At 72.0% G+C, this 57,671-nt stretch carries 47 protein-coding genes and 1 tRNA gene (1 of these 48 running past the window's edge); 24 read left to right on the top strand and 24 right to left on the bottom strand.

Features of this window, described 5'->3' with window-relative positions; genetic code table 11:
• The first annotated feature begins 373 nt into the window (after positions 1-373).
• Positions 374-1,297, top strand: coding sequence for a D-alanyl-D-alanine carboxypeptidase family protein (locus DDW44_RS15520; RefSeq protein WP_017948156.1), 924 nt, complete (start codon positions 374-376; stop codon positions 1,295-1,297).
• 174 nt (positions 1,298-1,471) lie between these two features.
• Here DDW44_RS15520 and DDW44_RS15515 read toward each other — a convergent pair whose 3' ends face one another.
• From DDW44_RS15515 to pdhA (DDW44_RS15505), 3 genes are read right to left on the bottom strand one after another with little or no spacing between them, the layout of a single operon-like run.
• Entirely contained in the window at positions 1,472-2,923 is a 1,452-nt protein-coding gene (locus DDW44_RS15515; RefSeq protein WP_108906808.1) for a dihydrolipoamide acetyltransferase family protein, read from the bottom strand.
• A gap of 10 nt (positions 2,924-2,933) precedes the next feature.
• Complete coding sequence (locus DDW44_RS15510) at positions 2,934-3,914, bottom strand: alpha-ketoacid dehydrogenase subunit beta (protein ID WP_017948158.1); 981 nt, start codon at positions 3,912-3,914, stop codon at positions 2,934-2,936.
• Between the two features lie 2 nt (positions 3,915-3,916).
• Positions 3,917-5,083 (bottom strand): pyruvate dehydrogenase (acetyl-transferring) E1 component subunit alpha, encoded by a 1,167-nt coding sequence (gene pdhA / locus DDW44_RS15505; protein WP_017948159.1) that lies wholly within the window; start codon positions 5,081-5,083, stop codon positions 3,917-3,919.
• Between the two features lie 321 nt (positions 5,084-5,404).
• On the opposite strand from pdhA (DDW44_RS15505), the gene DDW44_RS15500 reads away from it, so the two are divergent.
• Together DDW44_RS15500 and DDW44_RS15495 are read left to right on the top strand one after the other, a co-directional pair.
• Positions 5,405-6,064, top strand: a complete 660-nt coding sequence (locus DDW44_RS15500; protein WP_108906807.1) for a response regulator — start codon at positions 5,405-5,407, stop codon at positions 6,062-6,064.
• Between the two features lie 353 nt (positions 6,065-6,417).
• Positions 6,418-7,488, top strand: a complete 1,071-nt coding sequence (locus DDW44_RS15495; protein WP_108906806.1) for a phosphotransferase — start codon at positions 6,418-6,420, stop codon at positions 7,486-7,488.
• 114 nt (positions 7,489-7,602) lie between these two features.
• On the opposite strand, the gene DDW44_RS15490 is transcribed toward DDW44_RS15495, so the two are convergent.
• On the bottom strand, positions 7,603-9,225 hold the full coding sequence (locus DDW44_RS15490; RefSeq protein ID WP_026165331.1) for a protein kinase domain-containing protein: 1,623 nt from the start codon (positions 9,223-9,225) through the stop codon (positions 7,603-7,605).
• A 306-nt stretch (positions 9,226-9,531) separates the two neighbouring features.
• On the opposite strand from DDW44_RS15490, the gene DDW44_RS15485 reads away from it, so the two are divergent.
• From DDW44_RS15485 to DDW44_RS15460, 7 genes are all read left to right on the top strand, one after another.
• Positions 9,532-11,175, top strand: coding sequence for a protein kinase domain-containing protein (locus tag DDW44_RS15485; protein ID WP_108906805.1), 1,644 nt, complete (start codon positions 9,532-9,534; stop codon positions 11,173-11,175).
• A 199-nt stretch (positions 11,176-11,374) separates the two neighbouring features.
• Positions 11,375-11,545: a hypothetical protein gene (locus tag DDW44_RS32085; protein WP_167455497.1), complete on the top strand. Its 171-nt coding sequence runs from the start codon at positions 11,375-11,377 to the stop codon at positions 11,543-11,545.
• Complete coding sequence (locus DDW44_RS15480) at positions 11,542-12,585, top strand: hypothetical protein (RefSeq protein WP_108906804.1); 1,044 nt, start codon at positions 11,542-11,544, stop codon at positions 12,583-12,585. The genes DDW44_RS32085 and DDW44_RS15480 overlap by 4 nt, the downstream gene beginning before the upstream one ends.
• Before the next feature lie 151 nt (positions 12,586-12,736).
• Complete coding sequence (locus DDW44_RS15475) at positions 12,737-13,348, top strand: PadR family transcriptional regulator (protein ID WP_108906803.1); 612 nt, start codon at positions 12,737-12,739, stop codon at positions 13,346-13,348.
• Between the two features lie 591 nt (positions 13,349-13,939).
• Entirely contained in the window at positions 13,940-14,629 is a 690-nt protein-coding gene (locus tag DDW44_RS15470) for an ABC transporter ATP-binding protein (protein ID WP_051437223.1), read from the top strand.
• Entirely contained in the window at positions 14,626-17,484 is a 2,859-nt protein-coding gene (locus tag DDW44_RS15465; RefSeq protein WP_108906802.1) for an ABC transporter permease, read from the top strand. The genes DDW44_RS15470 and DDW44_RS15465 overlap by 4 nt, the downstream gene beginning before the upstream one ends.
• Positions 17,485-17,591: 107 nt before the next feature.
• A complete protein-coding gene (locus DDW44_RS15460) occupies positions 17,592-18,131 on the top strand; it encodes a bacterial proteasome activator family protein (protein WP_026165334.1) in 540 nt (179 codons plus the stop codon).
• 475 nt (positions 18,132-18,606) lie between these two features.
• Here DDW44_RS15460 and DDW44_RS15455 read toward each other — a convergent pair whose 3' ends face one another.
• The 7 genes from DDW44_RS15455 to pdhA (DDW44_RS15425) all read right to left on the bottom strand — a co-directional run bounded on the left by DDW44_RS15455 (position 18,607) and on the right by pdhA (DDW44_RS15425) (position 27,041).
• Complete coding sequence (locus DDW44_RS15455; RefSeq protein ID WP_027734555.1) at positions 18,607-19,599, bottom strand: NAD(P)H-quinone oxidoreductase; 993 nt, start codon at positions 19,597-19,599, stop codon at positions 18,607-18,609.
• Between the two features lie 10 nt (positions 19,600-19,609).
• A complete protein-coding gene (locus DDW44_RS15450) occupies positions 19,610-20,686 on the bottom strand; it encodes a potassium channel family protein (RefSeq protein ID WP_017948171.1) in 1,077 nt (358 codons plus the stop codon).
• Between the two features lie 20 nt (positions 20,687-20,706).
• The gene (locus DDW44_RS15445) at positions 20,707-22,140 is read right to left on the bottom strand and encodes a molybdopterin molybdotransferase MoeA (RefSeq protein WP_108906801.1); all 1,434 of its coding nucleotides are present in this window, start codon (positions 22,138-22,140) and stop codon (positions 20,707-20,709) included.
• Positions 22,137-23,120, bottom strand: coding sequence for an NTP transferase domain-containing protein (locus tag DDW44_RS15440; protein WP_108906800.1), 984 nt, complete (start codon positions 23,118-23,120; stop codon positions 22,137-22,139). Before DDW44_RS15440 ends, DDW44_RS15445 begins: the two co-directional genes overlap by 4 nt.
• Before the next feature lie 131 nt (positions 23,121-23,251).
• Entirely contained in the window at positions 23,252-24,871 is a 1,620-nt protein-coding gene (locus DDW44_RS15435) for a dihydrolipoamide acetyltransferase family protein (protein WP_108906799.1), read from the bottom strand.
• Positions 24,871-25,884, bottom strand: a complete 1,014-nt coding sequence (locus DDW44_RS15430) for an alpha-ketoacid dehydrogenase subunit beta (RefSeq protein ID WP_027734560.1) — start codon at positions 25,882-25,884, stop codon at positions 24,871-24,873. Before DDW44_RS15430 ends, DDW44_RS15435 begins: the two co-directional genes overlap by 1 nt.
• The gene (gene pdhA / locus DDW44_RS15425; protein ID WP_108908846.1) at positions 25,881-27,041 is read right to left on the bottom strand and encodes a pyruvate dehydrogenase (acetyl-transferring) E1 component subunit alpha; all 1,161 of its coding nucleotides are present in this window, start codon (positions 27,039-27,041) and stop codon (positions 25,881-25,883) included. The genes DDW44_RS15430 and pdhA (DDW44_RS15425) overlap by 4 nt, the downstream gene beginning before the upstream one ends.
• 214 nt (positions 27,042-27,255) lie before the next feature.
• Here pdhA (DDW44_RS15425) and DDW44_RS15420 point away from each other — a divergent pair, with 214 nt between their 5' ends.
• Positions 27,256-27,771, top strand: coding sequence for an Lrp/AsnC family transcriptional regulator (locus DDW44_RS15420; RefSeq protein ID WP_108906798.1), 516 nt, complete (start codon positions 27,256-27,258; stop codon positions 27,769-27,771).
• A 255-nt stretch (positions 27,772-28,026) separates the two neighbouring features.
• Here the strand turns inward: DDW44_RS15420 and DDW44_RS15415 are convergent, their stop codons facing one another.
• Complete coding sequence (locus DDW44_RS15415) at positions 28,027-28,620, bottom strand: TetR/AcrR family transcriptional regulator (protein WP_108906797.1); 594 nt, start codon at positions 28,618-28,620, stop codon at positions 28,027-28,029.
• On the bottom strand, positions 28,617-30,167 hold the full coding sequence (locus DDW44_RS15410) for a 3-hydroxyacyl-CoA dehydrogenase (protein ID WP_108906796.1): 1,551 nt from the start codon (positions 30,165-30,167) through the stop codon (positions 28,617-28,619). Before DDW44_RS15410 ends, DDW44_RS15415 begins: the two co-directional genes overlap by 4 nt.
• Positions 30,168-30,291: 124 nt before the next feature.
• Here DDW44_RS15410 and paaN point away from each other — a divergent pair, with 124 nt between their 5' ends.
• Positions 30,292-31,953 (top strand): phenylacetic acid degradation protein PaaN, encoded by a 1,662-nt coding sequence (gene paaN / locus DDW44_RS15405; RefSeq protein ID WP_108906795.1) that lies wholly within the window; start codon positions 30,292-30,294, stop codon positions 31,951-31,953.
• An 81-nt stretch (positions 31,954-32,034) separates the two neighbouring features.
• Here the strand turns inward: paaN and DDW44_RS15400 are convergent, their stop codons facing one another.
• The 3 genes from DDW44_RS15400 to DDW44_RS15390 are packed head-to-tail and all read right to left on the bottom strand — an operon-like array spanning position 32,035 to position 34,924.
• Entirely contained in the window at positions 32,035-32,694 is a 660-nt protein-coding gene (locus tag DDW44_RS15400; RefSeq protein ID WP_108906794.1) for a TrmH family RNA methyltransferase, read from the bottom strand.
• Entirely contained in the window at positions 32,691-33,884 is a 1,194-nt protein-coding gene (locus tag DDW44_RS15395) for an HTTM domain-containing protein (protein ID WP_108906793.1), read from the bottom strand. Before DDW44_RS15395 ends, DDW44_RS15400 begins: the two co-directional genes overlap by 4 nt.
• A complete protein-coding gene (locus DDW44_RS15390; RefSeq protein WP_108906792.1) occupies positions 33,881-34,924 on the bottom strand; it encodes a DUF5819 family protein in 1,044 nt (347 codons plus the stop codon). Before DDW44_RS15390 ends, DDW44_RS15395 begins: the two co-directional genes overlap by 4 nt.
• 120 nt (positions 34,925-35,044) lie before the next feature.
• Here DDW44_RS15390 and paaA point away from each other — a divergent pair, with 120 nt between their 5' ends.
• The 6 genes from paaA to DDW44_RS15360 all read left to right on the top strand — a co-directional run bounded on the left by paaA (position 35,045) and on the right by DDW44_RS15360 (position 39,901).
• A complete protein-coding gene (paaA, locus tag DDW44_RS15385; protein WP_206307329.1) occupies positions 35,045-36,088 on the top strand; it encodes a 1,2-phenylacetyl-CoA epoxidase subunit PaaA in 1,044 nt (347 codons plus the stop codon).
• Positions 36,085-36,375 (top strand): 1,2-phenylacetyl-CoA epoxidase subunit PaaB, encoded by a 291-nt coding sequence (paaB, locus tag DDW44_RS15380; protein ID WP_017948186.1) that lies wholly within the window; start codon positions 36,085-36,087, stop codon positions 36,373-36,375. Before paaA ends, paaB begins: the two co-directional genes overlap by 4 nt.
• The gene (paaC, locus tag DDW44_RS15375; protein WP_018890721.1) at positions 36,372-37,073 is read left to right on the top strand and encodes a 1,2-phenylacetyl-CoA epoxidase subunit PaaC; all 702 of its coding nucleotides are present in this window, start codon (positions 36,372-36,374) and stop codon (positions 37,071-37,073) included. The genes paaB and paaC overlap by 4 nt, the downstream gene beginning before the upstream one ends.
• Positions 37,067-37,567 (top strand): 1,2-phenylacetyl-CoA epoxidase subunit PaaD, encoded by a 501-nt coding sequence (gene paaD, locus DDW44_RS15370; protein WP_017948188.1) that lies wholly within the window; start codon positions 37,067-37,069, stop codon positions 37,565-37,567. Before paaC ends, paaD begins: the two co-directional genes overlap by 7 nt.
• Positions 37,568-38,620 (top strand): 2Fe-2S iron-sulfur cluster-binding protein, encoded by a 1,053-nt coding sequence (locus DDW44_RS15365; protein ID WP_108906790.1) that lies wholly within the window; start codon positions 37,568-37,570, stop codon positions 38,618-38,620.
• A gap of 123 nt (positions 38,621-38,743) precedes the next feature.
• Positions 38,744-39,901, top strand: coding sequence for an acyl-CoA dehydrogenase family protein (locus DDW44_RS15360; RefSeq protein ID WP_108906789.1), 1,158 nt, complete (start codon positions 38,744-38,746; stop codon positions 39,899-39,901).
• A gap of 400 nt (positions 39,902-40,301) precedes the next feature.
• Here DDW44_RS15360 and DDW44_RS15355 read toward each other — a convergent pair whose 3' ends face one another.
• The 7 genes from DDW44_RS15355 to DDW44_RS15325 all read right to left on the bottom strand — a co-directional run bounded on the left by DDW44_RS15355 (position 40,302) and on the right by DDW44_RS15325 (position 47,591).
• Positions 40,302-41,114 (bottom strand): class I SAM-dependent methyltransferase, encoded by an 813-nt coding sequence (locus DDW44_RS15355; RefSeq protein ID WP_108906788.1) that lies wholly within the window; start codon positions 41,112-41,114, stop codon positions 40,302-40,304.
• Between the two features lie 318 nt (positions 41,115-41,432).
• Complete coding sequence (locus DDW44_RS15350; RefSeq protein WP_017948192.1) at positions 41,433-41,777, bottom strand: rhodanese-like domain-containing protein; 345 nt, start codon at positions 41,775-41,777, stop codon at positions 41,433-41,435.
• Between the two features lie 111 nt (positions 41,778-41,888).
• The gene (locus tag DDW44_RS15345; protein ID WP_108906787.1) at positions 41,889-42,827 is read right to left on the bottom strand and encodes a J domain-containing protein; all 939 of its coding nucleotides are present in this window, start codon (positions 42,825-42,827) and stop codon (positions 41,889-41,891) included.
• 58 nt (positions 42,828-42,885) lie between these two features.
• Complete coding sequence (locus tag DDW44_RS15340) at positions 42,886-44,325, bottom strand: DUF2252 domain-containing protein (RefSeq protein ID WP_108906786.1); 1,440 nt, start codon at positions 44,323-44,325, stop codon at positions 42,886-42,888.
• 494 nt (positions 44,326-44,819) lie between these two features.
• On the bottom strand, positions 44,820-45,479 hold the full coding sequence (locus DDW44_RS15335; RefSeq protein WP_108906785.1) for a response regulator: 660 nt from the start codon (positions 45,477-45,479) through the stop codon (positions 44,820-44,822).
• Positions 45,480-45,510: 31 nt separating this feature from the next.
• Positions 45,511-47,193, bottom strand: a complete 1,683-nt coding sequence (locus DDW44_RS15330; protein ID WP_108906784.1) for a sensor histidine kinase — start codon at positions 47,191-47,193, stop codon at positions 45,511-45,513.
• Positions 47,194-47,504: 311 nt separating this feature from the next.
• Positions 47,505-47,591, bottom strand: a tRNA-Leu gene (locus DDW44_RS15325).
• Positions 47,592-48,474: 883 nt separating this feature from the next.
• Between DDW44_RS15325 and DDW44_RS15320 the strand changes: the two genes are divergently transcribed.
• The 6 genes from DDW44_RS15320 (at position 48,475) to pknB (ending at position 56,599) form a co-directional block, all read left to right on the top strand.
• Positions 48,475-49,335: an FhaA domain-containing protein gene (locus DDW44_RS15320; RefSeq protein ID WP_018890713.1), complete on the top strand. Its 861-nt coding sequence runs from the start codon at positions 48,475-48,477 to the stop codon at positions 49,333-49,335.
• 10 nt (positions 49,336-49,345) lie between these two features.
• The gene (locus DDW44_RS15315; protein ID WP_017948198.1) at positions 49,346-49,843 is read left to right on the top strand and encodes an FHA domain-containing protein FhaB/FipA; all 498 of its coding nucleotides are present in this window, start codon (positions 49,346-49,348) and stop codon (positions 49,841-49,843) included.
• Positions 49,844-50,002: 159 nt separating this feature from the next.
• Positions 50,003-51,502 (top strand): PP2C family protein-serine/threonine phosphatase, encoded by a 1,500-nt coding sequence (locus tag DDW44_RS15310; RefSeq protein ID WP_018890712.1) that lies wholly within the window; start codon positions 50,003-50,005, stop codon positions 51,500-51,502.
• A 27-nt stretch (positions 51,503-51,529) separates the two neighbouring features.
• A complete protein-coding gene (locus tag DDW44_RS15305; RefSeq protein ID WP_108906783.1) occupies positions 51,530-52,957 on the top strand; it encodes an FtsW/RodA/SpoVE family cell cycle protein in 1,428 nt (475 codons plus the stop codon).
• Positions 52,954-54,417 carry a peptidoglycan D,D-transpeptidase FtsI family protein gene (locus tag DDW44_RS15300; protein WP_108906782.1) on the top strand — a complete coding sequence of 488 codons (1,464 nt, stop codon included), beginning with the start codon at positions 52,954-52,956 and terminating at the stop codon, positions 54,415-54,417. The genes DDW44_RS15305 and DDW44_RS15300 overlap by 4 nt, the downstream gene beginning before the upstream one ends.
• 181 nt (positions 54,418-54,598) lie before the next feature.
• Positions 54,599-56,599 (top strand): Stk1 family PASTA domain-containing Ser/Thr kinase, encoded by a 2,001-nt coding sequence (gene pknB / locus DDW44_RS15295; RefSeq protein WP_018890711.1) that lies wholly within the window; start codon positions 54,599-54,601, stop codon positions 56,597-56,599.
• Between the two features lie 409 nt (positions 56,600-57,008).
• On the opposite strand, the gene DDW44_RS15290 is transcribed toward pknB, so the two are convergent.
• A protein-coding gene (locus DDW44_RS15290) for a class E sortase (protein WP_108906781.1) crosses the window boundary here: on the bottom strand, positions 57,009-57,671 show its 3' portion. Its footprint extends 18 nt past the window's final position; only the last 663 of its 681 coding nucleotides appear in the window; the start codon falls outside the window, past its right edge; its stop codon occupies positions 57,009-57,011.

The raw sequence follows: 57,671 nt of genomic DNA, 5'->3' as shown, positions 1-57,671 counted from the left end.
CAGCATAGATACAACGGGTGTGCAACGGTGAGGCCGTCCACCATCCAGGACGAGGCGGAGGCGGAGGGCGCCCGGCGAGGAGCGGGGAGGGGAGATCACTTGGCGAGGAGAGGGGGAGGGGAAGAAACCACACGCGGACCGGGAGGGGCTGGGACTGACCGGGACCGAACGGATCAGACCACAGCCGACCGGAGCGGACCGAAAAGGACCGGGCGCGGAGAAGCGCGCCACGTCGGTACATCCATTCACACCCCTCAGGTGTCTTGTATCGGGATCCTTGTTTCCCGCAGGGTCCGATCAACCCTGCGAACCCCTGCACTCCTCGCATACGCGACCAATCGGAGCGTTTCCTTTGAAAACCAGCCACAAGGGCGTGCGTCGCGCCGCCACCGTCGCTCTCGCCGGTGGTCTGCTGCTGACGGCCTCGCCCCTGGCCGCCCCCGCGCACGCGGCGACGCCGACCCCGTCCATCACGGCCAAGGGCGGCTTCCTCCTGGACCAGGCGGACGGCAGGGCCGTCTACGGCAAGGCCGGCAACACCCGCCGCCAGATGGCCAGCACGACGAAGCTGGTGACGGCCATAACGGTGCTCACCATCCGGGGCGTGGACCTGAACAAGAAGGTCACGGTCAAGGCCGAGTACCGCAACTACGTCGCCCGCGAGGGCGCCAGCACCGCGGACCTGCGCACCGGTGACAAGCTGACCGTCCGCCAGCTGCTGTCCGGGCTGATGCTGCCGTCCGGCTGCGACGCCGCGTACGCCCTGGCCGACACGTACGGCACGGGCACCACGACCGCCGCCCGCACCAGCTCCTTCATCGGCAAGATGAACGCGAAGGCCAAGCAACTGGGCCTGACCAACACCAAGTTCGACTCGTTCGACGGCATCTCGCGGACCGGGAACAACTACACCACCCCGTCGGACCTGGCGAAGCTGGCCCGTCACGCGATGAGCAGCTCCGTCTTCCGCGAGGTCGTCAAGCCGACGTCGTACAAGGCCGCGGCCACGACCAGCACCGGCGGCACCCGCACGTACACCTGGTACAACACCAACAAGCTGCTGGGCTCGTACGGCGGCGCCATCGGTGTGAAGACCGGTACCGGCACGGCGGCGGGCCCCTGCCTCGTCTTCGCCGCGACCCGCAACGGCAAGACCTACACCGGCGTGGTCCTGGCGTCGTCCACGGGCGACAACCGGTTCAAGGACGCGGCGAAGCTCCTCGACTTCGGCTTCGCCTCCAGCAGCGCCCGCACGATGGAGCTGCGTTCGCTCCCGGTCGGCACCCAGCGGGACTGATCGCCGCACTCACCGATCGACGCAAGAGGTCCCGGGACGCGGCGGCGTCCCGGGACCTTCCTTCGTGCGGTCCTGCGGTCCTGCGGCGGTCAGACGGCAGCGCGGTCGTACGGTGCGCGGCCATGCGGCCGTGCGGTCGTCCGGCCGCACGGTGTCCTGTACCGAACCGGAGCGTCAGACCCAGGTGATGAGCCTCTTCGGCTGCTCCAGCACGGCGGCGACGTCCGCCAGGACCTTGGAGCCCAGTTCGCCGTCGACCAGCCGGTGGTCGAAGGAGAGCGCCAGCGTGGTGACCTGGCGGGGCTTGACCTTGCCCTTGTGGACCCACGGCTGGAGCTTGATCGCGCCGACCGCGAGGATCGCCGACTCGCCGGGGTTGAGGATCGGCGTGCCGGTGTCGACCCCGAAGACGCCCACATTGGTGATCGTCACCGTGCCGCCCTGCATCGCGGCCGGGGTCGTCCTCCCCTCACGGGCGGTGGACACCAGCTCGCCGAGGGCCTCGGCGAGCTGCGGCAGGGTCTTGTCGTGCGCGTCCTTGATGTTCGGCACGATCAGACCGCGCGGTGTGGCCGCGGCGATGCCCAGGTTGACGTAGTGCTTGAGCACGATCTCCTGGTTCGCCTCGTCCCAGGCGGCGTTGATCTCCGGATTGCGCCTGATCGCGACCAGCAGCGCCCTGGCGACGAGCAGCAGGGGGTTCACCCGCAGCCCGGCCATGTCCTTGTCGGACTTCAGCTCCTCGACCAGCTTCATCGTGCGCGTGACGTCGACCGTGACGAACTCGGTGACGTGCGGTGCGGTGAAGGCCGAGCCGACCATCGCCTGGGCGGTGGCCTTGCGGACGCCCTTGACCGGGACGCGGGTCTCGCGGGCACCGGCCACCGCGGGCGCGGAGGGCGCGGTCGCGGTCTCCGCGGCCACCGGCTCGGGCACTGCGGCGGGCGCGGGAGCCTCGGCCGGGGACACGGCCGCCCGGACGTCGTCGCGGGTGATGATCCCGTCGGGGCCGCTGGGCACGACCGTGGCGAGGTCCACCCCGAGGTCCTTGGCCAGCTTGCGGACCGGGGGCTTGGCCAGCGGGCGGGGCGCGGCGGGCGCCGTGGTCCCGTGGCCGTTCAGCTCGGCCTGCACGGCCGCCGCGGCCTCGGTCTGCGCGGCCTGCTGGGCCTGCCCGGGCACCGAAGTGCCCTTGCGCGGACGGCGCTTGGTGGAGGACTCCGCCACGCCGTAGCCGACCAGCACCGGCTGCCGGCCGGCGGGCTTCTCCGGCGCCTCGGCCTCCGGCCCGGCGGCCGCGGACTCGGCGGCCTCCGGCTCGGCGGCCGCGGGCCGCGGCTCGTCGGCCGGGCCGGAGCCCGGCGCCACGTCCACGGTGATGATCGCGGTGCCGACGTCCACGGTGGTGCCCTCGTCGAAGCGCAGCTCGTGCACCACTCCGTCGTAGGGGATGGGCAGTTCCACCGCGGCCTTGGCGGTCTCGACCTCGCACACGACCTGTCCGTCGGTGACCGTGTCGCCGGGCTGGACGTACCACTTGAGGATCTCGGCCTCGGTGAGTCCCTCGCCCACGTCGGGCATCTTGAACTCGCGGAAGCGCGCGGAAGCGTCAGTCATCGTCGTCACGACCCTCTCCTCAGTACGCCAGCGAGCGGTCGACGGCGTCGAGCACCCGGTCCAGTCCCGGAAGGTACTCCTCCTCCAGCCGGGCCGGCGGGTAGGGAGCGTGGAAACCGCCGACCCGCAGGACCGGCGACTCCAGATGGTAGAAGCACCGCTCGGTGATGCGGGCGGCGATCTCCGCGCCCGAGCCGTAGAACACCGGGGCCTCGTGGACGACGACCAGCCGGCCGGTCCGCTCCACCGACCGCTGCACGGCGTCGAAGTCGATCGGGGACATCGAGCGCAGGTCCAGGACCTCGACCGACTTGCCCTCCTCCTCGGCGGCCGCGGCGGCCTCCAGGCAGACCTTCACCATCGGGCCGTAGGCGGCGAGGGTGATGTCGGTGCCGGCGCGGGCGATCCGGGCGGCGTGCAGCGGGTCGGGGATCGACTCGGTGTCGACCTCGGCCTTGTCCCAGTAGCGCCGCTTGGGCTCGAAGAAGATCACCGGGTCGTCGCTCTGGATGGCCTGCTGCAGCATCCAGTAGCCGTCGGCCGCGTTCGACGGCGACACGACCTTGAGACCGGCGACGTGGGCGAACAGCGCCTCGGGCGACTCGGAGTGGTGCTCGACCGCCCCGATGCCGCCGCCGTACGGGATGCGGACGACCACCGGCAGCTTGACCTTGCCCAGCGCGCGGGCGTGCATCTTCGCGAGCTGGGTGACGATCTGGTCGTACGCGGGGAAGACGAAACCGTCGAACTGGATCTCGACGACGGGGCGGTAGCCGCGCAGTGCCAGGCCGATCGCGGTGCCGACGATGCCGGACTCGGCGAGCGGGGTGTCGATGACCCGCTCCTCGCCGAAGTCCTTCTGGAGCCCGTCGGTGATGCGGAAGACCCCGCCGAGCTTGCCGACGTCCTCGCCCATGACGAGGACCTTGGGGTCGGTTTCGAGAGCCTTGCGCAGCGACTCGTTGAGCGCCTTGGCGAGCGACATCTTCTCTACGGCCATGGCTACTTGCCCTCCTGCGGCGCGTCGGTGAACGACGCCTGGTACGCGGCGAACTGCGCGCGCTCCTCGTCGACGAGCGCGTGCCCGTCGGCGTAGACGTGCTCGAACATCGCCATGTCGTCCGGGTCGGGCATGGCGCGCACGGCCTCCCGGACCCGCTTGGCGAGCGCGTCGCTCTCCGCGTCGAGCTCGGTGAAGTAGGCCTCGTCGGCGTGGCCCTGGTCGGCCAGGTACTTCCGCAGCCGCAGGATGGGGTCCTTGGCCTCCCAGGCCACCCGCTCGTCGTCGTGGCGGTAGCGGGTGGGGTCGTCCGAGGTGGTGTGGGCGCCCATGCGGTACGTGAACGCCTCGACCAGCGTCGGGCCCTCGCCGCGCCGGGCGCGCTCCAGCGCCGACCGGGTCACCGCCAGGCAGGCGAGCACGTCGTTGCCGTCGACCCGGACGCCGGGGAAGCCGTAGCCCTGGGCGCGCTGGTAGAGCGGCACCCGGGTCTGGCGCTCGGTGGGCTCGGAGATCGCCCACTGGTTGTTCTGGCAGAAGAACACGACCGGGGCGTTGTAGACCGCGGAGAAGGTGAACGACTCCGCCACGTCGCCCTGGCTGGAGGCGCCGTCGCCGAAGTACGCGATCACCGCGGAGTCCGCGCCGTCCTTGGCGACCCCCATCGCGTAACCGGTGGCGTGCAGCGTCTGCGAGCCGATGACGATCGTGTACAGATGGAAATTGTTGCTGCTGGGGTCCCACCCTCCGTGGTTCACTCCACGGAACATCCCCAGCAGATTCGTCGGGTCCACACCGCGGCACCAGGCGACCCCGTGCTCGCGGTAGGTCGGGAAGACGTAGTCGTCGTCGCGCAGCGCGCGGCCCGAGCCGATCTGGGCGGCCTCCTGCCCGAGCAGCGAGGCCCACAGGCCCAGCTCGCCCTGGCGCTGCAGGGCGGTGGCCTCGGCGTCGAAGCGGCGGGTGAGGACCATGTCCCGGTAGAGCCCGCGGAGCTCCTCGGGGCCGAGATCGGCGACATGGTGGTCGTAGTCCGGGTGCGCCACCCGCTCGCCTTCGGGCGTCAGCAGCTGTACGAGCTGGGGCTCGGAACTCGTTGGCTTCTTCGCGGCGCTGACGCGCTTACTGCTGCGGCGCGGTTTGCGCGCGGCAGTGTTCTCCACGGTCACGTGCGTGCTCCTCCGTCTGTCCGGCCCCCGGGGTCCGCCGGGGTCCAGTGCGGCTCGCCTGTTTCCCTACGGTGCACGGGGTGGGTGCGGCTCGGCCGGGAACAGGCGTGACAGGTGCCCCGGCGAGCGCCTGCCAAAGGCACGTTACCCAGTGGGGCGCATTCCTGCGAAACCCCATTTGACCTGCGATTTTGCTTGGATTTCCAAGTAAATCGAGAAATACGGGAACAACCACTGGTCACAGCCCTGCGACTGCCGGAACACCGGCACGTTATCCCGGTCACCCCGGCATGGGAAGAGTGAGTATGTGAGACTTGGGCCGTGCACGAAAGCGGACATATCACTGTATTCCTGGTGGATGACCATGAGGTCGTCCGTCGCGGCGTGTACGAACTGCTGTCCGCCGAGGAGGGCATCGAGGTCGTCGGCCAGGCCGGTACGGCGGCAGAAGCCCTGGTCAGGATCCCTGCGCTGACCCCCGATGTGGCGATCCTCGAAGTGCACCTCCCCGACGGCAGCGGGGTCGAGGTCTGCCGGGAGATCCGTTCCCGGAACGAAGACATCTCCTGTCTGATGCTCACCTCGCACGCGGACGACGAGGCACTGTTCGACGCGATCACGGCCGGGGCCTCCGGCTACGCCCTGAAGACGATCCGCGGGGCCGAACTGCTGACGGCGGTGCGCGACGTCGCGGCGGGCAGGTCGCTGCTCGATCCGGCCGCCACCGCGCGCGTCCTGGAGCGGCTGCGCGACGGCAACGCCCCGCGGGCCGACGAGAGGCTGGCGAGCCTCACCGAGCAGGAGCGCAGGATCCTGGACCTGATCGGCGAGGGGCTGACCAACCGGGCCATCGGCGAGCGGCTGCACCTGGCCGAGAAGACCATCAAGAACTACGTCTCCGGCCTGCTGTCGAAGCTGGGCATGGAGCGGCGCTCCCAGGCCGCCGCCTACGTGGCGAGGCTCCACGCCCAGCGGCACTGAACCACCCGCGCGGGCGGGACCGAGCCGCCCGCACACCGGCGCTTCACCGCGGCGCCCGCCCGGCCAAGACCCCCGCACACCGGCGCTTCCCGCGGCGCCCGCCCGGCCAAGACCCCCGCACGCCGGCCGGGCGCCGGATTCCACCCGGCCGGGCCCGGGCCGTCCGGGTGGCACATGTCAGGACCCGGGGAGGAGGCGCGCACCGCCCGTCGGAGGACGCCGGCCCCGCGCCGTCACGGCAGCGCCCCCCGGGCCGGTCCACACCCGCGCCCCGGCCGCTTCACCGCGGTGCCCGCCCGGCCCCTCCCGGGCAGCGACATCGGCGACACGCTGGGTGATCTAACATCTGACGGGTGCCGCGCTCATCTGCTATTGCCTCACCCCCCACTGCCCCACCCCCTCTTGCCGCGCTGCTGCGCCGGTACGAGGACGCCGGCGAACCCCTGTCCTGCGAACCCGTCACCCAGGGACTGCTGAACCGCGGCTACCGGCTCGCCACCACACGCGGCGCCTACTTCCTCAAACAGCACGTCGACGAACCGACCGCCGACCGCGCGACCATCGCCCGCCAGCACCGCGCCGTCCGCCGCCTCCACTCGATCGGCATGCCCGTCGCCCCGCCCGTGGCAGACCGGTCCGGCGACACCGTGGCCGTGATCGGCGGACACTGCTACGCCCTGCATCCCTGGGTGGACGGACGGCACCGCCGGGGCGCCCAGCTCACCACCGTCGAGTCCCGCCGGCTCGGCGCGCTGCTCGGTCTGGTCCACACGGGCCTGGAGCGGGTCATGGACGCCGACCGGGACAGGGATGCGGAGGAGCGCCGGGGGGCACTCCGCCCCCACGAGAGCGCGGACCCCGAGGAGACCTTCGCCCTGATCGACGCGCTGCTGGTGCTGGCCCGCGCCCACCGTCCGCGGGACAGCTTCGACGCCCTCGCCGAGCACCGGCTGCTGGAGCGCCGGGCCCTGCTGGAAGACCATGCGCACCGGCGGCCGCCGCCGGCCGCGGCGGGCGGCTGGGTGCACGGGGACTTCCACCCGCTCAACCTCCTCTACCGGGGCGACCACACGGGCGCGGAACCGGCCGCGATCGTCGACTGGGACCGGCTGGGCGTCCAGCCGCGGGCCGAGGAGGCCGTACGGGCCGCGGCGATCTTCTTCGTCCGGCCGTCCGGCAGGCTGGAGCTGGGGAAGGTGCGGGCCTATGCGCGCGCCTACCGGCGGGCGGCCGGGGCGGACCCGGCGGAACTCGCCGCCGCCGTGCACCGGGTGTGGTGGGAGCGGCTCAACGACTTCTGGATACTGCGTTGGCGCTACCAGTTGCACGACCGAAGGGCCGACCCGCAGTTCCCCGCGGTGTCGGCCCTGGCGGTGTGGTGGACGCGGGAGTACGAGGCGGTGTGCGAGGCCTTCGCCGGATGACGGCGCGGGCCGGCCCCCGGCCAGGGTCCCAGCCGCCCGCCTCCCGGCGACGGCACCGGCAGCCGTACCGGCACCGGCACCGGCAACCCCGGGTCAGCCGCCCGCCTCCCGGACTCAGCCGCCCGTCTCCCCGGCGCTGGCACCGGCGTCCGCACCCGCGTCCGTGCCGGTCGTCGTACCCGCGTCCGTGCCCGCGGAGGTACCGGTGGAGGTGCCGGTGGAGGTACCGGTGGACGTGCCCTCGGTCGTGCCCTCCGTCGTCCCCTCGGTGGTGCCCTCCGTGGTCCCCTCGGTCGTGCCCTCCGTCGCCCCCTCGGTGGCGCCCTCGGTGGTCGACGGGGTGCCGCTCGGACCGTCACTCGGGCTCTGCGGCGCCGACGGCCACCTGTCCCGCTGGGAGGGGCGCTCGCTCGGCGGCCAGCCGCCCTGGTTGCCGTTGTTCCCCTGCTCCGGCTCCTCTTCCTCCTCCGGCTCCTCCGACGAGGGGGTCGACGAAGGGCCGGACGTGGACGGGGCGTCGGAGACCTTCTGGTCGTCCTTCGGCGTCGTGCCGGGGTTGCCCGCCCGGTCCAGCGCGAAGGCCACACCCGCCACGACCGCGATCACGGCGAGTGCGACGAACAGCCACACCTTGCCCCGGCCGCCCCCGCCGCCGGGTCCGGCGGCGTACGCGCCGTCCTCCGGATTGCGCGGCGGGAGGAGCGGGCCCTGGGAGGTCTCCCCGTGGTGCGGGTGCCCCATCACGGCCGTCGCGCCCATGCCGTGCGCCGGGGTGTGCCCGCCCTCGTGCATCTCGACCGGGCCCGTGTTCCAGGCGCCCGTGTGGCTGCCCTGCTGCTGGAGCATCTGCAGCCCGTACTGCAGGAGCGCCCGCATCTCCTCGGCGCTCTGGAACCGGTCGTCAGGGTCCTTGGCGAGCGCGCGCATCGCCAGGCCGTCCAGCTCCGGCGGGGCCACGTCCGAGACCTCGGAGGGCGGCACCGGCATGTCCTGGACGTGCTGATAGACGACGGACAACGGTGTCTCGCCGGTGAACGGCGGGCGCAGCGCGAGCAGTTCGTACAGCAGGCAGCCCGTGGCGTACAGGTCGGAGCGGTGGTCGACGGCCTTGCCGAGCGCCTGCTCGGGCGAGAGGTACTGGGGCGTGCCCATCACCATGCCGGTCTGGGTCATGGTGGTCGAAGCGCCGTGCAGCGCACGGGCGATGCCGAAGTCCATCACCTTGACCGCGCCGCTCTTGGTGATGATGACGTTCGCCGGCTTGATGTCCCGGTGGACGATGCCGTGCTGGTGCGAATACGCGAGGGCCTCGAGGACACCGGAGACGATGATGAGGGCCTGCTCGGGCGGCGGCGCCTCGGCGTCGATCAGCAGATCGCGGATGGTGCTGCCCTCGACCAGCTCCATCACGATGTACGGCACGGGCTGGCCGTCCACGACGTCCTCGCCGGAGTCGTACACGGCCACGATGGCATGGTGGTTGAGGCCCGCGACGGACTGCGCCTCGCGCGTGAAGCGCGCCTTGGACACCGGGTCCTCGGCCAGATCGGCCCGGAGCAGCTTCACCGCGACGGTACGGCCGAGCCGGACGTCCTCCGCCGCGAACACCTCGGCCATGCCGCCCCGGCCCAGACGGTGGGTCAGCCGGTAGCGGCCGTCGCCGACGAGCTTGCCCACACCCCAGGAGTCCGCAGCATCCGACACTCCGCCGCCATGTGGTTCGGATTCGGGTGCCATCAGTCCTCGCCGTCGTGTCTTGCCGCGCCGCGCGCTGCGAGCGGCGTCTGCCGGTGGTTCGACACGCCACGCTACAGGCTTCCGGTGACACGCCGGTCCGAGATGGACCGGCCATCAAACCCGTTGCCCCCGCACGGAAGCAAATCGTGTCCGGTTCGTGTAACGCTCGCGAGACGCTTCTTGTGCGTACGGTCACGGAAGGGGCGTCCGGCTTGACGTGGCACTGCCCTCGGGCAGACTTGCCCGTAGTCCGGATCACCGGGGCCACCGCTCGACGGTGTGCGTGCCTTGGGGGGAAGCACAGTCATGAGCCAGGACGGCGCACGGGGCGGCCGCTACGCGGGCGGTTCGGTCGGGGGCGGCCGGTACCGGTTCCGCGACCTGCTCGGCGAGGGCGGGATGGCGTCGGTCCACCTGGCGTACGACACCGCGCTGGACCGCCAGGTCGCCGTCAAGACCCTGCACACCGAACTCGGCCGGGAGCAGTCCTTCCGCGAGCGTTTCCGCCGCGAGGCCCAGGCCGTCGCCAAGCTGTCCCACTTGAACATCGTGTCCGTCTTCGACACGGGTGAGGACGCCGTGACGTTCGGCGGCTCCGCGGAGGACGGCACCCTGATGCCGTACATCGTCATGGAGTACGTGGAGGGTAGGCCGCTCGGCTCCGTTCTCCAGGAGGACATACGCCAGTTCGGCGCGATGCCGGCCGACAAGGCGCTCCAGGTGACCGCCGACGTGCTGGCGGCTCTGGAGGCCAGTCACGAGATGGGCCTGGTCCACCGGGACATCAAGCCGGGCAACGTGATGATGACGAAGCGCGGCGTCGTGAAGGTGATGGACTTCGGCATCGCCCGTGCCATGCAGTCGGGCGTCACGTCGATGACGCAGACCGGCATGGTCGTCGGCACCCCGCAGTACCTCTCCCCCGAGCAGGCCCTCGGGCGCGCCGTCGACGCCCGCTCCGACCTGTACTCGGTCGGCGTCATGCTCTTCCAGCTGCTGACGGGCAGGCTGCCCTTCGACGCGGACTCGCCGCTGGCGATCGTGTACGCCCATGTGCAGGAGGAGCCGGCCGCCCCGTCCTCCATCAACCGCTCGGTGACGCCGGCGATGGACGCCCTGGTCGCCCGGGCGTTGAGGAAGAACCCCAACGAGCGCTTCCCCAGCGCCGCCGCCATGCGCGACGAGTGCCTGCGGGTCGCCGACGCGGGCCGGGGGCACACACCGGTGATCGTGGAGGGCGCGCCGAGCACGAACAGCGGCGCGGGGGTCGCGTCCGCGGTGTTCCCGCCGGTCGACCGGTCGGCCCCGGGCCCGCCCCCCGGTGCGCACCACGTCCAGCAGCCGTACCAGCCGGGCGCGTACGGTCCACCGGCCCCGGCCCCCGGCCCGGGCTACGGCTACCCGCACCAGGCGCCGACCCCTGCCCCGGCCTACCGGAATCCGGCCACCGTGCCTCCCGGGTACCACCACTCCCCCCGGAGAACCGGCGCCCCCGCACCGTCCGGCCAAGGCGGGCGGATCATGCCGGTGGTCATCGGCTCGATCCTGGTGACGCTGCTCGCGATCGGCGGAGTGATCACAGCGCTCACCCTGATCGGCGGCGACGAGGGCGACGGCGGCGCCGACCCCTCGGTGACGGAGGCGGCCGAGGCGGCGGGCCACCGGCCCCCCGAGCGCAACCGCACGATGGACACGGACGAGTGCACGGACGCGCAGGAGGACACCGAGGACCCGTACAAGGTCCAGGCGCCCAGCTTCGTCTACAAGGACCTGCTCTCGGTGAAGTCGTGCCTGCAGGCCGCCGGCTGGAAGATCAAGGAAACCCGGGTCCACCACCCGCAGTACGCGGAGGACCAGGTCATCGAGCAGTTCCCCACGGAGGGCACGGCGGTGGTCCTGGGCGACCAGACGTTCGAGATCAAGGTCGCCAGCGGGTACCCGGAACCGTAGGGACCCGCCGGGCGCTCCGGCGCGCCGCATCGAGACCTCCACCTCGGCGGTGAGCCCCGGCTTGCTCTCATATTGAGCCGTTGCCCTCATATTGAGCCGTTATCCGCAGTGTGAGCCGTTATCCGCAGAGTGATCCCGTTCCGTCCGGGATGCCGGAAGTTGCCCGCCATGTGACGCTGAGTCCGAAACCTCGGCACGCTTGACGGCGTCGGCCAACGGCAACGGCAACGGCAACGGCAACGGCAACGGCACCATCATCGACCTCGACGAGCCCGGCTCCATCGGCGACGCCGGCGACCTCGGGGAGCTCGGTGACCTCGGCGACAGCGGCACCATCGGCGACCCGGCTCGGGAGGGGATCACCCCGTGACTCCGAAGCTCCGCACGCACTGCGCGACGACCCTCGCGGCGCTGGTGCTCGCCCTGCCCGTGGCGACGTACGCCTACACGGAGGGCCCCCCGGCCCACGCCGGGGAGTCGCGCGGGGACGGCGGGAAGTCGCGCGGGGAGTCGCGCGAAGACCGCGGGGCACGGGGGCAGGGCGGGCGCGCCACCAGCGGAGAAGGCGGCCGGCACGAGGGACCGCGGCGGGAGGAGAGCGGCGGGCCCGGCGGAGCACGTCAGCACGACGGAGCACCTCCGTACGGCGGCGGGGGTGGGGCAAGCAGCCGGTCCGGCGGCCCCGGGCGCGGCGAGGACGCGCGGTACGGCGGCCAGGCCGGCCGGTCCGGTCACGACACGTTCGGCGGGGCACGCGCGCACTCCCGGGGGCTGGGTGAAGCCGGGGCCGACGTCGGCGCGGACCGGCGGACGCCCGGCCACGGCAGTCCTGTGCACGGCCCACCGGCGACCCAGCCGCTCACCGGCAGAGCCGCTGCGGAACCGGACCCCGGCGAGGACGGCGACCGTCGTCCGGCGAACCCGCGGGCCGCCGGCAAGCCCCACACGCCACTGCAGCAGCAGGCCGCCGAACGGCCCACCCCGTCACCCACCGCCTCGCTGGCCGGGCGTCAGGCCGGACAGGGCCGGCTGCGCCCCGGCCGGACGGCCGCCCCCTCGGTCGGGCCACCGGCATCACCCGATCGGCCCGACGACGGCCGCGACGGCCGCGAGGGGGTCCACGACGGAGTTCACGACGGGGAGCTCGATCACGGCCGCGACCGCGACCCCGACGGGAGCGCGGCACCGCGCGACGAGGAGGCGGACGAGTCCCAGTCCCTGCACGACGACCCGGCGCCATCGGAGTCCACGCCCGCCGACGACCCCTCACCCGCCGCCGCAGGCCGGTCACACCCGCATCCCGTGTCCCAGCCGCTCGAACGGCAGGTCTCGGCGCTCACGCTGGGGGCCGGCTGCGCCCTCATGGGGCTCGGGCTCGGCTACATGGGGCTGCGGTTGCGACGGGGCTGAGCCCCGGCCCGGCGCCCGGGGGCCGAGCCCGCGACAGGCCGGAGACCCGCGGAACCGCGCGTCCCCCTTACGGCCTACACCGGACGTCTCCCTCCGGTGTCCGTCTCAAGGCGGTTGGCCCTCACCCCCATACCCGGTATACATACTCGGTATGTCGATCCGGCACGGGCTCCTCGCCCTCCTCGAACACGGTCCACGCTACGGTTCCCGGCTCCGCACGGAGTTCGAGTCCCGTACGGGGGCGACTTGGCCGCTCAACGTGGGCCAGGTCTACACGACCCTGAACCGGCTGGAGCGCGACGGCATGGTCGTCCAGCACGGCGAGGACCAGGCCGGCCACACCCTCTACGCCATCACCGACACCGGGCGGGAGGAGCTCAGGGCCTGGTTCGAGCGGCCCGTCGACCGGTCCAGCCCGGCACGTGACGAGCTGGCCATCAAGCTCGCCATGGCCGTCGGCGCACCGGCCGTGGACATCCGCGAGGTCATCCAGTCCCAGCGCCGCCACACCGTGAAGGCGATGCAGGACTACACCCGGCTCAAGGCACAGGCTCTGGAGTCCGCGCCCGCCGACCGGGACGAGATCGCCTGGTTGCTGGTGCTGGAGCAGCTCATCTTCCAGACGGAGGCGGAAGCCCGCTGGCTCGATCACTGCGAGGCCCGGCTCATCCGGCTCTCCGCGACGACGGCGGAACGGCGCCCGGAACCCGCACCCCCGCCGGTGTCGGCACCCGTCCACGGCCACCGGCGAAGGCCTGGCTGACCAACGACCCGGCTCGTCGGAGGCGGGTGACAGGACCGGTACCGGCGCCGATGCCGATGCCGATGCCGATGCCCAGGACCGATGCCCAGGACCGGCGCTCAGACCACAACTCAAGACCAGCGCTCAAGGCCGGAACTCACGGCCGGTACGCAAGACCATCACGCAAGGCCGGTGTCCAGGCCCTGTCCAGGCCGCTGCTCAGGCCGCGACTCAAGGCCGCTGCTCAAAGCCGGTGCGGAACCAGCGGCGACGTCGGCACGGGGGCGCGGCCCCGCCGCAGGACAGCCGTCGCTCGGGCACTTCTCCCGGCACTCTCCAGGACCCCGTCACCGGACGGGGCCCCGACGGCACCTCCGCCGCAGACCCGCGCGAGCTGCTCATGGCCGTCATCCGCCCGGCGCCTCCCGGGCCTTCGCCTTCCACATCCGCTCACGTACCACTCACGCGTACGCCCAAGGGGGACCCCTCATGTCCGACCAATCCCACCAGCGCCACCAGCCCCACCAGTCCCACCATCCACAGCAGCCCCAGCAGTCGCAGCAGTCGCAGCGGCCCCAGCGACCCGTTCTGCAGCTGCGGAAGCTGACCCGGGTGCACGGCAGCGGCGCGGCCGAAGTGCACGCACTGCGCGGTGTCGACCTGGAGGTGTTCCCCGGTGAACTCGTCGCCGTCATGGGCCCGTCCGGCTCCGGGAAGTCCACGCTGCTGACGATCGCGGGCGGACTCGACTCACCGACGTCGGGCCAGGTGATCGTCGAGGACACCGACATCACCACCGCTGACCGGAAGACGCTCGCCGCACTGCGCCGGCGCAGCATCGGCTATGTCTTCCAGGACTACAACCTCATACCGGCCCTGACCGCCGCGGAGAACATCGCGCTGCCGCGCGAACTCGACGGCCACTCCGCCCGCAGGGCCCGGGCCGAGGCCGTCGCCGCCCTCGACGAGATGGGCCTCGGTCACCTCGCCGACCGGTTCCCCGACGAGATGTCCGGCGGCCAGCAGCAGCGCGTGGCCATCGCCCGGGCGCTCGTCGGCGACCGGCGTCTGGTTCTCGCCGACGAGCCGACCGGCGCACTGGACTCGGAGACCGGCGAGTCCGTCCTCGCGCTGCTGCGCACCCGCTGCGACGCGGGAGCGGCCGGCATCCTCGTCACCCATGAGCCGCGCTTCGCCGCCTGGGCGGACCGGGTCGTCTTCCTGCGCGACGGCTCGGTCGTCGACCAGACCGTCCGCAGCGATGCGGACTCCCTGTTGAGCGGGCAGGTGGCCGAGCGGTGAGGACCTGGTACCACTCCTGGCGGGCCGCGATCCGCATCGCCCGCCGCGACGCCCTCCGCTCCAAGGGCCGCAGCTTCCTCGTCCTGGCGATGATCGCCCTGCCGATCCTCGGGGTGAGCGCCGCCGATCTGACCCTGCGCAGCGCCGAGCTCACCACCGAGCAGACCATGGAGCGCCAACTGGGGCGTGCCGACGCCCGATTGAGCGATGCCCGGAACGGTGGTGCACCGATCCACCAGAGCCCGGACGGCCTCGACTTCGCCCCGGTGGGGAAGTCCGAGGACGAACCGTGGCCCGAGGGCCGTACGGATCTCCGCACGACACTCCCCGCCCCCGCGAAGTTCCTTGAGGACTCGACCGGTTCCGGCAGAATGCGCACATCGCACGGGCTGCTGAACGCCGGGATCCGGGAGCTCGACGCGGCCGACCCGATGGCCGCCGGCATCATGACACCGGTCAGCGGCCGCTTTCCGAGGACCCCGGACGAGGTCGCGGCGACGACCCACTTCCTGGAGGCCGGCGGGCTGAGCGTGGGCTCGAAGCTGGTGGCGCGCGGGCTGGACCGCGAGTACACGATCACGGGTTCCTACGAGCTGCCGGACTCGCTGAAGAGCGACCAGGTCAACGCACTGCCCGGGGCACTGCTGGACCCGCTCGACAAGGCGCTCACCGCCGGTGGCCTGCCGGGCACCGAGAAGTCCACAACCTACCTGGTGACCATGCCGGGCGGTTTCACGTGGAACATGGTCAAGGAGATCAACACCAAGGGCGTCACGGTGCTTTCGCGTGCCGTGCAGCTCTCGCCCCCGGCCGATGCCGACGTACCGCTGTACCAGCAGCAGGGCTGGGGACGGGACTACGAGCGGAGCGACTCCGCGCAGGCCGCCGTCCTCGCCGCGGCCGGCACGATCGTCGGTCTGGCCATGCTGGAGATCTGCCTGCTGGCCGGGCCGGCCTTCGCGGTGGGCGCCCGGCGCTCACGCCGCCAGCTCGGGCTGGTCGGGGCTAACGGTGGCGACCGCCGCCACATCCGTGCCGTCGTGCTGGCCGGTGGGCTGGTGATCGGCTTCGCCTCCGCGGTCGTGGGCACGGTCCTCGGCCTGGTGCTGACCTTGGCGCTGCGCCCCCTGCTGGAGGACTACATCGGTGCACGCTTCGGCAGCTTCGACATCCGGCCCCTGGAACTGCTCGGCATCGGGGTGCTGGCCGTGGTCACCGGACTGCTGGCCGCTGTCGTGCCCGCGGTGACCGCTTCCCGGCAGACCGTACTGGCATCGCTCACCGGCCGCCGCGGGATCCGCCGCAGCAGCCGGGTGCTGCCGGTGCTCGGGCTGGGCGCCGTGGCACTCGGCGTCGCGATCGCCCTCTACGGCTCGCTCCTGAGCAAGCAGTTCGTCGTCGTCGCGGGCGGCAGCGCCCTCGCGGAACTCGGCGTGGTCGCCATGACGCCCGCGCTGGTCGGACTCTTCGGCCGGGCCGGCCGCCGGCTGCCGCTGTCACCGCGGCTCGCGCTGCGGGACGCGGTCCGCAACCGGGGCCGCACGGCCCCCGCGGTGGCCGCCGTGCTCGCCGCGGTCGCCGGAACGGTCGCCGTGGCCACGTACTCCACCAGCCGGGACGCGGAGGCCGAGGCCACCTACGAGGCGCAACTGCCCCACGGGGCGGTTTCGATGGTCGTCGGTGAAGGCGGCGGACGGGAAGTGCTCACGGCCCGCGCAGCGGTGCAGAGGCATCTGCCGGTGGACGTGCGCGCCGATGTGGACCGGATCGCCGTCGGCCGGGCCGGCTGCCCCCTGCACTCGTACGGCACCGAGGGGTGCGGCAGCTACGAGGTGGTCGTGCCCCAGGCGAACCAGTGCCCGCTGTGGAGTCTGCCCGGCGGCCAGGACCCTGCCGAGAAGTTCTCCACGGCTCAGCTCCGCGCACTCGCCGCGGACTGGAGGTGCAAGGAGCGCGGCGGGACCGTCTTCACGGAGGGCGGGGTGGTCGTCGCCGACGAGAAGCTGCTGAAGGTCCTCGCCGTCGACGACGACGGGGCCGCCAAGGCCCTGGCGGACGGCAAGGCCGTCTCCTTCGACCGGCGCAACCTCGACCGGAGCGGCACGGTCGCCATCCGCCTGATCACCGACACGGATGCCGCGGACCGGGCGCGGGAGGAGGGCACCACGGTTCCCGGCACGGTCACGTCCTTCCCCGCCTACCAGGCCCCCGCCGATGCCGACTCCTACGGCGTGGCCATGATCCTGCCGCCGGCGGCCGCCGAGGCGTCCGGCCTCACCACCGTCCCGCTCGGTGCCTACTACTCCACGGACCGGCTGCCCGACAGCGAGCAGCGGCAGCGGCTCGAGGGCGAGCTCGACGAGACGGGCGCGCGTATCGCCCTGCACATCGAGGAGGGTTACACCAGCGACAACAGCATCGTCCTGCTGGCCCTGGCCGTCTTCGCCGGACTGATCACCATCGGAGCGGCCGGAATCGCCACCGGGCTCGCCCAGGCCGACGCGGAGGCCGACCTCAAGACGCTGGCGGCCGTGGGGGCTCCGCCCCGGGTCCGTCGGACCCTGAGCGGGTTCCAGTGCGGAGTCATCGCGGCGATGGGCGTGGTCCTCGGCTCGGCCGCGGGCGTTCTGCCCGCGATCGGTCTGCGCCTCACCGAGCACCGCCGGCAGCTCGAATGGTACGAGCAGACCCTGGACTCCGGCTGGGGCGCGCAGGTGACCCCGCCGGTGGCCACGATCGCCGTTCCCTGGGGAACGCTGGCCGCCCTGCTGGTGGCGGTGCCGCTCGGCGCGGCCGTGCTGGCGGCGCTGGTCACCCGGTCCCGGGGAGCACTGGCCCGCCGCGAGGCGGCCTGACCTCCTTCGGGACCGGTAGGGCGAAATCGTGCCCCCGCATCAGGGTGGATCAACTCGGTGCGGGGGCACACCGTGGGGTGAACCGTATGTGCGAGAGAATGGACGGCATGGAGATGCCGAGGAGTGAACGGTCGCAGGAGAGCCCCCCGGTCCTGATCGTGGGACAGAACGGGATGGCGCTTGGCGGCGGTGATGGTGACGGCGACGCTCGCGAGGTGCCGGTGACGGAGATGGTCGAACAGCCTGCGAAGGTCATGCGGATCGGCAGCATGATCAAGCAGCTGCTGGAGGAAGTGCGGGCGGCACCTCTGGACGAGGCGAGCCGGGTCCGGCTGAAGGAGATCCACTCGAGCTCGGTGAAGGAGCTCGAAGAGGGGCTGGCACCGGAGCTCGTCGAGGAGCTGGAGCGGCTGTCCCTCCCGTTCACCGACGAGGTGGTGCCGTCGGAGGCCGAGCTGCGTATCGCCCAGGCCCAGCTGGTCGGCTGGCTCGAGGGACTGTTCCACGGGATCCAGACGGCGCTGTTCGCCCAGCAGATGGCGGCCCGCGCCCAGCTGGAGCAGATGCGCCGTGCCCTTCCGCCGGGTGCCCCCACCGACGACGAGTCCCTCCACGGCGGCCCGGCCCGCTCGGGCCCCTACCTCTGAGTTCCGCCGGTACGAGTTCCGCCGGCCCCTGAGTCCTCCGCCGGCCCTCCTCCGGCCTTGGGGGCTGCCCACGGTCACGGCACCCCCGCACCCGTCGTGGCTGCCGTTCGTCGGCTCGAACCCGTCCGGTTCGCCCCGCCGATCGCGGATCGGTGGGGCCGCGGACGAGCCGGACGGCGCGAGCACGACGACGGACGGGCGGAGGCCGGGGCGGGGGACGAGCGCGACGGCGGACAAGCGGGGCGGCCGGGCCCAGTGCCGCGAAGTCGCCGGCCCCGGTGCGGGCCTCCCTGGAGCTCGACCCCGTCCCCTGCCCGGCTGCCCCGCCGTGCCGAGCCGGCCCGGCCCCGGCCGCCCCGGGCCCCGGTGCCGGAGGCCCGGGCCAGGACGTTCGACGCGCGAGGATCGGCGCGGCGAGGCTCGGCGCCGGGGAGGCCCGGGGTTCGAAGCCGCCCCGGGCGCCCGGCGGCCCCGCTCAGCCGTGCCCGGCGGGCGCCACCAGCAGCACCTTGCCCACATGGGCGCCGGACTCCAGGGTCCGGTGCCCCTCGGCCGCCTCCGGCATCGGCAGCACACGGTCCACCACGGGCTTCACCGTTCCCGCCTCGACCAGCGGCCAGACATGCTCCCGTACCGCCGCGACGATCGCCGCCTTCTCCTGCGCCGGCCGCCCACGCAGCGATGTCGCGGTCACCGCGCCCCGCTTGCCGAGCAGCATCCCGAGGTTCAGCTCGCCCTTCACACCGCCCTGCAGCCCGATCACGGCCAGACGTCCGTTGACGGCGAGCGCACGCACGTTCCGGTCCAGGTACTTCGCGCCGATGATGTCGAGAATGACATCGGCCCCCGCGCCGTCCGTCGCCTTCCGCAGCTCCTCGACGAAGTCCTGCTCGCGGTAGTCGATCAGGATGTCGGCACCCAGCTCGGCGCAGCGCGCCAGCTTCTCCGGCCCGCCGGCGGTCACGGCCACGCGTGCACCCACCGCCTTCGCCAGCTGGATGGCCATCGTGCCGATCCCGCTGGCGCCACCGTGCACCAGCAGCGTCTCGGCGGGCCGCAGATGGGCGACCATGAACACATTGGACCAGACGGTGCACGTGACCTCGGGCAGGGCCGCCGCGGTGACCGGGTCGAGGCCCCTGGGCACCGGCAGCAGCTGGCCGGCCGGCACGGCCACCCTCTCCGCGTATCCGCCGCCCGACAGCAGCGCGCACACCTCGTCGCCCTCGCTCCATCCGGAGACTCCGGGGCCGACGGACACGATCCGGCCCGAGCACTCCAGGCCCGGGTACGGGGACGCCCCGGGCGGCGGGTCGTAGAAGCCCTGGCGCTGGAGGATGTCAGCGCGGTTGACCGCGCTCGCGGCAACCTCGACGAGAACCTCTCCCTGGCCGGGTTCGGGATCCGGTGCCTCCGCCCAGACCAGCGCCTCGGGACCACCGGGTTCGGGAATCGTGATCGCATGCATGGCCGCGAGGCTACTCCGGCTTGGCGCTACCGCTGCCCCGGACCGCTCCGGGGGGTGCGTTCACCGCCCGCACGATGGTGATGAGCCGGTCCGTCAGCTGGAGCGGGCTGGCCTCGGGATCGTCGTAGCCGAGCAGCCGGTGCCCGCGCAGCACGCTCACCACGAGGTCTTCCGTCTCCCTGACGCTCTTGCCGACCTCGCTCTTTATCACCGGACGCTCGACGATATCGAGTCCGGTGCCCTGCTGGATCAGGTCCTCCAGCACCGTGCCCGCGTACGGACTGAGCACGGAGAGTCCGAGGAGCCTTCCGGCCGCACTGGCGCTGGTGATCACCGCGTCGGCTCCCGACTGGCGCAGCAGGGGGGCGTTCTCCTCCTCCCGGACCGCTGCCACGATCTTCGCGCCCCGGTTGAGCTGCCGAGCGGTGAGCGCGACCAGGACCGCGGTGTCATCGCGCTGCGTGGCGATGATGATCTGCCGTGCCCGCTGCACCTCGGCGCGGAGCAGCACATCACTGCGCGTCGCGTCACCGATGACACCGGCGAATCCGTCCGCGTTCGCCGCCTCGACCACCTTGGAGCTCGGGTCGACGATGACGACCTGCGACTTCTGCAGGCCCGTGGCACACAGGGTCAGTAGCGCGGAACGCCCCTTGGTGCCGAAGCCGATGACGACGGTGTGGTCACGCAAGGTGGACCTCCAACGGTTCAGCCGCCACTCCTCCCGGGTCCTCTCCGTGAGGACTTCGAGAGTGGTACCGACCAGAATGATCAGGAAGAGCACGCGCAGCGGCGTCACCAGCAGCACATTGACCAGGCGGGCGGTGTCGCTGTGGGGGACGATGTCGCCATAGCCCGTGGTGGAGAGCGTCACCGTGGAGTAGTAGACGGCGTCGAGGAAGTCGACCTTCTGATCCGCGTTGTCGTAGTAGCCGCCGCGGTCCAGCCAGACGATGAGGACCGTCAGCACAAGGACGCTCAGGGCCAGCAGCAGCCGCTTGGTGACCTGCCGCAGGGGTCTTTCGACGGTCTGCTTGGGCAGGTGCACCCGCGAGACGGCGATCTGCTCGTCCGCTTGCCGGGCCATGGCGTCATGGCCGGGAAGTTTCACGTGAAACACCCTTCGGAGCTGGGCGGCCAGGGGAGGTCCAGGATCTCCAGCTCGTCGCCGGGACGCCCTCCCCCGGGAGGCACGACGGCGAGACCGTGGGCGGCGGCGATGCCCCGCAGCATGGCCGGGCCGCGGTAGTGCAGCGGCACGACCCGGTCGCCGCGGTGCACCACCGGCACCAGCCGGGTGTCCTGAGGATGACCATGGACCTCGTCCCTCAGGGACGCGCGATACGGTGCCGGGGTTGCCTGCCCGGACCGCTGCCTCAGCAGGGGCTCCGCGAGGGTGAGCAGTCCGGAGACGGCGGCGAGCGGGTTGCCGGGAAGTCCCACCAGATACCGGCCCGGAGCCAGTCCGGCCAGGAGCATCGGATGCCCGGGCCGTACGGAGACCCCGTCGACCAGCAGCTCGGCACCGACCTTGCGGAGCATGGGGTGGACATGGTCGACCGGTCCCGCGGCCGTACCGCCCGTGGTGATCACGAGGTCGGCATCGGATTCCGTGACGGCCCTCCGCAGGGCGTCGGCGTCGTCGCCGATCCTGCGCGTAGCGGTCACTTCGGCCCCGAGGGCCCGCAGCCAGGGGCCGATCATCGGCCCGAGCGCATCACGGATCAGCCCGTCCTGCGGCAGCCCTTCGGTCAGCAGTTCATCGCCGAGGACGAGCACCTCCACCTTCGGACGGACCACCGTGAGCAGTTCGTCGCACCCGGCGGCGGCGGCGAGACCGAGCACGGCGGGGGTCACCAGCGTCCCGGCGGGCAGCAGTTGATCGCCGGAGCGGCATTCCTGGCCGCGCGGCCTGATGTCCTGACCGTGCATCACCTGGCTCTGCGCGTGCAGCCGGCCGTTGCGGTCGGCGCGGGCACGCTCGCTGCGGATCACCGCGGTCGCACCGGGCGGAACGCGGGCGCCGGTCGCGATCCGTACGGCAGTGCCGTCCGCCAGGACCTCCACCGCTCCCCGCCCGGCGAGGATGCCGCTCTCATCGGACGCCACCGTCCACGGTCCGGGGCCTGCGACCGCCCAGCCGTCCATGGCGGAGGTGTCGAACGACGGCAGATCGACGAGCGCGACGAGCGGAGTGGCGAGCACCCGGCCGAGGGAGGCGGCGAGGGGATCACGGCGGGTGCGCAGTACACCGGCCCGTCCGGCGTTCGACGCCAGGGCGCGGGCCTCCTCCCACGGCGTGCCGCGATGCCGTCCGGGGGAGTGCTCGTCCTGATCCGGTGCGGGCGCCCCGTGGTTCCGGGAGGACGCCGGGCGCATCCCCACCAGTGCCAGGGCCTCCTCGACACCGTCGTCGCCCTCCGCCGCCGGGGTGGCGGCGCGGTCGGCGGGCCGGCCGCGGGGGACGGGACCCGTCGCGGGCTCCCCGGTGGCACCCTGCCCGGGGGCGGAAGCGCCGAGATCATGGTCCTGTGCGGTCATCGGCTGCCGGCCTCGTCACTCCGGGCCGAGCCGTTCCGGCCGTCCTCGCGTTCGTCCGCCCCGTCCCGGCCGGCGTCGGCGTTGCTGGCGTTGCCGGCGTCGGCGTTGCCGGCGTCGGCGTTGCCGGCGTCGGCCGCCTCGGCGGCCCACCGCTCCGCGAGCGCCGACGCCCTGCGGGCGGCCTCGGCGACCGCCCGGGCACCGTCCCCACCCGCCCTGGCCGCCGCATAGCCGACCAGGAAGGTGGTCAGCGGCGCGGCGGGCCGGGCGACACCGTGGGCGGCGTCCCGTGCGAGGTCGAGCAGCAGGTCCGTGTCCACCTCGAGGTCGATGCCGAGCTCGTCCTTCACCGAGGTAATCCATTCATCCAGCACATTCCCATGCTCCCTGATCCTGGCCCGGGCCGTGACGATGTCCTCCCAGGTGTCGCAGTCGTACGCGGTGAGCGGTTCGGCGGCGACGCGGCAGAGGTCGAGCTCGCCCGTCAGCAGACGCAGCGGCAGCCCGGAGAGCCCGCCGTGCTCGGCGGCGATCAGTGCCAGTTCGCGATGGAGCGGCTCCGTGCGGTACGCCGCGACGAGCGGCTGGTCCCGTCCGTCGGCGTCGACGAGAAGCGCGCCCTCCCGTCCGCCGGAGTGCAGGGCGTCGAGCAGCCGGTTTACGGCCACGTCGTCGAGGAAGGGAAGATCCGCGGAGAGCACGACGACGACGGGTGCGCCGCACCGGCGGAGCCCCGCGCGGAGCGCGGCGAGCGGCCCGCCGCCCGGCGGGGTCTCCCGCGTCCAGGTCACCGGCCGCACGGTGGGACGCCGCGCACCGACCACGATCGTGCGGTGGGCGCCCCGGCTTGCCGTCAGGACCCGGTCGAGCAGCGTCCGGCCCCCGACGGTCACCCCCGGCTTGTCGGCCCCGCCGAGCCGCCGGGCGCCACCTCCGGCAAGGACGATGGCGTCGTAATCCGCTTCCGCATCGGCAGTCACCCCAGAAGTATGGGGCGTGACCGCCGACACGGAACCAGTCGGCCCCCCGCTGACGCACCGGCCCCGATGCACCGTCTCGATGCACGGGCCCCCGGCACCTACCGCGGAATCACCGGGGAGTCACCGCGGGGTCACAGGGTGCGCAACAGCACTGCGGGCCGCTCCACGCAGTCCGCGACATACCGGAGGAAGCCGCCGGCCATGCCGCCGTCGCACACCCGGTGGTCGAACGTGAGCGAAAGCTGCACGACCTGGCGGACGGCGAGCTGGCCCTCGTGCACCCAGGGCTTCGGCACGATACGGCCGACGCCGAGCATGGCCGCCTCCGGGTGGTTGATGATCGGCGTGGAGCCGTCGACCCCGAACACCCCGTAGTTGTTGAGTGTGAACGTGCCCCCGGTGAGGTCCGCCGGGGTGAGCGTGCCCTGGCGGGCCCTGTCGGTGAGCCGCGCGAACTCCTCGGTGAGCGACTCCGCCGTGCGGTTCCCCGCGTCACGGACGACGGGGACGACCAGGCCCCGGTCGGTCTGGGCCGCGAAGCCGAGGCGGACCTCGGAAATCCGCACGATCTCCCGCGCGTCCGGGTCCACCGTGGAGTTGAGCTCGGGGTAGCGGGCGAGTGCCGCCGTACAGATGCGCGCCAGCAGTGCGAGCAGCGAGATCTTCGGGCCGCCCGCCGCGTTCATGGCCGTGCGGGCCGCCATGAGCTCGGTGGCGTCCGCGTCGACCCAGCAGGTCGCGTCCGGGATCTCACGGCGGCTGCGGGACAGCTTGTCCGCGACGGCGCCGCGCACCCCGCGGAGCGGGATCCGCTCACCGGCGGCCGGGCCGCGCGCGGCGGCGGGCGCGGTCTCGGTGGCGGTGACGGGCTCGGTGGCGGTGACGGGCTCGGTGGCGGTGACGGGGGCCGGCACGGGTGGCTGCGCCGCGACGTGCTGCTCGGCCGCGCCGACCCGGGCCCGTACGGCGTGCTCCACGTCCACGCGAAGGATCAGCCCGTCCGGCCCGGATCCCCGCAGCGCCCGCAGATCGACCCCGTTGTCCCGGGCCAGACGCCGCACCAGCGGGGAGATGACCGCGACAGGACCCTCATGGGCGGACGGGGCGGGCCTGAGGGCGGCGTCCCCCATCGCGGGGATGCCGCGCGGCACGTCGGGTGCCGGGCTCTCCACGGCACTGTCCCACACCGGTTCACGCCCCGCGGAGGAAGTCCCGGGCGTCCCCCCGGGCACCGGTCCGGCGGCCCCTGGGCCACTCGGACCGACGGCCCTTGGACCGCTCGGACCGGCGGCCCCGCCGGCCCTCGACGCCGAGCGGTCCGCGACCGTCGGCGAGGCCGGGCGGACCCTCCGGCGGCGTGCCGCCCGAGCGCCTGTCCCATAGCCCACCAGGACATTGCCGGAGGCCTCGTCCGCCTGGCTCGCCCCGGAGCCGGCGTCCCCGGCCGAACCGGCGTCCCCGGCGTTCCCGGCGGACCGGGCGTCCTCGGGGGAGGCGGGCTCCGTGGCTCCCACCGCGACGGTGAGCAGGGGAGCCCCGACGGGGAGCTCCGCCCCTTCGTCACCGAAGCGCGCGGTGACCACGCCCGCGTACGGGCAGGGCACCTCGACCATCGCCTTGGCCGTCTCGACCTCGACGACCGGCTGGTCGACCGCCACGACGTCGCCCACGTCCACCATCCAGCGGACGATCTCCGCCTCGGTCAGGCCCTCACCGAGGTCCGGCAGCTTGAATTCGAGCACCTGGGCCATCAGCTCTCCGCCTCCCACTGCAGCCGTGCCACGGCGTCCAGCACCCGGTCCACACCCGGCAGGTGGTGACGCTCCAGCATCGGCGGCGGATAGGGAATGTCGAAACCGGCCACCCTCAGTACGGGGGCCTCGAGGTGGTGGAAGCAACGCTCGGTCACCCTCGCCGCGATCTCGCCGCCCGGCCCGCCGAAGCCCGTCGACTCGTGGACGACGACGGCCCGGCCCGTGCGGCGCACGGAGGCGCACACGGTCTCGTCGTCGAAGGGCACCAGCGAACGCAGATCCACGACCTCCAGGTCCCAGCCCTCGGCCTCGGCCGCATCGGCCGCTTCCATGCAGACGGGCACCGAGGGCCCGTAGGTGATGAGCGTGGCGCTGCGCCCCGTGCGGCGCACCACCGCACGGCCGATCGGTGCCACGGCCGCCGGGGCGTCCGGGGACCAGTCGGCCTTGGACCAGTAAAGCCGCTTCGGCTCCAGGAAGACCACCGGATCGTCGGAGGCGATGGCCTCCCGCAGCAGCCCGTACGCGTCCTCGACCGTCGCCGGGGTGACGACGTGGAGCCCCGGAGTGGCCATGTAGTACGCCTCGGAGGAGTCGCTGTGATGCTCGACGCCCCCGATTCCCCCGCCGTAGGGCACCCGCACCGTGATCGGCAGCGGCATCGCCCCGCGCGTCCTGTTGCGCATCCGGGACACATGGCTGATCAGCTGCTCGAAAGCCGGGTAGGCGAATGCGTCGAACTGCATCTCCACGACCGGGCGCAGCCCGTACATCGCCATGCCGACGGCGGTCCCGAGGATGCCCGCCTCGGCCAGCGGGGTGTCCGTGCACCGGTCCTCGCCGAACTCCTTGGCGAGGCCGTCCGTGACCCGGAAGACCCCGCCGAGGGTGCCGACGTCCTCACCCATGACATGGACGGCCGGGTCCTCGGCCATGGCGTCGCGCATCGCCCGCTGAAGGGCCTGCGCCATGGTGGCGGGCTTGGCCTGCCGTGCGGTTGCCGTGCTCATCGTGCGTCACCCTCCGCGCCGTGGGCGCCCTCACCGCTCTCTGCATCCAGTTCGGCCCGCAGCTGCGCGGCCTGCTCCCGAAGCTGACCGGTCTGCTCGGCGTAGACGTGCTCGAACAGGTCCATCGGGTTCAGCACGGGATCCGCGTTCATCCGCTCCCTCAGCCGCGCGGCCATCGCCTCGGCGGCCTCGGCGGCCGCCCGTACTGCGTCCTCGTCGAGCAGCCCCCGGCCGGTCAGCTCCGTCTCCAGCAGCCGGATCGGGTCGTGCTCACGCCAGGCCTCGACCTCGCTGTCGCCCCGGTACCGGGTGGCGTCGTCGGCGTTGGTGTGCGCGTCGATGCGGTAGGTGATCGCCTCGACGAGAGTCGGGCCGCCGCCCCGGCGGGCCCGTGCGACCGCTTCGCCGAGCACCTCGTGCACCGCTGCCGCGTCGTTGCCGTCGACGAGCCGGCCGGGCATTCCGTACCCCACCGCCTTGTGCGCGAGGGAGGGTGCGGCGGTCTGCTTGGAGAGCGGCACGGAGATCGCGAACCCGTTGTTCTGCACGAGGAAGACCACAGGTGCCCGCCAGACGGCGGCGAAGTTGAGCGCCTCGTGGAAGTCGCCCTCGCTGGTGCCGCCGTCGCCGACCATGGCGAGCGCCACGACGTCGTCGCCCTTGAGATGGGCGGCGTGGGCCAGACCCACGGCGTGCGGGAGCTGGGTGGCGAGCGGGGTGGACAGCGGCGCGATGCGGTGCTCGTGCGGGTCGTAGCCGGTGTGCCAGTCACCGCGGAGCAGCGTCAGCGCCTGCACGGGGTCGAGGCCGCGGGCGACGGCGGCGAGGGTGTCCCGGTAGCTGGGGAACAGCCAGTCGCGCTGCTCCAGGGCGAGGGCGGCGGCGACCTCGCAGGCCTCCTGGCCGGTGCTCGACGGATAGACGGCGAGCCTGCCCTGCTTGGTGAGGGCCGTCGCCTGCGCGTTGTACCTGCGGCCGCGGACCAGCTCCGCGTACAGCCGCAGAAGCAGCTCGGGGTCGGCACCGGCCGCGGCGTCGGTGCCGAGCACCCGGTACGGCTCCGGGTCGGGAAGCAGCGGCGCGGGGTCGGTGCGCGGCTTCCAGGCGGGCGGCGGGGTGGGCCGGTAGGCCGCACCCGGCCGCTCCTGGACCGTCATGCTGCTCTTCTTCAACGCGAGCACCTCCTCGTGGGAGCGGGCATAAGGACCCGTGAAGGGCGCGGAGTGTGAGGCGCCTCACCTACCGATTGTTCGGTCGTGGGCGCATTTTGGCTACAGGCACCTCCAGCCTGTGGACAAACGGTTCTCCACAGCCTGGGATAGGAGCAGGTCGTCCACGGCGGAAAGGTGGGGGGACGTGACAGCTGAACAAATGGCCGACGGCGGGGACCGCACGGCCTGGGAGGCGGTGCCCGGCGCGGGCCAGGGCCCGCCGCCGCGCAGCCTGGACGCGATCGACCGCGACATCCTCCGCATCCTGCAGACCGACGGGCGCGCCTCGATACGCTCCGTCGCCGAACGCGTCCATGTGTCCCGGGCGAACGCGTACGCCCGCATCAACCGGCTGATCGACGACGGGGTGATCCGGGGCTTCAGCGCACGGGTGAACCACGAGCGGGCCGGTCACGGCGCCTCCGCCTACATCACCCTCAAGATCGTCCAGAACTCGTGGCGCACGGTGCGCGAACAGCTCCAGGCGCTGCCGGGAGCGGCACACATCGCGCTGGTCAGCGGCGATTTCGACGTACTGCTCCTGGTCCACACACCGGACAACCGCACCCTCCGGGAGCTCGTTCTGACCAGGCTCCAGGCGATCCCCGAGGTGCTGTCCACGCGCACGCTGCTGGTCTTCGAGGAGACGGACCTGGATCCCGACCCGGCCCGCTGAACCCCACGCGACCCGGCCCGGCGGGCATGCCCGGAGACACGGCCGGACCCGTCCCGGCCGGCGACCCGCCCGGGCCCGCCGGGAGCGCGGGCGCACCCGGCCCCCGATCGGAGGCACGGGGCGCGGCTCGGAGCGCCTGCACGACATGGTTCCGCCCCGGCGTACGCCCCTGGCCGGGCGCCGCTCCCACGGCTCGGGACGCCGCGTGGCTCAGAACGCCGTGGCTCAGAACGCCGTGGCTCAGAACGCCGTGGCTCAGGACGCCGTGCGCAGCCCGTCGAAGGCCAGCCGGACCACCGCGTCGGCGACCTGCTGCCGGTCGTAGCCGGAGCCGGCCTGCGGCCGGTACCACTCCACCAGGGAGTTCACCATGCCGAACAGCAGCCGTGTCGCCAGCCTGGTGTCCAGGTCGGCGCGCAGATCGCCGTCCGCCGCGGCCGCCTTGAGCAGGTGGGCGACCCTGTGGTCGAACTCGCGGCGCCGCTCCATGGCCCACCGCTCGGTCCTGGTGTTGCCCCGGACCCGCAGCAGCAGCGTGACGTAGGGCAGTTCCGCCATCAGCACCTCGACGGTGCGCCGGGTCACGTACTCGACCCGTTCGAGCGCCCGCCCGCGAGTCGCGCCCGGCTCCTCGAGAATCCCGAAGAGGCCGTCCAGGGCGCGGCTGACGGCCCGCCTCAGCAGCTCCTCCTTGCCGGACACATGGTGGTATATCGACGACTTGGAGATGCCCGCGGCCTTGGAGAGGTGCTCCATCGACGTGCCGTCGTAGCCGCGTTCGTTGAAGACCCCGACGGCGACGGACAGCAGCGTCTCCGGGGTGTAGGTGTCGCGTTTCGCGGTCGTCATGAGGCCTGCTCGCCCTTCGTCGGGACGTACGACTGACGGTAGAGGCCCAGCGACGGCGCATACCGGCCGGTCGGCACACGTGCGTGGAGCTCGTCGAGGAGCTCGTGCGCCCAGGCGCGTCCCAGCCGGCGGCCCCACTCCACCGGGCCGACCGGGTAGTTGACCCCCAGCCGCATGGCGGTGTCGATGTCCTCCGGAGATGCGACACCCTTGGCGACGGCGTCGGCCGCCGCGTCCACGAGCATCGCGACCGTCCGCGCGACGATCATGCCGGGCACGTCGCCGATGACGCTGACCTTCTTGCCGAGGGCCTGGAACAGGCCGATCGACTGCCGCAGCGTCTCCCAGCCGGTGACCTCGGACGCGGACAGCGCGATCCGCTCCGCCGCCCGGTAGTCGAGGGCCAGATCGAAGTAGACGACGTCGCGGAACTCGGCGGACATCTGCCCGTCCGCGAGCGCGAGCTGCCCGCCGCTCGGCAGCAGGACGCGGGTCCCGCGGTCCTCGTCCTCCTCGCGCACCGTGACGCCGGCCTCCCGCCACAGCGCGATCAGCGCCCCGGCCGGCCCCAGGTCGCCCTCCACGACGATGTGCGGCGGCGGCTCGGTCGCCGGCGCGGTGTGCGGTTCGGGGCGCTCCGCGCCGGCCTCGTACGGGTACCACCCGTGGCCCGACTTGCGTCCCAGGCGGCCCGACTCCACGAGCCGGCGCTGTGCCAGCGAGGGCGCGAACTTCGGGCTCCGGAAGAACGACTCCCACACGGAGCGGGTGACCGCCTCGTTGACGTCCTGGCCGATCAGGTCGGTGAGCTCGAACGGGCCCATCCGGAATCCGCCGCACTCGCGCAACACCGCGTCGATGGTGGCCGGGTCCGCGCCGCGCTCCTCGTGGACCGCGAAGGCCTCGGCGTAGAAGGGGCGGGCGATGCGGTTGACGATGAAGCCGGGGGTGTCGGCGCAGCGGACCGGTGTCTTGCCCCACGCCCTCGCCGTCCCGCAGGCGCGGGCGGCCGTCGCCTCGTCGGTGGCGAAGCCGCTGACGACCTCGACCAGCGGGAGGAGCGGCGCCGGGTTGAAGAAGTGCAGTCCGACGAAGCGGCCGGGCCGGCGCAGCGCGCCGGCGATGGCGGTGACGGACAGCGAGGAGGTGTTGGTGGCGAGGAGGCAGTCGTCGGCGACGACCTCCTCCAGGGCGCGGAAGAGGTCCTGCTTGACGGCGAGGTCCTCGACGACGGCCTCCACCACGAGGGCGCTGTCCGCGAGCTCGGCGATCTCCGCCGTGCGCGTCAGCCGGCGGGCCGCGGCGCCGCGGTCCGCCTCCTCCAGCCGCCCCTTCTCGACCAGGCGGTCCAGGCGGTGGAGAATCGCCGCCACGCCGGTCTCGGCCCGGCCGGGAGCGGCATCGTGGAGACGCACGCGATGGCCGGCGAGCAGCGCGACCTGCGCGATGCCCTGCCCCATGGTGCCGGCGCCGACGACGGCGACGGTGCGACTGGGCGCCACGGCGTCGGTGCCGCTCGGGCCGCCTGCGGCGTCGGTGACGGTCATGGCAGTGATCCTCCCCTACGAGTCATCCACAGGATCCGCGGACCCCCCTTGTCCCGACCGATCGTTCGGTTACTCTAACTCTGTCCGCGTTCCCCTGCCCAGCTCACCGAGGAGTTGGTCTTTCATGCAGCTGACCGAGACCCACCGGCCGACGCTCGACCGGGCGCTCGAGGCGATCCGCTCGCGGGAGTACTGGTCGCCCCACCCCGAGCACCCGAAGGCGTACGGCGAGACCGGCGCGGCCGACGGTCTGGCGGCCTACCAGGCCCTGCTCGGCCACCGCTTCGAGCTCGACCAGCCCGGCACCGACGGGTGGACCGGCGGAGAGGTGTCGCCCTACGGTCCGGAGCTGGGGATCGAGTATCCGCACCCGGACCTCGACGTCCTGCTCCCCGCGATGCGCGCGGGCATGGCGGACTGGCGCGACGCGGGTGCCGAGACGCGCGCCCTGGTCTGCCTGGAGATCCTGTCGCGGATCAGTGCCCGCACCCACGAGTTCGCCCACGCGGTCATGCACACCAGCGGCCAGGCGTTCATGATGGCGCTCCAGGCCGGCGGCCCGCACGCCCAGGACCGCGGTCTGGAGGCGGTGGCGTACGCCTACCAGGAGCAGACGCGCACGCCGCAGAGCGCCGACTGGTCCAAGCCCCAGGGCAAGCGGGAGCCGCTGGAGCTGCGGAAGGTCTTCACGGCCGCCCCGCGCGGTATCGCGCTGCTCATCGGCTGCAACACCTTCCCCACGTGGAACGGCTATCCGGGCCTGTTCGCCTCCCTGGCCACCGGCAACCCCGTGCTGGTCAAGCCCCACCCGCGCGCGGTCCTTCCGCTCGCGATGACGGTGCGGATCGCCCGTGAGGTGCTTGGCGAGGCGGGCTTCGACCCGAACCTGGTGGCCCTCGCCGCCGAGCACCCGGGCGAGGGCATCGCCAAGACGCTCGCCCTCCGCCCGGAAATCAAGATCATCGACTACACCGGCTCGACCGGGTTCGGCGACTGGCTGGAGCAGCACGCCCGCCAGGCCCAGGTCTACACGGAGAAGGCCGGCGTCAACACGGTGGTCATCGACTCCACCGACGACTACCGGGGGATGCTGTCGAACCTGGCGTTCTCGCTGTCCCTGTACAGCGGCCAGATGTGCACCACCCCGCAGAACCTGCTCATCCCGCGCGACGGCATCACCACGGACGCCGGCCCCAAGACGTACGACGAGGTGGTGGCCGACCTCGCGGCCTCCGTCAGCGGTCTGCTCGGCGACGACGGCCGGGCGAACGCCCTGCTGGGCGCCCTGGTGAACCCGGACGTGAAGGCCCGGCTCGAGGCGGCCTCGGGCCTGGGCGAGGTGGCGCTGCCCTCCCGCGAGGTCGCCCATCCCGAGTTCCCCGACGCCGTCGTCCGCACGCCGGTGATCGTGAAGCTGGACGGCGCCAAGCCGGACGACGAGGCGTCCTTCATGTCCGAGTGCTTCGGGCCGGTGTCCTTCGCCGTGGCGGTCGACTCGACGGGGGACGCGCTCGACCTGCTGCGCCGCACCGTGCGCGACAAGGGCGCCATGACGGTCGGCGCGTACACGACCTCGGCGGAGACCGAGCGCGCGGTCGAGGAGGTCTGCCTGGAGGAGTCGGCGCAGCTCTCCCTGAACCTCACGGGCGGGGTCTATGTGAACCAGACGGCGGCGTTCTCGGACTTCCACGGCTCCGGCGGCAACCCCGCGGCGAACGCGGCCCTGTGCGACGGCGCCTTCGTCGCGAACCGCTTCCGCGTGGTGGAGGTCCGCCGCCAGGCCTGACCCCGGTGCCTGCCACCCGGCCGGTCCCGTGCCCCGCTCGAGCGGGCCGGGCCGGGTGGCCGGTCCCGCTCACGGAAGCGGTCACGGCGCCGGCGGGACGTCCGCGTACCGCTGGATCCAGGCGTGCATGGCGATCGCCGCCGCCGCACCGGCGTTGATCGACCGGGTGGAGCCGAACTGGGCGATCGAGCACACCATGGCGGCGTGCCTGCGCGCCTCCTCGGTGAGTCCGGGCCCTTCCTGGCCGAAGAGGAGCACGCAGCGCCTCGGGAGCACGGTCCGCTCCAGGGGGACCGCGCCCGGCAGATTGTCGATGCCGATGATCGGCAGTTCCTCGGCGGCCGCCCAGGCGGTCAGCACTCCGGTGTCGGGGTGGTGGCGCACATGCTGGTAGCGGTCGGTGACCATGGCACCGCGGCGGTTCCAGCGCCGCCGCCCCACGATGTGGATCTCCTTGGCCAGGAACGCGTTGGCGGTCCTGACCACGGAGCCGATGTTGAAGTCATGGCCCCAGTTCTCCACGGCCACGTGGAAGTCGTGCCGCCGGGTGTCCAGGTCGGCGACGATCGCCTCCCGCGTCCAGTAGCGGTAGCGGTCGGCCACATTGCGCCGGTCCCCGTGGGCGAGCAGCTCGGGATCGTACGGCGCCCCCTGAGGCCACGGAGCCGGATGGGGACCGACGCCCACCTCCGGACCGTAGCCGTCGTCGTACTGAACGGGTTCCTGGGTCTCGGTGCTCACCCGACGAGGGTACGGCCGGCCCGCTCCCCGGGCGTAGCGCGCTGCTCGGGGATCCGTACGGGCCGCCGCAGGACCCGGTCCCGGGCACCCGCCACCCGGCCGCCGAGCCGGCGCAGGAAGGACGTGGGCAGGAAGACCGCGTCGGCGGCGATCATCGCAAGGGAGAAGAAGGGCAGACCGAGCAGGAGGGCAATGCCCGCGTGCTCCAGCATCATCGCCGCCAGCAGGACGTTCTTGACCTTCCGGTTGAACAGCGTGAAGGGGAAGGCGACCTGCACCATCACCGTGCCGTAGCTCAGCACCATCACGATCAGCCCGCTGCCGGCGAGGAGGTCGGAGAGCGCGGGCCAGGGCGTGAAGTAGTCGAGCTTGAGCGGGTAGTACAGCGCGCTGCCGTCCTGCCACCGGGAACCCTGGATCTTGTACCAGCCCGCCGTGGCGTAGATCAGGCAGACCTCCGCCATGATCACGACGAGTGCGGCGTTGTGGGTCAGGTTGGCGACGACGTCGAGAAGGGTGCGGGGCTCGCTGCCCGGCGCCCAGCGGTTCACCGCCCACCACACGCCCTGGGACGCCCACAGCGTCCAGAGCAGCAGGGCCAGCCACCACTCCCCACCGGTCCGGTGGGTGAGCGTCCCGACGAGGAGGAGCAGGCCGAGCACCGCCCAGAGCACCGGTCCCCAGCGGTCCGCCGGCCCGTCCCCCGGCGTCTGCCGCCGCGCCCGCCGGGCATCCAGGGACCAGACCTGGCCGCAGCGGGTGAACACCAGATAGATCGCCATCAGGTGGATCACGTTGTCGCCGCCGTCGCCCATGAAGATGGACCGGTTCTGCAGCGACAGCACGCCGACCATGAAGACCACCGACATGGTGCGGGTGCGCCAGCCGAGCAGCAGCAGCACTCCGGCCAGCACCGCGACGGCGTACACGGCCTCGAACCAGGCGGCGCTGTCCGACCACAGCAGTACGGTGAAGGCGCGGTTCTCGGCGATCAGCTGCTGGGCCATGTCCCAGCCCCAGGGACCGTCCGGACCGTACAGCTCCCGGCGGTGCGGGAACTCCCGCAGCAGGAAGAGCAGCCAGGTCAGGGAGAAGCCGATGCGGACGATCGCGCTCTGGTACGGGCCGAGGGCCGTCGAGGTCACCCGCTGGACGGCGCCGGCGAGCCTGCGGTCGAGGGGCTGGGTCACCGGTCGGCCTCCTCGTCGCCCGCCCCGCCCGCGGCACCGTTGCGCACGTCGAGCGGGAGATCGGCGGAGGTCACGGTCCACCAGGGGAGCACCCGGTAGTACGGGCGGGTGTCGATCTTCTCGCGGCTCCACACCGGCGCCTTGACGGACCGGGTGGCGGAGCGGAGCTGGATGCGCTCGACGCGTCCGCCGAGGTCGTGGCGGTCCAGGCGGGTCATGACGATACGGCGGACATAGCGCTCGGACAGCTGGCCGCGCAGGCCGTTGGGCTTGTTGTCGTCGGTGTGGGAGTTGACGTAGAAGTCCCAGCCCCGGCGGAGTTCGTTCTGGTGCACATGGCTGGGGAGCAGGTTGCCGCGAATGGCCTCGCCGTCCTCGGCGGAGAGGTCGATCCAGTCGCTCGTCCGGCGGGTGCCGTCACGTTCGGTGAGCTCGGCACGCGCCTGGACCGCGATGTTCTGCTGGAGCGGGTTGGGCGCGAAGAGCTTCCAGTTCTGCTCGAACTCGGGGTAGACCCACTCGTCGACCCCCTTGCCGTGCTGCTTGGTCACCGTGTTCGACGGCGCGACGTGCAGGAACACCATGGCCACGTGGACACAGGCGAAGACGGCGACGAGACCGAGGGCGACCGCCGCGACGATCTGGTACGGGAGGGAGAGGGCGGCGATCCCGCCGGCCGGGTGCTGCCGGTGCGGCGCGTCCTTCGCGACACCGGCACCGGCACTGGCACTGGCACTGGCACCGGCACTGGCACTGGCACTGGCAGGGCCGTACGGGTGGACCGCGAGGGCGGTTCCGCCCGGCTCACCGGCCGCGTCCTTCCCTGCCGTCGCTCGGCGTGCGTCCGGGCCGCGCGAGCCGTCAGGGCGAGAAGGGCCGTCCGGGCCGGCAGGGCCGTCAGGGCGAGAAGGGCCGTCCGGGCCGGCAGGGCCGTCCGGGCCGGCAGGGCCGTCAGGGCCGTGCGCATCGCGTATCCCGCCCGGGGCGGCGGGCGGAGCCGCCTCGGCGCGCGCGGCGCCGTCGCCGTCGTACGAGTCCATCCCGCCCCGATCCCCATCGGTCCACTGGTCCACCGCGGTTATCCACAGGGTTGACACCTTACGGCCCGCCGACTCACCATTGAAGTCATTCAACCGAACGATCGGTCGGTAGGGGGCCCGATGACGGCAGTGACAGCAGGGACGGCTGCGGCTTCGACGCACCAGGCGCGGTTCGACGCTGCCGTGGCCGCCGACGAGCGCATCGAGCCGCGTGACTGGATGCCCGACGACTACCGCGCCTCGCTGGTCCGCCAGATGGCGCAGCACGCGCACTCCGAGATCATCGGCATGCAGCCCGAGGCTAACTGGATCACCCGCGCGCCCTCGCTGCGCCGCAAGGCCATCCTCATGGCCAAGGTCCAGGACGAGGCCGGCCACGGCCTGTACCTCTACAGCGCGACGGAGACACTCGGCGCGAGCCGCGACGACCTGCTCGACAAGCTCCACTCGGGCCGCCAGAAGTACTCGTCGATCTTCAACTACCCGACGCTGACCTGGGCCGATGTCGGTGCGATCGGCTGGCTGGTCGACGGCGCCGCCATCACCAACCAGGTCCCGCTGTGCCGCTGCTCCTACGGTCCCTACGCCCGTGCGATGGTCCGGATCTGCAAGGAGGAGTCCTTCCACCAGCGCCAGGGATACGAGCTGCTGCTGGCCCTGTCCCAGGGCACGCCCGCCCAGCACGAGATGGCCCAGGACGCGGTGGACCGCTGGTGGTGGCCGTCCCTGATGATGTTCGGCCCCCCGGACGACGCATCGGCCCATTCCGCGCAGTCCATGGCCTGGAAGATCAAGCGGCACTCCAACGACGAGCTGCGCCAGCGGTTCGTCGACATCTGCGTCCCGCAGGCGGAGGCCCTCGGCCTCACCCTGCCGGACCCCGACCTGCGCTGGAACGAGGAGCGCGGTCACCACGACTTCGGCGCCATCGACTGGGACGAGTTCTGGCAGGTCCTCAAGGGCAATGGGCCGTGCAACGAGCAGCGGATCCGCCAGCGCCGCAGAGCCCACGAAGAAGGCTCCTGGGTGCGCGAGGCGGCCGCGGCGTACGCCGCCAAGGCATCCGGCGGCACTGCCGGGGCCCCGCACGCCCCGCACGGGACGACAGCGCCGGACGGATCGGGCACCGAGTCCGACGAAACACAGGTGGAGGCGACGGCATGAGCAGCTCCAAGGACTGGCCGCTGTGGGAGGTCTTCGTGCGCTCGCGCCGCGGACTGTCCCACACCCACGCGGGCAGCCTGCACGCGCCTGACGCCGAGATGGCCTTGCGCAACGCCCGTGATCTCTACACCCGGCGCAACGAGGGCGTGTCGATCTGGGTGGTCCCGTCCACGGCCGTCACCGCCTCCTCGCCCGACGAGAAGGACCCCTTCTTCGAGCCCTCCGCCGACAAGCCCTACCGCCACCCGACCTTCTACGACATTCCGGAAGGGGTGAAGCACCTGTGACCGCCGCACTCGCCCTGGGCGACGACGCGCTGGTGCTCTCGCACCGGCTGGGGGAGTGGGCCGGGCACGCCCCCGTACTGGAGGAAGAGGTCGCCCTCGCCAATATCGCGCTGGACCTGCTGGGCCAGGCCCGGACGCTGCTCTCCCTCGTCGGCGACGAGGACGAACTGGCGTATCTGCGTGAGGAGCGCGCCTTCCGGAACCTCCAGCTGGTGGAGCAGCCGAACGGCGACTTCGCGCACACCATCGCTCGCCAGCTCTACTTCTCCACCTACCAGCGGCTGCTGTACGGGCAACTGGCGTCGGGGGACGGCGAGTTCGCGGCGCTCGCCGCCAAGGCCGTCAAGGAGGTCGCGTACCACCAGGACCACGCCGAGCAGTGGACGCTGCGACTGGGCGACGGGACCACCGAGAGCCATGAGCGGATGCAGCGTGCCTGCGATGCCCTGTGGCGGTTCACCGGCGAGATGTTCCAGCCCGTCGAGGGTCTCGACGTGGACCGGGAGGCGCTGCGATCGGCCTGGCTGGATTCGGTCACGAGCGTGCTGAAGCGGGCGACTCTGACCGTGCCGGAGACCGCGGACACCGGTGCCTGGTCCGCCGGCGCCGGGCGGCAGGGCCTGCACACGGAGACGTTCGGGCGGATGCTGGCCGAGATGCAGCATCTGCACCGGAGCCACCCGGGGGCGTCATGGTGACCGGGACCGATACCGCCCTCGAGGCGGAGCTGCGCCGGCTGGCCGGGTCCGTCCCCGACCCCGAGCTGCCCGTGCTGACTTTGGAGGAGCTCGGAGTCCTCCGCGGGGTGCAGGTGCTCGGCCCGGGCAGGGTCGAGGTCGAGCTGACCCCGACCTACACCGGCTGTCCCGCCATCGAGGCGATGACCGCCGACATCGAGCGGGTACTGCACGAGCACGGCATGGCCGAGGTGTCGGTCGTCAAGGTGCTCTCCCCCGCCTGGTCGACCGACGACATCAGCGCGGACGGCAGGCGCAAGCTGGCGGAATTCGGGATAGCGCCGCCGCGGCCGAGTGACGTGGACGGTCCGGTTCCCCTCACGCTCACGGTGCGCTGCCCGCAGTGCGGGTCCACCGACACCGAACTGCTGAGCCGCTTCTCCTCCACCGCGTGCAAGGCACTGCGCCGCTGCGTCACCTGCCGCGAACCGTTCGACCACTTCAAGGAGTTGTAGATGTTCCATCCGCTCCGGGTCAGCGAGGTCGAGCGGCTGACGGACGATTCCGTGGCCGTCACCCTCACGGTGCCCGACGAGCTCCGTGAGGCGTTCCGTCACACACCGGGCCAGCACATCGCCGTGCGCCGTACGGGGGCGCACGGCGAGGAGATCCGCCGCACCTACTCGATCTGCTCCCCGGCCGTCCCGGTCGGGGAGGAGGGCGTACTGCGGGTGGGCATCAGGCTGGTCGACGGCGGCGAGTTCTCGAGCTACGCCCTCAAGGAACTGTCGGCCGGCGACACGCTCGAGGTCATGCGGCCGACCGGCCGGTTCGTCCTGCAGCCCCGCGCCGGGCACTTCGCGGCCGTGGTCGGCGGAAGCGGCATCACCCCGATGCTGTCGATCGCGGGGACGCTGCTGGCGAGCGAGCCGAAGGCCCGGTTCTGTCTGGTCCGCAGCGACCGTACGGCTGCCTCGACGATGTTCCTGGAGGAGGTGGCCGACCTCAAGGACCGCTATCCGGACCGCTTTCAGCTGGTGACGGTGCTGTCCCGGGAGGAGCAGCAGACGGGGCTGCCTTCGGGCCGGCTCGACCAGGAGCGGCTGACGGCTCTGCTCCCGGTGCTGCTCGACGTTCCGGAGGTGGACGGCTGGTTCCTGTGCGGGCCGTACGGGCTGGTGCAGGGCGCCGAACGGGCCCTGCGGGGGCTGGGTGTCGAGCGTGGCCGTATCCACGAGGAGGTCTTCCATGTCGACGACGTGCCCGCTCCGGCCCCGGTGGCGGCGCCCGCGCACAGCAGGCTGACGGCGACACTGGACGGCCGCTCCGGTTCCTGGCCCGTGGCGGAGGGCGAGTCGCTGCTGGACACGGTGCTGCGCGCCCGCTCGGACGCCCCGTACGCCTGCAAGGGCGGAGTGTGCGGGACGTGCAGGGCGTTCGTGGTGTCGGGCGAGGTCCGGATGGATCGGAACTTCGCCCTGGAGCAGGAGGAGACGGAAACCGGCTATGTGCTGGCCTGCCAGTCGCATCCGCTCACCTCGGAAGTAGAGCTGGACTTCGACCGCTGACGCCCCATTCCCTTCCCCGGGCACCTGCCCTATCTTGACGATCCGTCAGATGACCGGTGCGGAGCACCGGAGGACGGACGACGGGACCGTCGGGCCGATCCGGTGCACGGGAGGGACTGGGCTGTGGACTTCACTTTCACCGAGGAGCAGCAAGCGGCCGCCGAAGCGGCCAGGGCGGTCTTCTCGGGCGTAGTGCCCGACGCGGTACCGAGCCCCGCCCTCACCGCCGGTGCCGTGGCGGACGACATCGATCGGGCACTCTGGGCCAGGCTGGCCACCGCCGACCTGCTGAGCCTCGTCCTCGGCCCCGAGCACGGCGGTGCCGGCCTGGACCCCGTCGCGCTCTGCCTGGTGCTCCGGGAATCGGCGAAGGTACTGGCACGGGTACCGCTGCTGGAGACAGGAGCGGTCGCAGCGGCCGTTCGGCGCTTCGGCGGCTCCGAGTGCGCCTCCCGGCTGCTGCCGCGGGTCGGCCGTGGTGAGGCCGTCCTGACGGCAGCCACCGGTGGACGCACCGGACACGACCCGGCCGAGCTCGCCGTCACCGCCCGCCGTGCCCCGGGCGACGCCGCCTGGCTCCTCGACGGTGTCCAGACCGCCGTGCCGTGGGCGCAGTGCGCGGACCTGATCGCCGTGCCCGGGCACGCCGAGGACGGCCGCGCCGTGATCGCTCTCGTCCCCCGGAACCGGGACGGGCTGTCACTGGCCGGGCAGATCTCCACCAACGGAGAGCTCCTCGCCGAGGTCCGGCTCGATGGCGTGCGGATCGACGACGGCGATGTGATCGGCACCGAGGGCTCGTGGGACTGGCTTCGCGATCTGCTCACCACCGGCACCTGCGCGCTGGCCCTCGGCCTCGGCGAACGCGTGCTGTCCATGACCAGCGAGTACACCGGGAAGCGTGAGCAGTTCGGCTTCCCCATCGCCACCTTCCAGGCCGTGGCCGTACAGGCCGCCGACCGGTACATCGATCTGCGTGCGATGGAGGCGACCCTCTGGCAGGCGGCGTGGCGGCTCGGTGCCCCCGCCGGCCGGAACAGCTCGGTGGGCGGGCCCCTGCCCGTGTCCGGTGATGTGGCGGTGGCGAAGATCTGGGCGTCCGAGGGAGTGCGCAGGGTCGTCCAGACCGCACAGCATCTGCACGGGGGCTTCGGCGCGGACACCGACTACGCGCTGCACCGGTACCACGCGTGGGCCAAGCACCTGGAGCTGTCCCTCGGTCCGGCCGCGGCTCACGAGGAGGCCCTGGGAGAGCTGCTCGCGGCGCACCCGCTCGGCTGACGGCACGGAACCCGCTCGAAGCCACGTGGGTCTCCCCGGGCTGAGAGACCAGGCAGGGACAGGGGCGCCGGGGTGCGGTGCGCACCCCGGCGCCCCCGTCAGGTGAGCATCCGCGTCCTCGCTCCGCGAGGAACGCGTCGCCGGGCAGTGGCCGGTGACCTGGCGGGCCTCCAGTGGCACCGGCCGCGACCTCAACTCCTCGCGCCTGAAAACCGGGCAGCGCCGCCGGGGTCGGACCGGGCCGGGGCGACGACGCCGATCGCCGGCTCGACGAGCGGCTGCTGCTGTCCGGCCCCGATCGAGTTCACGCCTGCGCTGCGTCACTCCGGATGTCACCGCTCACACCGGCAGCAGGGCAGAGAGGGCTCCGCGCCTGCGCCGCCCGGCGGGACAGGCGTGCTCAGGACGGACGCCCGAGGTGTCTACGAAGGTCGGGAACCGGGCGAGCACCGCCCGGCGCAGCGGGGGCCGCCTCGCGGCGGAACAACGCGGTCCACAGAAACGGCGCGCCGAAGAGTGGCGACTCGGGCGGCTCCTCCCGCATGCGGCGCACTTCGACCTCCACCATGTCGGAGAAGATCCAGCGCAGCGATTCTGGCGTGTAGGCGAGGCCGCCCCGCAACTCGCGTGCACGGTAGAGGTCCGCATCGCCGAGCTCCGATCCCATTCCCCCTTCGCCGGCGGCGAAGCCGGTGAGCGCGAGATGGCCGCCGGAGGCCAGGACGCGGTCGAGAAGGGCCAGATAGCTGACGCGGCGGTGCGGCGGCAGGTGGTGGAAACATCCGGAGTCGACGACCAGGTCGTACGGGCCGCTCAACTCGGTGGCGGGGAAAGCGAAAGCGTCACCGCAGAGGAAGCGGATGTCGGCCCCGGCCTCGTGGGCACGGTCCTCGGCCCAGGCGACGGCGACCGGGGAGAGATCGACGGCGTCCACCTCGAAGCCGTTCGCGGCGAGGTACAGGGCATTGCGGCCCGCCCCGCACCCCAGGTCCAGGGCCCGGCCGGGAGCGATCGTGCCCTGGTCGAGGTAGCCGGCCAGGCTCTCGTCCGGCTTCGCCACGAAGAAGGGGACCTGCCGTGACCGGTCGGCGTAGAAGCGGTCCCAGAAGTCCTTGCCGTCGCCGGTCGCCAGACAGCCGGCCTTGTGTTCAGAGGTGAAGAGCCCGTCCAGCAGGGAGAGAAGATCCTCGACGGTGCGTGTGGTCCGGTCCATCCGGCCCCCTTTCGACCGAGAGCGATCGTAGAAGCCGGAGGGATGAAAGACCAGGTCAGACGGCGCCCAGCGGCGGCCGGAGCGGGCTGCTGCGGCTTTCGGAGAAGGCTGAGAAGGATCCCACTCCAGACCCCGTCCCCGTGCCCGCCCAGTCGCCCCTCCGGGGCGGGCACGGGCCTTCCCCGGTGACGCCCGCGCCGACTTTCGAAGGAACTCGGCAGCGCTCCCGGACGGGGAGGGAGTGCCTCCGGTGGGACGCCGGCGCGCCTACCGGACGGCTCTGCCCAGTCGCGTCCCCAACCTCACAGGGCGATACAGCTAGAGCACGAAAGCAGGGTTGCCGTCGTCCGTGACCATCGGGCGCCCGGCGGCGTCCCAGGCCTGCATCCCTCCGTCGATGTTCACGGCGTCGATGCCCTGCTGCACCAGGTACTGGGTGACCTGGGCGGACCGGCCGCCCACGCGGCACATCACATAGGCGCGGCGGCCGTCGGCCACGGCCTCGGTGACCTCGCCGAAGCGGGCCACGAACTCGCTGATCGGGACGTGCAGCGCGCCCTCGACATGGCCGGCCGCCCACTCGTCGTCCTCCCGGACGTCGAGCACCAGGCCGCCGGCGGGCACGGAAGCGGCGTCCACCGAGGGCAGCGGGGCGAAGTTCATGTTCTGGCCTTTCTCGTACCTGGGCTCAAACCTGGCTCGTACCTGGGCTCGTACCGGCTCGCGCCCGCCTCACGTCCGGGTGCGCGGGCGAGTGGGGCGCCTCTCCGAAACCTACTGCACCAGCGCGGCCAGCTCGGACTCTCGCTCCGCGACCTGGGTCAGCAGCTGCTCCGCGATCTCGTCGAGCAGACGGTCGGGGTCGTCGGGCGCCATCCGCAGCATCGCGCCGATCGCGCTCTCCTCCAGGTCCTGCGCGACCACGGTCAGCAGTTCCTTGCGCCGCGCGAGCCACTCGAGGCGGGCGTACAGCTCCTCGGTCTCACCCAGTCGCGTCTCCTCCGGCGCCGGGCCCGCTTCCCACTCCCGGGTCAGCTCCCGCAGGAGTTCCTCGTCTCCCCGCCCGTACGCGGCGTTGACCCGGGTGATGAACGCCTCCCGGCGGGCGCGCTCCTCGTCCTCCTGGGCGAGGTCGGGGTGAGCCCTGCGGGCCAGCTCGCGGTAGAGCCTGCGGGCCTCGTCCGTGGGCCGCACCCGTTTGGGAGGCTGCACGGGGCGATCCGTGAGCATGGCCGCTGCCTCGGCGGACAGTCCCTCGGAGTCGATCCAGCCGTGGAAGAGCTCCTCGACACCGGGCATCGGCATCACCGCGGCCCGCGCCTCCCGGGCCTTGCGCAGGTCCTCGGGGTCGCCGCTGCGGGCCGCCCGGGCTTCGGCGATCAGCGCGTCGAGCTCGTCCAGACGCGAGTACATCGGGCCGAGCTTCTGGTGGTGCAGCCGGGAGAAGTTCTCCACCTCGACCCGGAAGGTCTCGACCGCGATCTCGAACTCGATCAGGGCCTGCTCCGCGGCGCGTACGGCCTTCTCCAGCCTGGCCGTGGCACGCACGGGCTCCTCAGGGGCGCCGTCACGTTTCCCATCCGCCCCGGGGCCATCCACGCCGGGCTCGTCCTGCGCCGTCCGAGCGCTCTGCGCATTCTGATCGTCCACGCGGTGGTCGTCCTGCTCGTCGTCGTTCCGGGTGGCCGGGCCCCCGGGAGCGTCCTGGGTCACCCGCCCAGCGTATGGCAGAGCACCGGCCGCTCAGGCGGGCGGACGCACAATGCGTCCGTCATACACCGAGCTCGGCGGCTATCCGGCCGCTGCGGACCGCGGCGACCAGGTCGGCGTGATCGGCCTCGGTTCTGTCTGCGTAGCGCACCGCGAAGCCGGCCACCGCGTCGTCCAGCTCCTCGCTCTTGCCGCAGTAGCCGGCGACCAGCCGTGGATCGACGCTGTGCGCGTGCGCCCTGGCCAGTAGCGCACCCGTCATACGGGCGTAGTCGTCCACCTCGTCGGCCGCGAGGGCGGCCGGATCCACACTGCCCTTCCGGTTGCGGAACTGCCGCACCTGGAAGGGCCGGCCCTCCACCGTCGTCCAGCCCAGCAGATTGTCGCTGACCACCTGCATCCGCTTCTGCCCCATCACCACCCGACGCCCCTCGTGCGGGACATCCGCGGTCTCGAAGCCCACCGCGGGCAGATGGGGCATCAGCACGGACGGGCGGGCCTCCTTCACCTGCAGGACGAGCGGCTCGCCCCGGTGGTCCAGCAGCAGCACCACGTACGATCGCGTCCCCACACTGCCGGTGCCGACGACCCGGAACGCCACATCGTGGATCGCATACCGCGCGAGCAGCGGCAGGCGGTCCTCCGAGATGGTCTCCAGATACCCGGCGAGTGAGGTGGCGACCGCCGCGGCCTCCGCGTCGGAGACCCGGCGCAGCACTGGCGGGGCGTCCACGAAGCGCCGGCCCCCGTCGTCGGACGCCTCGGTCGACTTGGCGGCGAAACGCGCGCTCGTGTTGTTCTTGGCCTTCTCCGAGACCCGCTCCAGAGTGCCGACCAGGTCACGCGCGTCGGCGTGCGAGACGAGTTCCTCGTCCGCGATGGCGTTCCACGCATCCAGTACCGGCAGCTTGGCCAGCAGCCGCATCGTGCGCCGGTACGAGCCGGCCACGTCGAACGCGGCCTTGCGGCAGAGGTCCTCGTCGGCGCCCGCCTCGCGGCCGGCGAGCACGAGGGAGGTGGCCAGCCGCTTGAGGTCCCACTCCCAGGGGCCGACGACCGTCTCGTCGAAGTCGTTGAGGTCGATGACGAGGCTGCCGCGCGCGTCACCGTACAGACCGAAGTTGGCGGCGTGCGCGTCGCCGCAGATCTGCGCCGCGATGCCCGTGACCGGCGTGCCCTCCAGATCGTGGGCCATCAGTCCGGCCGAGCCGCGCAGAAAGGCGAACGGGGCGGCCGCCATCCTGCCCACGCGGATCGGTGTGAGCTCGGGGACCCGGCCCCGGCTGGACTCCTCCACGGCCCGCACCGCATCGGGACGGCCCTCGGAAAGCACCATCGTGTCGTGGGAGGAACGCGGGACCTGCCGGCGCAGGGCCTTGCCGTCCCGCTTGGGGGAGTCCGGCACGCCGCCCGGCACCCGGCGGGCGAAGCCCGTGACCTCCGGTATGCGCGCCTCCTCCGGCACCGTCCGCCGGTACGCCACCGCTTCGGCCTCACTCATGGTGTGACCGCCTCCCCCGCTGTCGTTCAACATCAAGTGCCCATGACCGTACCGTCGGACAAGGTCGCCGTCTCCCCCTGTGGAAAACCGGCTCTCGACGTTCCAGCCCCGCCGGCCTCCGTGTGGATATCGGCACGGCCGGCTCCATGGCACCCCGAATATCCCGACTGTGCGGGCATTCGCGCACCGGGTACGTCACCGGACCCCGGACCCCAAACCCCGGACCCCGGACCCCGGACCCCGGACCCCGGATTCGACAGCCGCGCGCGCCGCGGCACGGCACGGGCTGCGGGCTGCGGGCTGGGGGGCTGGGGGCTGGGGAAAGCCGCCCGGGAAGGCCGGGATCCGGCGGCGGCCGTCCGTGCGAGGAGGCGCCAGGAGTCCGCGTTTCCTGCCGATTCCTGCCGATGTTCCACGTGAAACCTCGGCGGCGCCCCGGCGGGACCGAGGCATGGGACTGCCTGCGAAGTCCGCCCCGGGGGCCCGCCCCGGGTCTACAGCCCCGCGTCCCGCGCCATCAGCGCCGCCTGCACCCGGTTCTCGCAGTCGAGCTTGGCCAGGATCCGGCTCACATAGGTCTTCACCGTCGCCTCGCTCATGTGCAGCCGACGCCCGGCGTCCGCGTTGGACAGTCCTTCCCCCAGCAGCGCCAGCACCTCGCGCTCACGTGCGCTCAGCGCCGCGACCCTGGTCCTTGCCTCCTCGTCGCGCGTCCCGGACCGCCCCGAGGCCAGCCGCTCCACAACATGGCGCGTGGCGGCGGGCGAGAGATAGGCATCCCCGGCGGCCGCCGCCCGGACGGCCCTGATGAGCTCCGCCGGAGCGGTGTCCTTGAGGAGGAACCCCGCGCTGCCACGCTCCAGCGCCCGCAGCACGTTGTCCCTCTCGCCGAAGGTCGTGAGCACGATGACGCGTGCCGTAGGGACCGCGCGGCACAGCTCGGGCAGCGCGGTCAGCCCGTCCATAACCGGCATCTGGATGTCGAGCAGCACCACGTCCGCCCGGTGCGCCCGCGCCAGCTCGACGGCCTCACGGCCGTTGCCCCCTTCGGCCACGACCTCGATCCCCGGGTCCGAGGTGAGGATCATCCGGATTCCGGCCCGTATCAGCGGCTCGTCGTCGGCGACCACGACCCTGATCGGCGAACCGGCCACAGGCCCCCCTTTGCTGCTTTGAGCGCCCTGCCTAGCGCTTGACCTCGTAGGACTTCTTCTCGACCAGCTTGCCGTCCTTGAAGCAGAACCGGAACACCGGCTCCGACGCCAGGCTCTGACCCGGCTCGGAGGACATCAGCACCAGGCACCGTGAACCCTCCGGCTCCTTCGGTCCCTTGGCGTCCAGCCCCGCAGTGGCGATCGTGCCACCGCTCGGCAGCCGCTCCCGCACGGTCTTCTCCGCCGCTCCAACCTCGATCGCCTCGTACTCGGACGGCTCGATCATGCTCTTGTCGAGGGAGCCGACCAGGAAGAACACCCCCACGAGAACGGCGACCCCGAGCAGCACCACCGCGCCCAGCGCGATCCCGCATCCCAGGACGATCCCCCCGGATCTGCTGTGCCCGATGCTCCCGTGGGCCGCCCACTCCCTCTCCGGAAGGGTCCGGTGCACGGCCCAAGGGCCGTTCCCGGAAGGTGCTTCCGCCGGCCGCCGCCTTGGGCCGTCCGCCGCGTCGACGACCGGTGCTGCCTCCCCGGCGCCGTACGGCAGGACTCCGGCCACTCGGAAGCCGCCGTCCGCGACCGGACCGGCGTGCACCATGCCCCCGACCAGCCGGGCGCGCTCGTGCAGCCCGGTCAGTCCCTGCCCACCGCTGACCACTTCGCCGGTGGCGTGGGAGGCCGCCCCGTTGACGATCTCGACGACCAGGGAGTCCGGTTCCCACCGCAGGTCCACCGTGATCGGCGCACCGGGTGCGTGCTTGTAGGCATTGGTGAGGGCCTCCTGGACGATGCGATAGGCCGCGTGGTCGGCGGCCGCGGAGAGCGGCCTGGCCTCACCGGAGTACGTCAGCTCCGCCGCGTTCCCCGCGGCCCTGGACGCCTCGACGAGCGCCGCGACACCGGCCGTACCACGGGCGGCCCGGCCCGTCCCGTCCCCCGAGGCGGGCGCTGGCGCCTCCACCCCGTCCCTGAGGATCCCGACGACCTCGCGCAGCTCGTGCATGGCGGTCACCGACGCCTCCCGCAGCACCGCGACCACCTCGCGCTGGCGCGGCGTGAGTTCGCGGTCGACCTCCAGGGCTCCGGTGTGCACGGAGATGAGTGCCAGCCGGTGCCCGAGGCTGTCGTGCATGTCCTGCGCGATGCGCTGCCGCTCCCTCAGCCGGGCCTGGCCGGCGACCATGGCGCGCTCGCGCAGCAGCTGGCTGTTGCGTTCCCGCAGCGTGTGCAGAAGGGTGCGCCGCTGTGTCCAGTACCGGCTCGCCAGGCCGGGCACGACCGCCACCGCGAGGAAGGAGAGAGTGGTGAGCAGCACCAGGGGCAGTGCGGACGAGGCCGACCAGGTGTCGACGAGCGCGACGGCGACACAGAGCGCGTACGCACCGGCGAAGGCGGCCGCGGCCCGGCTCGCTCCGGTGATCCGGCGCCCGGCCGACCAGCCGGCGGCCATCATCAGCGGGAGGAAGGCGTTGCCGACCGGCGTCAGCGCGGCGGTCAGCGCCAGCACCGTCGCCGGCAGCCTCCGCCGCAACAGCGACAGGACGACGATCGCGACCGCCTCGGCCCCGATGACCGTCACGGACGCCCCCAGCAGCCGCCCCAGCCCCGCGGCCAGCGCGGCGAGCGTCAGCGCGGCGGTCGCCTCACCCGCGAACCTGCGCCGGGACCACTGCTCCGGGGGCGCCAGCCATCTACCGCCCGCCCGCACACCCGCCCATATCCTCGATGACGCGTCCACGACCGCACCCTAGGCAGCCACGGGCTCCACCACTGCCCACTTTCGTCGCGCTCCCGTACGACGAAGGGTGCGGAGGCCGAACGAAGGGCGCGGAAGCCGCACGACGGGTCGCGGTGACCGGGGACGCCCAGGGAAGACCAGGGACAGCCAGCAGAGACAAAGCACACAAGGAGCCCATCCGGGCTGATCGGGCCCACGAGGACCGTGGTGGCACGACTCAACGCGAAACGGGCCCCCACCAGGACTTTCGTCCGGTGAGAACCCGTTTCGTCGGTTTCTCTTGGTGCGCGAGGGGGGAGTTGAACCCCCACGCCCTTGCGGGCACTGGAACCTGAATCCAGCGCGTCTGCCTATTCCGCCACCCGCGCATTTGGGTGCTGCCGCCGTGTCTCTCACTCATTCGGTGCGAGCGCCTGGCGACATGCAGAAGATTAGCACGCTGCGGAGGGTGGATTCACATCCGTTGTTTCAGGGGGCTTCCGGCAGCGGAGGAGGACGGCGGACGCCTGCCGCGGCACGCTTCGTACCGCGATCGGGCCCGGCGGCGGCACAACGGCGGTCGCGCGCCGAGGCCACGTGACGGGTACCGGACCGGCCCTGGGAGCACGGGGACGGGTACCGGGACCGGCCGCGGTTCCGGTACCGGTTCCGGTACCCGGTGCCGGTTCTGGTGCCTGGTGCCGGTTCTGGTGCCTGGTGCCGGTTCTGGTGCCTGGTGCCGGTTCTGGTGCCTGGTGCCGGTTCTGGTGCCTGGTGCCGGTTCCGCGGCCGTCGTCCTCGGCGAAGCCCCGGGCAGGAGTTCCCCGGCAGAGTCGCGGCGCGGGCACCCTCGCGCCACCTCGCGGCACCTCGCGGCGTTGAGGGGACAGCGACGGCGGGAGCGCAGCAGCGGAGGAGCGGCGGAGGAGGAAGAGGAGGAAGAGTGAGCTCGGCCCCGGGGAAGAAGGAGGCCGGTCCCGGGGAAGGACGAACCACGATGAAGACGCAGGGCTGGAAGACGAGGACACGGACAACCGGAGAGGGACGGGCCAGGAAGCGCAGCGCGGCCGCCGGCACTCCTCCCGGGGTGCATCTCCCCCCGCTCCCCCGGGGCGCACCCCGGGTGCGGGACACTGGCAGGAGGCCGCCTCTACGATCCGTGTGAGAGGTGACACTCATCGACGGGGCAGACAAGGGGAACCAGCCGATTTCCCGACGCGTGGATACGATCAGTAAGCAGTACCAGGACGACACCGACGGAGGAGGTGCCCCATGGGAGTTCTGAAGCGTTTCGAGCAGCGGCTCGAAGGCCTGGTCAACGGCACCTTCGCCAAGGTCTTCAAGTCCGAGGTCCAGCCGGTCGAGATCGCGGGCGCCCTCCAGCGCGAGTGCGACAACAACGCGACCATCTGGAACCGGGACCGCACGGTCGTCCCCAACGACTTCATCGTGGAGCTGAGCGCGCCCGACTACGAGCGTCTCAGCCCCTACTCCGGCCAGCTCGGCGACGAGCTCTCCGGCCTGGTCCGGGACTACGCCAAGCAGCAGCGCTACACCTTCATGGGACCGATCAAGGTCCATCTGGAGAAGGCCGACGACCTCGACACCGGTCTGTACCGGGTGCGCAGCCGCACCCTCGCGTCGAGTACGTCACAGTCGCCCGACCACGCCTCCGCGGGCCCGGGAGCGGGTCACGCGGGCGCCGGGCAGGGGCCCCAGCGCGGCGGCTACGGCTACCCTCCTGCCGGTGCGCCTCCCATGCCGTCCGCCCCGCCGCCCGGCGGGGGCGGGCCCGGCCCGGGAGCAGCCCCCGGCGGGCGTCCGACGGGGTCCGGTCCGATGCCGGGCACCCAGGTGCGCCGCTGGATCGAGATCAACGGCACACGCCACCAGATCTCCCGCCCGACGATGGTGCTGGGCCGCAGCACCGACGCCGACGTGCGGATCGACGACCCCGGCGTCTCCCGCCGGCACTGCGAGATCCGGACCGGAACGCCCTCGACGATCCAGGATCTCGGGTCCACCAACGGCATCGTGGTGGACGGGCAGCACACCACCCGCGCTACGCTCCGCGACGGCTCGCGGATCGTCGTGGGCAGCACCACCATCGTTTACCGGCAAGCCGAAGGGTGAAGCGGGGGCAATGTCAGAGCTGACCCTGACGGTCATGCGGCTGGGTTTCCTGGCCGTTCTGTGGCTGTTCGTCATCGTGGCCGTCCAGGTCATCCGTAGCGACCTGTTCGGTACCCGCGTCACGCAGCGCGGCTCGCGCCGCAACGCCGACGCGCGGCCGCCGCAGGCCGCCCGCCAGCCCGCCGCGCCTCCGCAGCAGCGCCAGCGCAGGGGGGCGCCCACGAAGCTGGTCGTCACCGAGGGCTCCCTCACCGGCACCACGGTCGCGCTGCAGGGTCAGACGATCACGCTGGGCCGTGCGCACGACTCCACCATCGTGCTGGACGACGACTACGCCTCCAGCCGGCATGCCAGGATCTACCCGGACCGTGACGGCCAGTGGATCGTCGAGGACCTCGGGTCCACCAACGGCACCTATCTCGACCGGACCCGCCTCACCACCCCGACACCGATTCCGCCGGGCGCGCCGATCCGTATCGGCAAGACCGTCATCGAGCTGCGGAAGTAGTACGACAATGAGCGAGCGGAGCGAGCGAGCCGCGGCGGTCCGCACGGAGGACCCCGCAGCGGTCCCGGCGAGGGACCGGGGCAGGCTCCCGACCGGAGGGTGGGCAGTGTGGCTCGAGACCGGCTGTACCCCGAGGCAGCGTCGACAGGGCAGGTGCGCATGAGTCTGTCACTGCGCTTCGCCGCCGGATCGCACAAGGGCATGATCCGGGAGGGCAACGAGGACTCCGGCTACGCCGGCCCGCGTCTTCTCGCGATCGCCGACGGTATGGGCGGTCAGGCGGCGGGTGAGGTCGCCTCGTCGGAGGTCATCTCCACGCTGGTCCAGCTCGACGACGACATCCCCGGCTCGGACATCCTCACCTCGCTCGGGTCCGCCGTGCAGCGGGCGAACGAGCAGCTGCGCGTGATGGTCGAGGAGGACCCCCAGCTCGAGGGCATGGGCACCACGCTGACCGCGCTGCTGTGGACCGGACAGCGGCTCGGTCTGGTGCATGTCGGCGACTCCCGTGCGTACCTGCTCCGCGACGGCGTGCTGACCCAGATCACCCAGGACCACACCTGGGTGCAGCGGCTGGTCGACGAGGGCCGGATCACCGAGGAGGAGGCCACCACCCACCCGCAGCGGGCCCTGCTGATGCGCGCGCTGGGCAGCGGCGACCACGTGGAGCCCGATCTCTCCATCCGCGAGGTGCGGCCCGGCGACCGCTATCTGATCTGCTCCGACGGGCTGTCCGGGGTGGTGTCCCACCAGACGCTGGAGGACGCCCTCGCCAGCTACCAGGGCCCCCAGGAGACCGTGCAGGAGCTGATCCAGCTCGCCCTGCGCGGCGGAGGCCCCGACAACATCACCTGCATCGTCGCGGACGTGCTCGACACGGACACCGGCGACACCCTCGCCGGCGCCCTCAGCGACACCCCGGTCGTCGTCGGCGCGGTCGCCGAGAACCAGGCGCAGCTGGGCGACGGAGGGGCGATGCAGACCCCGGCTGGCCGCGCTTCCGGCCTCGGACGGTCCGCCCCGCCGCCCTCGGCAGGCGGGTTCGGTCCCCCCGGGAGCGGCGACGACGTCGGCTACGACGGGATGCCGCCGGAGGGCGGCTACGGCACTTACACGGACGAGGACTTCGTCAAGCCACGCCGCGGCCGGAAGTGGCTGAAGAGATCCTTCCTCATCGCTCTCGCGCTGGGAGTCGTCGGCGCCGGTGGATACGGCGGATACCGCTGGACGCAGACGCAGTACTACGTCGGCGCCAACGACGACCACGTCGCGCTGTACCGGGGCATCAGCCAGGACCTCGCCTGGGTCTCGCTCTCGAAGGTGGAGAAGGACCACCCCGAGATCGAACTCAAGTACCTGCCGCCCTACCAGCAGAAGCAGGTGAAGGAGACCATCACCGAGGGCAGCCTCGGCGATGCCCGCGACAAGATCCAGAAGCTCGGCGCCCAGGCCGCCGTGTGCAAGAAGGACGAGGAGCGCCGGGCCGCCGTGGACCGTGCCGCGAGCACGCCACCGGGCGAGGGCCAGGCCGGCGGAACGACCGGCACCAATCCCTCGACCCAGTCCGCCCAGACCAAGCCGACCGCAGCGTCTCCCTCTCCGGGCCCCACCCTCTCGGAGGAGGAGCAGAAGCTGGCCTCGAACTGCGGCAAGCAGTAAGCACCCGTAGGGGGGCCTTTCTCCACCATGAGCGTTGTCACCAACACCACCACCATCGGCGCGATCGACGCACCGAGCCGCCGCAACACCGAGCTCGTGCTGCTCGCCTTCGCCGTCGCGATCCCGGTGTTCGCGTACCTCAACGTGGGCCTCGCGCTCGACGGCGAGGTACCGTCCGGGATGCTCGGCTACGGGCTCGGCCTCGGGCTGATGGCGAGCGTCGCCCACATCGTGGTGCGGAAGTTCGCCCGGTACGCGGACCCGCTGCTGCTGCCCCTGGCGACGCTGCTCAACGGGCTGGGGCTGGTGCTGATCTGGCGGCTGGACCAGTCGCCGCGGCTGAACGCGCGTGCCGACTTCGCCCCGCAGGCGACGAACCAGCTCATGTACTCGGCGCTCGGCATCGCCCTGTTCGTCGGCGTCCTGATGATCCTGAAGGACCACCGGGTCCTCCAGCGCTTCACGTACATCTCGATGGCGGCGGCACTGGTCCTGCTGCTCCTGCCGCTCGTGCCGGGTCTCGGAGCCGACGTCTTCGGCGCGAAGATCTGGATCCGGGTGGGCGGGTTCTCCATCCAGCCCGGTGAGTTCGCGAAGATCGTGATCGCCGTCTTCTTCTCCGGCTATCTGATGGTGAAGAGGGACGCGCTCGCCCTGGCGAGCCGGCGGTTCATGGGCCTGTACCTGCCGCGCGGCCGCGACCTCGGCCCGATCCTCACGATCTGGGCGATGAGCCTGCTCATCCTGGTCTTCGAGAACGACCTCGGGACCTCGCTGCTGTTCTTCGGCATGTTCGTGGTCATGCTCTACGTGGCCACCGAGCGGACGAGCTGGATCGTCATGGGCCTGCTGATGTCGGCGGGCGGTGCCGTGGTCGTCGCGCAGTTCGCGAGCCATGTGCAGTCCCGCGTCGCCGCCTGGCTCGACCCCTTCGGGTGCCTGGAGACCGCGCCCGAGGGGTCCAACATGATCAACGCCTGCGACCAGATGACCCAGGTCCTGATGTCCTTCGGCGCCGGCGGCACCCTTGGCACCGGTCTCGGCCAGGGCAACTCCGACCTGATCAGCTTCGCCGCCAACTCCGACTTCATCTTCGCCACCGTCGGCGAGGAACTCGGCCTGACCGGCGTCATGGCGTTCCTGCTGCTGTACGGACTGATCATCGAGCGGGGCATCCGCACGGCCCTGGCCGCCCGCGACCCGTTCGGCAAGCTGTTCGCGGTCGGCCTGTCCGGCGCCTTCGCCCTCCAGGTCTTCGTCGTGGCCGGCGGAGTGATGGGACTCATCCCGCTGACCGGTATGACCATGCCGTTCCTCGCGGCCGGTGGCTCGTCCGTGATCGCCAACTGGGCCCTGATCGGCATCCTCATCCGTATCAGCGACACCGCGCGCCGCCCGGCGCCGGCTCCCGCCCCGTCCCCCGATGCCGAGATGACCCAGGTGGTCCGACCGTGAACAAGCCCCTGCGCCGCATCGCGCTCTTCTGCGGCATCCTGGTCCTCGCCCTGCTCATCCGGGACAACTGGCTCCAGTACGTCCGCGCGGACGAGCTCAACACGCACAAGCTCAACCGCCGGGTCCAGATCGAGCGCTACGCCTACGAGCGCGGCAACATCATCGTCGACGGCAAGCCCATCACCGGCTCGGTCGAGACCAAGGGCAGCGACTTCAAGTACAAGCGCACCTACACGAACGGCCCCATGTGGGCTCCGGTCACCGGCTTCGCCTCCCAGGCCTTCGACGCCAACCAGATCGAGAAGCTCGAGGACGGGATCCTTACCGGCAACGACGACCGGCTGTTCTTCGACAGCACGATGGCGATGTTCACGGGCGAGAAGAAGAAGGGCGGCGACGTCGTCACCACCCTGGACGGCAAGGCCCAGGAGGCCGCGTTCAAGGGCCTCGGCGACAAGAAGGGCGCCGTCGCGGCGATCGACCCGCAGACCGGGAGGATCCTGGCGCTGGCCTCGACGCCGTCGTACGACCCGTCGGTCTTCGCGGGCAACTCCCTCGAGGACTCGGAGAACCGCCAGAAGCTGCTCACCGACAAAGACAAGCCGATGGTGAACCGCGCGCTGCGCGAGACCTACCCGCCCGGCTCCACGTTCAAGGTCGTCACCGCGGCGGCCGCGCTGGAGAACGGCGTGGTCGAGGACATCGACGCGCCGACCGACACACCCGAGCCGTACATCATCCCGCTGTCGCGGACGCCGATGAAGAACTCGCACGGCAACTGCGAGAAGGCGAGCCTCAACGCGGCCATGGAGGTGTCCTGCAACTCCGTCTTCGCCAATCTCGGTGACAAGGTGTCCCGGGACAAGATGGTGGAGACGGCCCAGAAGTTCGGCTTCAACAACGCCGAGATCGACACCCCGGTCCGGGCCTCCGCTTCCGTCTACAACAAGACCATGGACCGCGGAGGCAACGCACTGTCCTCGATCGGCCAGTTCGACACGGCCGCCACGCCGCTGCAGATGGCCATGGTCACCGCGGCGATCGCCAACGACGGCAAGCTGATGAAGCCGTACATGATCGACCAGCTGCGGGCGCCGGACCTGGACGTCATCCAGACCTTCGAGCCGGAGGAGATGAGCCGCCCGGTCTCGCAGGAGAACGCGCAGCTCCTCCAGCAGATGATGGAGAACGTCGTCGACCAGGGCACCGGCACCAAGGCGCAGATCAAGGGCGTCACCGTCGGCGGCAAGACCGGTACCGCCCAGCACGGTGTCGGCAACAGCAAGCGCCCCTACGCCTGGTTCATCTCCTACGCCAAGACCGACAACGGTTCGCCGGTCGCGGTCGCCGTGGTCGTGGAGGACTCCAGCGGCATCGCGCGGGACGACATCAGCGGTGGCGGGCTGGCCGCTCCCATCGCGCGTGACGTGATGAAGGCGGTGCTCGACGGCAAGGAGTGACGGATGTCACTGACCTGGCCTCTTCCCGCCTCATACCCGCACAATGCGATACCGGTCGCGTATCAGGTCCCGGCCATGGGCGGATGATGAGCCCGGTGGCCGGTAGCGTATGCGCGAACAGCACACCGCCGGAGCACACACACGGGTGCGGTCGGGACTGACGGAGAGGGCTGGAACAGTTATGGAAGAGCCGCGTCGCCTCGGCGGCCGGTACGAGCTGGGCTCGGTGCTCGGCCGTGGTGGCATGGCCGAGGTCTACCTCGCCCACGACACCAGACTCGGTCGCACCGTTGCCGTGAAGACGCTGCGGGTCGACCTCGCCCGTGACCCGTCCTTCCAAGCCCGGTTCCGCCGTGAGGCCCAGTCGGCCGCCTCGCTGAATCACCCTGCGATCGTCGCCGTGTACGACACCGGCGAGGACTACGTGGACGGCGTCTCCATCCCGTACATCGTGATGGAGTACGTGGACGGCTCCACGCTCAGAGAGCTGCTGCACTCCGGACGGAAGCTGCTGCCCGAGCGCACGCTCGAGATGACCATCGGCATCCTCCAGGCCCTCGAGTACTCGCACCGCAACGGCATCGTGCACCGCGACATCAAGCCGGCGAACGTCATGCTGACGCGCACCGGCCAGGTCAAGGTGATGGACTTCGGCATCGCCCGCGCCATGGGCGACGCGGGCATGACCATGACCCAGACCGCGGCCGTGATCGGCACCGCCCAGTACCTCTCCCCGGAGCAGGCCAAGGGCGAGCAGGTGGACGCCCGGTCCGACCTGTACTCCACCGGCTGCCTGCTCTACGAGCTGCTGACGGTACGGCCGCCGTTCGTCGGGGACTCCCCCGTGGCGGTCGCCTACCAGCACGTCCGGGAGGAGCCGCAGGCGCCGAGCGTCTTCGACCCCGAGATCACGCCCGAGATGGACGCGATCGTCCTGAAGGCCCTGGTCAAGGACCCGGACTACCGCTACCAGTCCGCCGACGAGATGCGGGCCGACATCGAGGCGTGCCTCGACGGCCAGCCGGTCGCGGCGACGGCCGCGATGGGTGCCGTCGGCTACGGCGGCGCATACGGCTCGCAGCAGGGGCGCGGCGGCGAGCAGCCGACGGCCGCGATGCGCCAGTCGGACCCGGGCGGCCAGACGTCGATGCTGCCGCCCATGAATCCGGACGACGGCGGATTCGGCGGGTACGACGACCGCCCGGACCGCCGGCGCCAGAAGAAGTCCAACACCTCCACCATCCTGCTCGTCGTCGCGGGCATCCTGGTGCTTCTCGGCGCGATCCTGATCGGCAAGGCGGTGTTCGGGGAGAACGCCGGCGGCGGCAAGGTCGACGTGCCGAAACTGGTCGGCAAGACGTTCGAGGAGGCCAAGCAGCTCGGCGCGAACGCCAAGGTCGAGGTGGTCCAGTCCGACACGGCTCGCTGCGACCAGCCCAAGGGCAGCGTCTGCAGCCAGACGCCGGACAGCGGCCTGATGGACCAGGGCGACACCGTCCAGGTGGTCGTCTCCGAGGGGGCCCCGCTGGTCAAGGTCCCCGATGTCACGAAGGACTCCGAAGAGGACGCCGTCAAGGAGCTGAAGGACAAGGGCTTCGAGGTCGAGACCGAGTCGGTGGAGTCCGACCAGGAGGCCGGCACGGTGGTCGAGCAGGACCCCGAGGGCGGCACCCGGGTGGAGAAGGGCGAGACCGTCACCCTGAAGGTCGCCAAGCAGGCCACCAAGCCCGTGCCGGACGTGGTGGGCCAGCAGTTCGACCAGGCCAACCAGCAGCTGACGACCCTCGGGTACACGGTCGTGCGGCAGGACGTCGACGGCGCCGAGCCGGCGGGGCAGATCATCGCGCAGGACCCGACCGCGGGGTCCAGGGAGCCCAAGGGCATCACGATCACCCTGAAGGTCTCCAAGGGCCCGCAGACGCCGCAGGTCCAGATGCCCGAGGTACGCAACCGCACCGTGGGCGAAGCCAAGGCCATCCTGCAGCAGGCCGGCTACACCAACATCCAGGTGCAGGGCGACCAGAACGACAACGCCCGGGTGATCCAGCAGAGCCCGCAGCCCGGCACCCAGGGAGACCCCGCCCAGACCCAGGTCGTGCTGCTCGCCATCCCCGGCGGTGACGGGGACAACCGCGGAGGCGGCAACGGCGGGGGAGGCTTCATCGGCGGCCGCGACGACTAGTGCGCGTCAGGCAGGGTTTGCCCGTCGACGGGGCAGACGTCGCCTGACGCGGCACCAGGCCCCCGCCCACCGCGGCGCCCGCTCCACCGCGGGGTGGACGTCCCGTCAGACCGTGGAAGCCCCGGCACCCTTCGTCAGGTGCCGGGGCTTTCCGGTGTCCGGCGGGCGTCCCCGCGGCAGCCGGGACGCGTCTCGGGGCGCCCTCCGAGCCGCGCGGCCGGGGTCCCGAGGTCACGGGCGGCGAGAACCGCCTGCCACCTACCGCGAGCGGCCGCGGCGGGAACCCTCGTGTCGCGCAGCGACCAGGCCACGGGGCCGCGCAGCGCCGCCCTCCCCGGCGCCCCGCGATGGCGAGAACCGGGCCCCGCGGAGCCGCGCGTTCAGCGTGCCGCGCCCCCGGCGGCCTCCCTCACGACTGCCGCAGTTCCGCCGGCGGTGTGCGGTCCCGGTCGACCTTCTCCGTGCGCTCCAGCTCGCCCCACACGATGTAGCGGTAGTCCGAGGTGTAGATGGGCGTGCAGGTCGTCAGCGTGATGTAGCGGCCGGGCTTCGTCCTGCCCGACTCCTTCGGGACGGGCTGGAGCACGTCCACGTTGTACTTGGAGGTCTCCTTGAGGTCGTTGAAGACCTTGTAGACGTACCAGGTGTCGACGGTCTCGAAGACGATCGAGTCACCCGTCTTGATCTTGTGGATGTTGTGGAACCTGGCGCCGTGGCCGTCCCGGTGCGCGGCCAGCGTGAAGTTGCCCTGCTTGTCGGACGGCAGCGCCGACTTGATGGGGTCGACGTAGTAGCCCGCCACCCCGTGGTTGAGGGTCCTGGGATCGGTGCCCTCCCTGACCAGGATCTCGCCGTCGTCCATGGCGGGAACGTGCAGGAAGCCGATGCCGTCCTTGGTGTCCAGCGCGCCGGGCCCCCCGGCCCAGCGGTCGCGGACGCGCTCGCCCTGCTCCGCGGCCTCGCGGTCGGCGAGGACGTTCGTCCACCACAGCGAGTAGGCGACGAAGAGGGCCAGCACCAGCCCCGCGGTGATCAGCAGCTCGCCGAAGACACTGATGACGCCGGCGATCCG

It is taken from the genome of Streptomyces tirandamycinicus (assembly GCF_003097515.1).
Taxonomy (GTDB): Bacteria; Actinomycetota; Actinomycetes; order Streptomycetales; family Streptomycetaceae; genus Streptomyces; species Streptomyces tirandamycinicus.
The sequence above is the reverse complement of the archived record's forward strand: the minus strand, read 5'-3'. Positions and strand labels throughout refer to the sequence as shown.

Excerpts from the sequence above, each read along its gene's own strand:
- DDW44_RS15510 (WP_017948158.1), bottom strand. The coding sequence starts at position 3,914 with ATGGCCGTAGAGAAGATGTCGCTCGCCAAGGCGCTCAACGAGTCGCTG.
- DDW44_RS15490 (WP_026165331.1), bottom strand. The coding sequence starts at position 9,225 with ATGGCACCCGAATCCGAACCACATGGCGGCGGAGTGTCGGATGCTGCG.
- DDW44_RS15485 (WP_108906805.1), top strand. The coding sequence starts at position 9,532 with ATGAGCCAGGACGGCGCACGGGGCGGCCGCTACGCGGGCGGTTCGGTC.
- DDW44_RS15475 (WP_108906803.1), top strand. The coding sequence starts at position 12,737 with ATGTCGATCCGGCACGGGCTCCTCGCCCTCCTCGAACACGGTCCACGC.
- DDW44_RS15460 (WP_026165334.1), top strand. The coding sequence starts at position 17,592 with ATGGAGATGCCGAGGAGTGAACGGTCGCAGGAGAGCCCCCCGGTCCTG.
- DDW44_RS15455 (WP_027734555.1), bottom strand. The coding sequence starts at position 19,599 with ATGCATGCGATCACGATTCCCGAACCCGGTGGTCCCGAGGCGCTGGTC.
- DDW44_RS15450 (WP_017948171.1), bottom strand. The coding sequence starts at position 20,686 with ATGGCCCGGCAAGCGGACGAGCAGATCGCCGTCTCGCGGGTGCACCTG.
- DDW44_RS15445 (WP_108906801.1), bottom strand. The coding sequence starts at position 22,140 with ATGACCGCACAGGACCATGATCTCGGCGCTTCCGCCCCCGGGCAGGGT.
- DDW44_RS15435 (WP_108906799.1), bottom strand. The coding sequence starts at position 24,871 with ATGGCCCAGGTGCTCGAATTCAAGCTGCCGGACCTCGGTGAGGGCCTG.
- DDW44_RS15430 (WP_027734560.1), bottom strand. The coding sequence starts at position 25,884 with ATGAGCACGGCAACCGCACGGCAGGCCAAGCCCGCCACCATGGCGCAG.
- pdhA (WP_108908846.1), bottom strand. The coding sequence starts at position 27,041 with ATGACGGTCCAGGAGCGGCCGGGTGCGGCCTACCGGCCCACCCCGCCG.
- DDW44_RS15420 (WP_108906798.1), top strand. The coding sequence starts at position 27,256 with ATGGCCGACGGCGGGGACCGCACGGCCTGGGAGGCGGTGCCCGGCGCG.
- DDW44_RS15415 (WP_108906797.1), bottom strand. The coding sequence starts at position 28,620 with ATGACGACCGCGAAACGCGACACCTACACCCCGGAGACGCTGCTGTCC.
- DDW44_RS15410 (WP_108906796.1), bottom strand. The coding sequence starts at position 30,167 with ATGACCGTCACCGACGCCGCAGGCGGCCCGAGCGGCACCGACGCCGTG.
- paaN (WP_108906795.1), top strand. The coding sequence starts at position 30,292 with ATGCAGCTGACCGAGACCCACCGGCCGACGCTCGACCGGGCGCTCGAG.
- DDW44_RS15390 (WP_108906792.1), bottom strand. The coding sequence starts at position 34,924 with ATGGACTCGTACGACGGCGACGGCGCCGCGCGCGCCGAGGCGGCTCCG.
- paaA (WP_206307329.1), top strand. The coding sequence starts at position 35,045 with ATGACGGCAGTGACAGCAGGGACGGCTGCGGCTTCGACGCACCAGGCG.
- paaB (WP_017948186.1), top strand. The coding sequence starts at position 36,085 with ATGAGCAGCTCCAAGGACTGGCCGCTGTGGGAGGTCTTCGTGCGCTCG.
- paaD (WP_017948188.1), top strand. The coding sequence starts at position 37,067 with ATGGTGACCGGGACCGATACCGCCCTCGAGGCGGAGCTGCGCCGGCTG.
- DDW44_RS15365 (WP_108906790.1), top strand. The coding sequence starts at position 37,568 with ATGTTCCATCCGCTCCGGGTCAGCGAGGTCGAGCGGCTGACGGACGAT.
- DDW44_RS15355 (WP_108906788.1), bottom strand. The coding sequence starts at position 41,114 with ATGGACCGGACCACACGCACCGTCGAGGATCTTCTCTCCCTGCTGGAC.
- DDW44_RS15350 (WP_017948192.1), bottom strand. The coding sequence starts at position 41,777 with ATGAACTTCGCCCCGCTGCCCTCGGTGGACGCCGCTTCCGTGCCCGCC.
- DDW44_RS15340 (WP_108906786.1), bottom strand. The coding sequence starts at position 44,325 with ATGAGTGAGGCCGAAGCGGTGGCGTACCGGCGGACGGTGCCGGAGGAG.
- DDW44_RS15320 (WP_018890713.1), top strand. The coding sequence starts at position 48,475 with ATGGGAGTTCTGAAGCGTTTCGAGCAGCGGCTCGAAGGCCTGGTCAAC.
- DDW44_RS15315 (WP_017948198.1), top strand. The coding sequence starts at position 49,346 with ATGTCAGAGCTGACCCTGACGGTCATGCGGCTGGGTTTCCTGGCCGTT.
- DDW44_RS15310 (WP_018890712.1), top strand. The coding sequence starts at position 50,003 with ATGAGTCTGTCACTGCGCTTCGCCGCCGGATCGCACAAGGGCATGATC.
- DDW44_RS15305 (WP_108906783.1), top strand. The coding sequence starts at position 51,530 with ATGAGCGTTGTCACCAACACCACCACCATCGGCGCGATCGACGCACCG.
- pknB (WP_018890711.1), top strand. The coding sequence starts at position 54,599 with ATGGAAGAGCCGCGTCGCCTCGGCGGCCGGTACGAGCTGGGCTCGGTG.